The organism is Arthrobacter ipis (assembly GCF_014694315.1).
GTDB classification, from domain to species: Bacteria; Actinomycetota; Actinomycetes; order Actinomycetales; family Micrococcaceae; genus Arthrobacter; species Arthrobacter ipis.
In genome coordinates this window covers 207598-264578 of sequence record NZ_JAAOXD010000003.1, presented here as the reverse complement: position 1 = coordinate 264578, position 56981 = coordinate 207598, and the positions used below count along the sequence as shown (strand labels likewise).

Annotated in this window: 49 protein-coding genes, 3 tRNA genes and 1 riboswitch; of the genes, 27 read left to right on the top strand and 25 right to left on the bottom strand. The window is 67.8% G+C overall.

Going from position 1 to position 56981, the window contains the following annotated elements; genetic code table 11:
• The first annotated feature begins 244 nt into the window (after positions 1 to 244).
• Positions 245 to 637, top strand: coding sequence for a nuclear transport factor 2 family protein (locus G9E11_RS08255; RefSeq protein ID WP_246468822.1), 393 nt, complete (start codon positions 245 to 247; stop codon positions 635 to 637).
• Between the two features lie 379 nt (positions 638 to 1016).
• Here the strand turns inward: G9E11_RS08255 and G9E11_RS08250 are convergent, their stop codons facing one another.
• Positions 1017 to 1211: a hypothetical protein gene (locus G9E11_RS08250; RefSeq protein WP_190604666.1), complete on the bottom strand. Its 195-nt coding sequence runs from the start codon at positions 1209 to 1211 to the stop codon at positions 1017 to 1019.
• Between the two features lie 179 nt (positions 1212 to 1390).
• The gene (locus tag G9E11_RS08245; protein ID WP_003801204.1) at positions 1391 to 1654 is read right to left on the bottom strand and encodes a GlsB/YeaQ/YmgE family stress response membrane protein; all 264 of its coding nucleotides are present in this window, start codon (positions 1652 to 1654) and stop codon (positions 1391 to 1393) included.
• Positions 1655 to 2091: 437 nt separating this feature from the next.
• On the opposite strand from G9E11_RS08245, the gene G9E11_RS08240 reads away from it, so the two are divergent.
• The 3 genes from G9E11_RS08240 to G9E11_RS08230 all read left to right on the top strand — a co-directional run bounded on the left by G9E11_RS08240 (position 2092) and on the right by G9E11_RS08230 (position 3758).
• Entirely contained in the window at positions 2092 to 2337 is a 246-nt protein-coding gene (locus G9E11_RS08240) for a hypothetical protein (RefSeq protein ID WP_190604665.1), read from the top strand.
• Positions 2338 to 2453: 116 nt separating this feature from the next.
• Positions 2454 to 3539 (top strand): hypothetical protein, encoded by a 1086-nt coding sequence (locus tag G9E11_RS08235; RefSeq protein WP_190604663.1) that lies wholly within the window; start codon positions 2454 to 2456, stop codon positions 3537 to 3539.
• Positions 3540 to 3578: 39 nt separating this feature from the next.
• Positions 3579 to 3758, top strand: coding sequence for a hypothetical protein (locus tag G9E11_RS08230; protein WP_190604661.1), 180 nt, complete (start codon positions 3579 to 3581; stop codon positions 3756 to 3758).
• Positions 3759 to 3873: 115 nt separating this feature from the next.
• Here G9E11_RS08230 and G9E11_RS08225 read toward each other — a convergent pair whose 3' ends face one another.
• The 9 genes from G9E11_RS08225 to G9E11_RS08185 all read right to left on the bottom strand — a co-directional run bounded on the left by G9E11_RS08225 (position 3874) and on the right by G9E11_RS08185 (position 14456).
• Positions 3874 to 4719: an aldo/keto reductase gene (locus G9E11_RS08225; RefSeq protein ID WP_190604659.1), complete on the bottom strand. Its 846-nt coding sequence runs from the start codon at positions 4717 to 4719 to the stop codon at positions 3874 to 3876.
• Positions 4720 to 4830: 111 nt separating this feature from the next.
• Positions 4831 to 5274, bottom strand: coding sequence for a hypothetical protein (locus G9E11_RS08220; protein ID WP_190604657.1), 444 nt, complete (start codon positions 5272 to 5274; stop codon positions 4831 to 4833).
• A 6-nt stretch (positions 5275 to 5280) separates the two neighbouring features.
• Complete coding sequence (locus G9E11_RS08215) at positions 5281 to 6042, bottom strand: bacterial proteasome activator family protein (RefSeq protein ID WP_284691169.1); 762 nt, start codon at positions 6040 to 6042, stop codon at positions 5281 to 5283.
• 356 nt (positions 6043 to 6398) lie between these two features.
• Positions 6399 to 6620 (bottom strand): YbdD/YjiX family protein, encoded by a 222-nt coding sequence (locus tag G9E11_RS08210; protein WP_190604655.1) that lies wholly within the window; start codon positions 6618 to 6620, stop codon positions 6399 to 6401.
• Positions 6620 to 8920, bottom strand: a complete 2301-nt coding sequence (locus G9E11_RS08205) for a carbon starvation CstA family protein (RefSeq protein ID WP_190604653.1) — start codon at positions 8918 to 8920, stop codon at positions 6620 to 6622. The genes G9E11_RS08210 and G9E11_RS08205 overlap by 1 nt, the downstream gene beginning before the upstream one ends.
• A gap of 209 nt (positions 8921 to 9129) precedes the next feature.
• Positions 9130 to 12045, bottom strand: a complete 2916-nt coding sequence (locus G9E11_RS08200) for an FtsX-like permease family protein (protein WP_246468820.1) — start codon at positions 12043 to 12045, stop codon at positions 9130 to 9132.
• Entirely contained in the window at positions 11993 to 12727 is a 735-nt protein-coding gene (locus G9E11_RS08195; RefSeq protein ID WP_190604651.1) for an ABC transporter ATP-binding protein, read from the bottom strand. Before G9E11_RS08195 ends, G9E11_RS08200 begins: the two co-directional genes overlap by 53 nt.
• Positions 12724 to 13338, bottom strand: a complete 615-nt coding sequence (locus tag G9E11_RS08190) for a PadR family transcriptional regulator (protein WP_190604649.1) — start codon at positions 13336 to 13338, stop codon at positions 12724 to 12726. Before G9E11_RS08190 ends, G9E11_RS08195 begins: the two co-directional genes overlap by 4 nt.
• 134 nt (positions 13339 to 13472) lie before the next feature.
• Positions 13473 to 14456, bottom strand: a complete 984-nt coding sequence (locus G9E11_RS08185) for an NAD(P)H-quinone oxidoreductase (RefSeq protein ID WP_190604647.1) — start codon at positions 14454 to 14456, stop codon at positions 13473 to 13475.
• 113 nt (positions 14457 to 14569) lie between these two features.
• Here G9E11_RS08185 and G9E11_RS08180 point away from each other — a divergent pair.
• The 3 genes from G9E11_RS08180 (at position 14570) to G9E11_RS08175 (ending at position 16030) form a co-directional block, all read left to right on the top strand.
• Positions 14570 to 14657 (top strand) — tRNA-Ser (locus G9E11_RS08180).
• Between the two features lie 303 nt (positions 14658 to 14960).
• Positions 14961 to 15092: a hypothetical protein gene (locus tag G9E11_RS21380; RefSeq protein ID WP_284691168.1), complete on the top strand. Its 132-nt coding sequence runs from the start codon at positions 14961 to 14963 to the stop codon at positions 15090 to 15092.
• Between the two features lie 116 nt (positions 15093 to 15208).
• On the top strand, positions 15209 to 16030 hold the full coding sequence (locus tag G9E11_RS08175) for a VOC family protein (RefSeq protein ID WP_190604646.1): 822 nt from the start codon (positions 15209 to 15211) through the stop codon (positions 16028 to 16030).
• A 176-nt stretch (positions 16031 to 16206) separates the two neighbouring features.
• On the opposite strand, the gene G9E11_RS08170 is transcribed toward G9E11_RS08175, so the two are convergent.
• Entirely contained in the window at positions 16207 to 18228 is a 2022-nt protein-coding gene (locus tag G9E11_RS08170) for an FAD/NAD(P)-binding protein (RefSeq protein WP_190604644.1), read from the bottom strand.
• A 61-nt stretch (positions 18229 to 18289) separates the two neighbouring features.
• Between G9E11_RS08170 and G9E11_RS08165 the strand changes: the two genes are divergently transcribed.
• From G9E11_RS08165 to G9E11_RS08155, 3 genes are all read left to right on the top strand, one after another.
• Entirely contained in the window at positions 18290 to 20545 is a 2256-nt protein-coding gene (locus G9E11_RS08165; protein ID WP_190604642.1) for a prolyl oligopeptidase family serine peptidase, read from the top strand.
• A gap of 214 nt (positions 20546 to 20759) precedes the next feature.
• A tRNA-Ser gene (locus tag G9E11_RS08160) sits at positions 20760 to 20847 on the top strand.
• Positions 20848 to 21001: 154 nt separating this feature from the next.
• Complete coding sequence (locus G9E11_RS08155; protein WP_190604640.1) at positions 21002 to 22477, top strand: MFS transporter; 1476 nt, start codon at positions 21002 to 21004, stop codon at positions 22475 to 22477.
• Here the strand turns inward: G9E11_RS08155 and G9E11_RS08150 are convergent.
• Positions 22422 to 24635 (bottom strand): RecQ family ATP-dependent DNA helicase, encoded by a 2214-nt coding sequence (locus G9E11_RS08150; RefSeq protein WP_190604638.1) that lies wholly within the window; start codon positions 24633 to 24635, stop codon positions 22422 to 22424. The two genes, G9E11_RS08155 and G9E11_RS08150, sit on opposite strands and share 56 nt — an antisense overlap.
• A 128-nt stretch (positions 24636 to 24763) precedes the next feature.
• On the opposite strand from G9E11_RS08150, the gene G9E11_RS08145 reads away from it, so the two are divergent.
• From G9E11_RS08145 to G9E11_RS08130, 4 genes are all read left to right on the top strand, one after another.
• Positions 24764 to 26182, top strand: coding sequence for a phosphomannomutase/phosphoglucomutase (locus G9E11_RS08145; RefSeq protein ID WP_190604636.1), 1419 nt, complete (start codon positions 24764 to 24766; stop codon positions 26180 to 26182).
• A gap of 8 nt (positions 26183 to 26190) precedes the next feature.
• A complete protein-coding gene (locus tag G9E11_RS08140) occupies positions 26191 to 26673 on the top strand; it encodes a hypothetical protein (protein ID WP_190604634.1) in 483 nt (160 codons plus the stop codon).
• A gap of 98 nt (positions 26674 to 26771) precedes the next feature.
• Entirely contained in the window at positions 26772 to 27221 is a 450-nt protein-coding gene (locus G9E11_RS08135; protein WP_190604632.1) for an RrF2 family transcriptional regulator, read from the top strand.
• Between the two features lie 231 nt (positions 27222 to 27452).
• Positions 27453 to 28613, top strand: a complete 1161-nt coding sequence (locus G9E11_RS08130) for a globin domain-containing protein (RefSeq protein WP_190604630.1) — start codon at positions 27453 to 27455, stop codon at positions 28611 to 28613.
• A 141-nt stretch (positions 28614 to 28754) separates the two neighbouring features.
• Here the strand turns inward: G9E11_RS08130 and G9E11_RS08125 are convergent, their stop codons facing one another.
• Positions 28755 to 30581, bottom strand: coding sequence for a phosphoenolpyruvate carboxykinase (GTP) (locus G9E11_RS08125; protein ID WP_190604628.1), 1827 nt, complete (start codon positions 30579 to 30581; stop codon positions 28755 to 28757).
• A gap of 278 nt (positions 30582 to 30859) precedes the next feature.
• Here G9E11_RS08125 and G9E11_RS08120 point away from each other — a divergent pair.
• Positions 30860 to 30933, top strand: a tRNA-Arg gene (locus G9E11_RS08120).
• Between the two features lie 75 nt (positions 30934 to 31008).
• Here G9E11_RS08120 and G9E11_RS08115 read toward each other — a convergent pair.
• Complete coding sequence (locus tag G9E11_RS08115) at positions 31009 to 31737, bottom strand: FadR/GntR family transcriptional regulator (protein WP_190604626.1); 729 nt, start codon at positions 31735 to 31737, stop codon at positions 31009 to 31011.
• A 130-nt stretch (positions 31738 to 31867) separates the two neighbouring features.
• On the opposite strand from G9E11_RS08115, the gene G9E11_RS08110 reads away from it, so the two are divergent.
• The 5 genes from G9E11_RS08110 to G9E11_RS08090 all read left to right on the top strand — a co-directional run bounded on the left by G9E11_RS08110 (position 31868) and on the right by G9E11_RS08090 (position 37529).
• The gene (locus tag G9E11_RS08110) at positions 31868 to 33322 is read left to right on the top strand and encodes a dihydrolipoyl dehydrogenase family protein (RefSeq protein WP_190604624.1); all 1455 of its coding nucleotides are present in this window, start codon (positions 31868 to 31870) and stop codon (positions 33320 to 33322) included.
• 67 nt (positions 33323 to 33389) lie between these two features.
• Entirely contained in the window at positions 33390 to 34118 is a 729-nt protein-coding gene (locus tag G9E11_RS08105; protein ID WP_190604622.1) for an ABC transporter ATP-binding protein, read from the top strand.
• A complete protein-coding gene (locus G9E11_RS08100) occupies positions 34115 to 36151 on the top strand; it encodes a YhgE/Pip family protein (RefSeq protein ID WP_190604620.1) in 2037 nt (678 codons plus the stop codon). The genes G9E11_RS08105 and G9E11_RS08100 overlap by 4 nt, the downstream gene beginning before the upstream one ends.
• A complete protein-coding gene (locus G9E11_RS08095) occupies positions 36148 to 36798 on the top strand; it encodes a TetR/AcrR family transcriptional regulator (RefSeq protein WP_190604618.1) in 651 nt (216 codons plus the stop codon). Before G9E11_RS08100 ends, G9E11_RS08095 begins: the two co-directional genes overlap by 4 nt.
• A gap of 17 nt (positions 36799 to 36815) precedes the next feature.
• On the top strand, positions 36816 to 37529 hold the full coding sequence (locus tag G9E11_RS08090; protein WP_190604616.1) for a hypothetical protein: 714 nt from the start codon (positions 36816 to 36818) through the stop codon (positions 37527 to 37529).
• Between the two features lie 22 nt (positions 37530 to 37551).
• Here the strand turns inward: G9E11_RS08090 and G9E11_RS08085 are convergent, their stop codons facing one another.
• The 4 genes from G9E11_RS08085 to G9E11_RS08070 all read right to left on the bottom strand — a co-directional run bounded on the left by G9E11_RS08085 (position 37552) and on the right by G9E11_RS08070 (position 42239).
• The gene (locus G9E11_RS08085) at positions 37552 to 38979 is read right to left on the bottom strand and encodes a D-alanyl-D-alanine carboxypeptidase family protein (RefSeq protein WP_190604614.1); all 1428 of its coding nucleotides are present in this window, start codon (positions 38977 to 38979) and stop codon (positions 37552 to 37554) included.
• 64 nt (positions 38980 to 39043) lie between these two features.
• Positions 39044 to 39577 (bottom strand): SixA phosphatase family protein, encoded by a 534-nt coding sequence (locus G9E11_RS08080; protein ID WP_190604613.1) that lies wholly within the window; start codon positions 39575 to 39577, stop codon positions 39044 to 39046.
• Positions 39578 to 39619: 42 nt separating this feature from the next.
• Entirely contained in the window at positions 39620 to 40495 is an 876-nt protein-coding gene (locus G9E11_RS08075; protein ID WP_190604603.1) for a winged helix-turn-helix domain-containing protein, read from the bottom strand.
• Between the two features lie 628 nt (positions 40496 to 41123).
• Positions 41124 to 42239, bottom strand: a complete 1116-nt coding sequence (locus G9E11_RS08070; RefSeq protein WP_190604601.1) for a chromosomal replication initiator protein DnaA — start codon at positions 42237 to 42239, stop codon at positions 41124 to 41126.
• Positions 42240 to 42435: 196 nt separating this feature from the next.
• Between G9E11_RS08070 and G9E11_RS08065 the strand changes: the two genes are divergently transcribed.
• From G9E11_RS08065 to G9E11_RS08040, 6 genes are all read left to right on the top strand, one after another.
• The gene (locus tag G9E11_RS08065) at positions 42436 to 43176 is read left to right on the top strand and encodes a response regulator transcription factor (protein WP_190604599.1); all 741 of its coding nucleotides are present in this window, start codon (positions 42436 to 42438) and stop codon (positions 43174 to 43176) included.
• A 3-nt stretch (positions 43177 to 43179) separates the two neighbouring features.
• Positions 43180 to 44793 carry a sensor histidine kinase gene (locus tag G9E11_RS08060; RefSeq protein WP_311764321.1) on the top strand — a complete coding sequence of 538 codons (1614 nt, stop codon included), beginning with the start codon at positions 43180 to 43182 and terminating at the stop codon, positions 44791 to 44793.
• Between the two features lie 104 nt (positions 44794 to 44897).
• Positions 44898 to 45053: riboswitch (cyclic di-AMP (ydaO/yuaA leader) on the top strand.
• A 3-nt stretch (positions 45054 to 45056) separates the two neighbouring features.
• Positions 45057 to 45932, top strand: a complete 876-nt coding sequence (locus G9E11_RS08055) for an aggregation-promoting factor C-terminal-like domain-containing protein (protein ID WP_190604597.1) — start codon at positions 45057 to 45059, stop codon at positions 45930 to 45932.
• A gap of 244 nt (positions 45933 to 46176) precedes the next feature.
• Positions 46177 to 47646 (top strand): bifunctional glycosyltransferase family 2/GtrA family protein, encoded by a 1470-nt coding sequence (locus tag G9E11_RS08050; protein ID WP_190604595.1) that lies wholly within the window; start codon positions 46177 to 46179, stop codon positions 47644 to 47646.
• On the top strand, positions 47643 to 49733 hold the full coding sequence (locus tag G9E11_RS21375; protein ID WP_190604593.1) for a glycosyltransferase family 39 protein: 2091 nt from the start codon (positions 47643 to 47645) through the stop codon (positions 49731 to 49733). The genes G9E11_RS08050 and G9E11_RS21375 overlap by 4 nt, the downstream gene beginning before the upstream one ends.
• Positions 49734 to 49740: 7 nt before the next feature.
• Positions 49741 to 51720, top strand: coding sequence for an ArnT family glycosyltransferase (locus G9E11_RS08040; RefSeq protein ID WP_246468818.1), 1980 nt, complete (start codon positions 49741 to 49743; stop codon positions 51718 to 51720).
• A 10-nt stretch (positions 51721 to 51730) separates the two neighbouring features.
• Here the strand turns inward: G9E11_RS08040 and G9E11_RS08035 are convergent, their stop codons facing one another.
• The 4 genes from G9E11_RS08035 to G9E11_RS08020 form a co-directional block, all read right to left on the bottom strand.
• Positions 51731 to 52411 carry an HAD-IA family hydrolase gene (locus G9E11_RS08035; RefSeq protein WP_190604591.1) on the bottom strand — a complete coding sequence of 227 codons (681 nt, stop codon included), beginning with the start codon at positions 52409 to 52411 and terminating at the stop codon, positions 51731 to 51733.
• Positions 52412 to 52457: 46 nt separating this feature from the next.
• Entirely contained in the window at positions 52458 to 52835 is a 378-nt protein-coding gene (locus G9E11_RS08030; protein WP_190604589.1) for a VOC family protein, read from the bottom strand.
• 78 nt (positions 52836 to 52913) lie between these two features.
• Positions 52914 to 53549, bottom strand: coding sequence for a uracil phosphoribosyltransferase (gene upp / locus G9E11_RS08025; RefSeq protein WP_190604587.1), 636 nt, complete (start codon positions 53547 to 53549; stop codon positions 52914 to 52916).
• Between the two features lie 12 nt (positions 53550 to 53561).
• Positions 53562 to 54395: a phosphatase PAP2 family protein gene (locus G9E11_RS08020; RefSeq protein ID WP_190604585.1), complete on the bottom strand. Its 834-nt coding sequence runs from the start codon at positions 54393 to 54395 to the stop codon at positions 53562 to 53564.
• Between the two features lie 60 nt (positions 54396 to 54455).
• On the opposite strand from G9E11_RS08020, the gene G9E11_RS08015 reads away from it, so the two are divergent.
• Positions 54456 to 54962: a nucleoside deaminase gene (locus G9E11_RS08015; RefSeq protein ID WP_190604583.1), complete on the top strand. Its 507-nt coding sequence runs from the start codon at positions 54456 to 54458 to the stop codon at positions 54960 to 54962.
• Positions 54963 to 54985: 23 nt separating this feature from the next.
• Here the strand turns inward: G9E11_RS08015 and G9E11_RS08010 are convergent, their stop codons facing one another.
• Both G9E11_RS08010 and G9E11_RS08005 read right to left on the bottom strand, forming a co-directional pair.
• A complete protein-coding gene (locus G9E11_RS08010; RefSeq protein WP_190604581.1) occupies positions 54986 to 56209 on the bottom strand; it encodes a DNA glycosylase AlkZ-like family protein in 1224 nt (407 codons plus the stop codon).
• 3 nt (positions 56210 to 56212) lie between these two features.
• Positions 56213 to 56981: glycosyltransferase (locus G9E11_RS08005; RefSeq protein ID WP_190604579.1), on the bottom strand; the 769-nt coding region annotated here is incomplete at its 5' end.

Here is a 56981-nt window from a genome sequence, read left to right as displayed (position 1 = left end):
TACCTCCGGGAAGGTAAATACGTTGCCTCATTTGAAAACCTCCGGTTGGTCGTGATCGTTGCCTCGTTGAAAAACCCGCTGCCAACACCCTCAACCACGCCGCTACGCGGAGGTTTTCAAACGAGGCAACGTATCCGGCTACGCGGAGGTTTTCTATGAGTCAACGCGGATCATCGACATGGTCCCCGCAAAGGCTTAACCTTTGCTCGCTGGGACCCAACAACAGCGACAGTGAGGTAGCGAAATGGGAACCCGGGAAGATGCTGATTTGGTTCGTCGGGGCTACGAGGCGTTCGGCGCGGGTGACATGGATACCCTTCGCAATATGTTCGCGGAGGACGCCGTCTGGCATCTGGGAGGAAGCGGCGGGCTATCCGGGGACAAGCAGGGCCTGGACGCCATCCTCGCCTACCTCGGCGAACTGTTCACACGATCCGACGGCACAGTCAGAGTCGATTTGGACGATCTGATCGGCGGGGAAAATCACACCGTGGCCTTCCAGAGGGTGCATGCGCAACGCAACGGGGCGGCCATGGACCAACGCGCCGTCATCGTCTTTGCGCTCAAGGACGGGAAAATCAGCGAGGTGCATGAATTCCCGGAGGATACCGCCAAGGCCGCCGAATTCTGGTCCTGACGTCATGGCAGACGCGATGAAGTCCCTTGCCGAAGCTTTTAAAAATGTGGGCGTGTCCAGGGCTTATGGGGAGCCGATTCGGCTTGACGGGAAGAACTCGTTCCCGTCGCGCTGGTCTCGTTCGGCTTTGGCGGCGGCACGGAAGGCGGCGATCCGGACGCAGCGGGTTCCGGCGGCGGAGGAGGCGGATTCGTCTTTCCCCTGGGGTTTACACCCACGACGACGGCAGCAGGCTGACTTTCCGTCCAAATACCCTATCGCTGACCGCGTGCCTGGTACCGCTCGTATGTGCCGTCGGCTTTGCCCTGCGGGGCGCACTCCGGGCACGGCGCTAGCGCCCCCAACAGGCGACCGTTGTGTAATCCGCGGCCAGAAGTCGCTATGCGACGTCGTCGGCGATGTTCCGGTCCGACAAGTGGGCCAGCAGAGCCTTTTCCGGATTGCCCGGGTGCGCTTCGAGATGGCGTAACAGGCTGACGCGAACTTCCGGGCCTGTGGCAACCGCCGTAAGAACATCGATAATGACGTCCGTGACCTGACGGCGCATCGTCCAATCCTCTGAAGCGTACGTCATGTGCACCTCCCATCCGGCCGCGAGCCCTGTCCCCCGACTGTTCTTTCGACCGATACTGCTCTCTCGGGCGAGATCGTCGCCTCCGGCGTCCCCGCCTGCCCGCGGGGACGCTGGAACCAGTGGGGCCGGCCCGTGCTTGGACCGACCCCACTTGCAGATCGTGGTGCTATGAAATCAGGTCAGACCCGGCTTCTGCGTGTAACGGCACCGTAGATCAGCAACACAATGACGGCCCCGAGGATGGACAACAGCCAGGTCCGGAGGTCGAAGAAGTCACCCAGGCCACCGCCGAAGATCAGCGAACCGATCCAGCCGCCGAGGATAGCCCCGACGACGCCCAAGACGAGGGTGACAATCCAACCGCCGCCCTGCCTCCCGGGAAGAATGGCTTTTGCAATGGCCCCCGCAATCAGACCGAGCAGGAGAAATCCAAGAATTCCCATGACGCACTTTCCTTTCCACCAGACGGGTACCGCGGGTGTGGCACCAGCTATAGAGAAGAGTTAATCAGCATGCTTAGTAGCTGGCAAGCATCCGTTGCCCGTGCCCCGAAAATTCTCTTGTCAGGCCTGTTGGAGCGGTGCTATAAAAATCGGTATCAGCCACCATCGGAAACTGAGGTCAAGGAGGGGGTCCCCGGCAGCAAGTCAACGCCTCATAGACCGGGACGGGATACCGGTACACGCAAAAGCTGCTAATCGGGCGGCGAGCTAATAGAGAACGCCACAGCGCAAAGTGTGCAGGTGCAGCATCATCAGCGTGCGGATCCTATTCCCGCTAAGTGGTCCCCGGCTGCAGTAGCAGCCGGGGACCACATCACCCTAGCTGCAGAGGGGAACGCAGCATCCGGAATTACTGAGCTGGCTGTGGTGGGATTCCAGTGGACCAGGCGACAATCGTCAGCTATGCCCTCGGCTATATCGGCGTCGCTATAGCCGTCTTTCTTATGTTCCTGCCGGCGCTCGCTGTTTTCGGCCTCCTTCTTCTGGGGGTCGGCGCCGTGCAAGTGCTCCTTCTACTCATCCATGCAATGGCCGTCGGCCTCTGGAAGGCTGTCCTCAGGATGTATCACCACCTGCTGGACAGGTGGCAGAGCGGCCATGGCGACAGACTGGCCGCCCACTAGAGCGGAACCGCGCCGGGCCGAAGTGCCCCCGGCCGGAACTCCGCCCGCATGAGGGCATGCTGAAACCTGCGTGCCGAAACACATGATGGCTGTCATGCGACACATATGATGCTGTCATGGAGGAGGAACTGCAGCGCGCCGCCCAGGCCCTGTACGCGCTTCCCTTCGACGACTTCATCGCCGCCCGCACTGCGGCCGCCAAGGATGCCGCCGTATCCAGCAAGCCCCTTGCCCATGCGATCCGGGCCCTGCCGAAACCATCCGTGGCCGCCTGGACCGTCAACATGCTGGCGCACCATCGCCCCGATGCCGTTCAGCAGCTCAGGGTCCTCGGACAGACCATGCAGGCGGCGCAGGCCTCCCTCGATGCCGCAGCCCTGAGGGAACTCGCCAAGGAACGCCGGAAGCTCCTCGGCACCGCTGTGGGGGAAGCACGGCTCGCCGCTGAGGAGCAGGGCCGGAAGATCAGCGGACCTGTGGCCACCGAAGTGGAAGAGACACTGCGCGCCGCCACGGCGGATCTGGCGGCTGCCGCCGCCGTCGAAAGCGGGCTGCTGCTCCGCGGGCTGTCCGCCGACGGCGTTGACCAGGTTGATGTCACTGACGCCGTGGCGGTTCCGTCCGCCCTCGGCAAGCTGCCGCCGCGGCCGCTCCCGCCGCAGCGGCCCAGCAGAGCACAGCGCCCGGCAGGCGGAATGCAGGCTCCAGCCGGTGGAGCGCAGCGCCCGCTTGGTGGGGGGCCGAAAAGTCGTCGGGAGGAATCCGCCGCCACGACGGCTCCGGCCAGCCGGCGCACACGAACGCAGCCGCCAAAGGCCGCTGACAATGCCGACGCCGAGCACGAACAGCCGCGGCTCCGAGCCGTCCGCAGCGCTCCCCGCCCGGTTACGCCGTCCCTGCTGGAGAAGGCGCAGGCTGCACTGGCGGAAGCGGAGGAGGCGGCCGCCGATGCCGCCACCGAGGCCGCACGCCGCGCCCAGGCGCAGGAGGACGCCGCGGCAGCCTTCGTCCAGCTCACAGCGGACGTCAACGAGGCACGGCAGCGGCTCCGGGCCCTAGAACTCTCACTCGATGCCGCGCGAAAGCAGCGCGAGACCGCTGCCGCCGAGGCGAAGCAGTACGCCCGGGCCGCGGAAAAAAGCGAGCGCTCGGCCATGTTGGCCAAGGAACGTGTGCTCCGTCTCCGCAACACGCCGGACTGAACTGCCAAAAATGTCAGACCCCGGTTGCACCATGGAGCCATGGAAATTAATCAGGAGTTCCACGTAACTTACTTCGACGCCGACTGCGGCCGGATCCGCACCGAAGTCTTCGACACCGTGACGGCGGCAGAGCTCTTCGCCAGCCGCAGCATCACCGGCGAGGACAGCTGGGCCGTCGTCGATGCCGTCGCAGTCCAGCAGGAACAGCTCGCCGCCTGACGCCGGTTAGCCTGACCAGCCAAGCCTGAACAGCCGAGCCCGATCAACACGGAGAGGCCCCGCCCCCGTCCGCGTAAGCGAACGTGGCGGGGCCTCTCCGTGGGCAGCCTGAGAATTAGGCGAAGTCAGAGACGGCCGGGTCGGGGCCGATCCTGCCGCTTCCCTGCGCGGTGCGGTCCAGCCCGTTGATGGCTGCAACGTCCTCGGCGTCCAGCGTGACGTTCAGCGCGTCGAAGTTTTCACGGATCCTGGATTCGGTGACGGACTTGGGGATGACGACGTTTCCGACGGCGAGGTGCCATGCGATGACCACCTGCGCCGGCGTGGCGTTGTGCTTCTGTGCGATGCCCGCAATGACCGGGTCCTCCAGGAGTTCCCCGCCCTGGCCCAGCGGCGACCACGCCTGGGTCAGGATGCCCTGGGAGGCATTGAATTCCCGCAGCTCCGACTGGCTGAAGTACGGGTGCAGTTCCACCTGGTTGATGGCCGGAACCACGCCGGTCTCGTCGATGATCCGCTGCAGACCTTCGACGGTGAAGTTGGAGACGCCGATGGACTTGACCTTGCCGCGCTTCTGAAGTTCGATCAGCGCCTTCCAGGTGTCCACGTACTTGTCCTGCTTGGGCTGGAGCCAGTGGATCAGGTACAGATCCAGCGTTTCAAGGCCCAGCCGCTCCAGGGATTCCTCGAACGCGGCAAGCGTTGATTCGTACCCCTGGTCTGCGTTCCACAGCTTGGTGGTGATGAAGATTTCCTCCGGCGACAGCCCGGAGCTGGCGATGGCCCGGCCGACGCCGGATTCGTTGCCGTAGATCTTAGCGGTGTCGATGTGGCGGAACCCGGCCTGGAACGCCTGGAAGACAACCTTCTCGGCTACGTCGTCTTCAACCTGCCAAACCCCATAGCCAAGCTGGGGGATGGTGTTGCCGTCATTGAATGTCAGTGTTGGTGAAGAAGTCATTCGTCCATCCTGCCAGCAATCAAACCGGGAGGGCCCGGAAAATGACCAAGCTAAGCTAGCTGCGTAACGGCCCGTCACGGGGAATATTTCGGCGGCAGGCGAATACCGCCCTCAGGACTCCGACAGGAGCCGCTCGGCGTCGGCCACCTGCTCAAAGACAGTCTCCGCCCGGCGCCAGACGGAGGCCGCGCCAACCGGCACGGGTCCCACGGCAAGCCGCAGCATCGCCGCCGCCTCGGCGGTGGCCGCCAGCGAGTTGCCCGCCTTGGACAGCGAGCGGTGAACACCGGACAGGGCATGCGGGATATCCAGGCCGTCGCTGGGCGACCGCCGCTGCGCCTCAACGCAAACTTCCCGGACGCGGGTGGAGAGGCCGGCCAGCTGATTGGCAATCTCTACAAGCTCTCCATAGAGCTGTTCGTCCTCGACGCCCTCGAGCACCTGGTGGTAGCGGTCGAGCCCACGGTGGAACCGGTCATGGGCACGGCGCCAAAGGCCCTTGCCAAGTTCAGCGTCGTCTTTCCGCCCTTGCCGGGCGGCCGTGAAAAATCCCAAAGGGGCCTACAGATACTGGCCGGGGCCGTGGTCGGGGTCTTCCTTCCGGCCGGGGTGCAGCGGGTCGGCGCCGGGCTGGGGTGCCTTGGCACGCTGCGGCTCGCCGTTTTCACCGATGATCACGCCGGGCGCAATGACAGTGCCTGGTGGCAGCTGCTTCAGCTGCATTTGGGCCAGGGTGTGTTCCCGGGCGGCGTGCTGGGCGGCTATCGCCGTCTGGATCCCGTGGAACAGGCCCTCCAGCCAGCCCACCAGCTGGGCCTGGGCGATCCGCAGCTCGGCGTCAGAGGGAGTGGCGTTGTCCGGGAATGGCAGGCTGATCCGTTCCAGCTCCTGCACCAGTTCCGGTGCCAGACCGTCCTCAAGCTCCTTGATGGAGCGCTCGTGGATCTCCGCCAGGCGCCCCCGGGCGGCGTCGTCCAAAGGCGCGGACTTCACCTCTTCCAGCAGCTGCCGGATCATGGTTCCGATCCGCATCACCTTGGCGGGCTCATCCACGAGGTCCTGCAGGGTGGCGGCCTTCTGCTTTTCCGCCTCGGCGGGGCGGTCAGCGGTCTCCGCATCCAGGGGGGTCCCTGCATCCAGGGTGGTGCCTGCATCCAGGGTGGTGCCCTCCACCGGCTCCTCGTCCTCCGCCGGCTCCGCAGGCTGCGCTGCGGGCGCCCCGGGCTGCGCTGGCTCCGATGCGGTCTGAACGCCCGGTTGCCCGGGCTGGACGGCGGCCTGCGGACCGGCCTGGGTGCGTTGAGTGTCTTCGGGATCGCTCATGCGTTCATACTCTCATGGGCCCGGAACCCGGACTCCAGTCAATGAAGCTCCTTGACCAGGATTTCGTCTTCGTCCGTAGCGAAACCGCATTTGCGGTAGAAACCTACGGCGTACGTGTTGGCCGGAACCCGCACTTCCGCCACTCCGTTGCGCCCCATCCAGGGTTGCGCCCCACCCAGGCACGAACCGATGGGTCAGCGAGAAACTGCCGGGCGCCGTCGGGGGTTATTTCCCCGACGGCGCGGTGCCCGGATCCTCGTTAAAGAGGTTGTCCGTAGCGGCCAGCGCAACGAGCGCGCCGACATCCGCCGGCGCGCTCGTGCGGACGGCGAATCCGGCCGGCGGAACTGGGATGGTCAGCAGCACCTGCCCTGCGGGTTGCTGTCCTGGCGGTCAGTCCGGTCCCGCCAGAACGCCCGTTCGTCCAGGGGCGGCGTACCGTGGCCCTCCGCCGCATGGTGCTCCAGGTACTTCCGGTACGCGTCGGCGCCCATGACACCCTGCACGTACCGTGCGAAGCCGCGGAAGGCCCCCGCCACCGAATGAAGCAGGCCAGCCGGTCCGGGTGCAGCACTCATCAGTGGTGCCCCGCCCGCTCAACACGCATTTCAGCGGGCAGCTTGTTCCATTCCGCCATGAGTTCGCGTTCGGCGGGAGTGGGGATCAGCCCAGCGGGCGCATAGACGCGCGAAGGATGTGGCCGGTCCTCGTTGTTGACGTTGGGGACGCCGGCCGCGGTGTTGCGGAAGGCCTTCACCGTGGCAAGCACCGCGGTGACCATAACGATGATGCTCAGGACCACGAAGATGACGGACAGCCAGCCCTGGATCATGGTGTTGCGGACCACCGCCTCCATAGCCGCCGTGGTCTTGGCCGTGCCGAACGAGGTCTTGCCGTCCGCCAGCGCCTTGCTGAAGGCGGCATTGTTGGCGAAGTACCCCACCGCAGGCACGGAGGAGAAGATCTTGTGGATGCTTGCCGTGATGGTGACGACGGCGGTGAAGGCCAGCGGCACGGCAACGATCCACAGGTACTTGAAGGAGCCGCGCTTCGCCGCGATGGCCATGCACACTGCCAGGGCGATCGCGGCCAGCAGCTGGTTGGCGATGCCGAACAGCGGGAACAGGGTGTTGATGCCGCCCAGCGGGTCGGTCACGCCCATCAGCAGCACGGCGCCCCAGGCGCCCACCATGATGGCCGTGCAGAGCCACGCCCCAGGACGCCAGGAAGCCTCCTTGAACTTCGGGGCAAAGTTCCCGATCGAATCCTGCAGCATGAACCGCGCAACGCGCGTTCCGGCGTCGACCGCGGTGAGGATGAACAGGGCCTCGAACATGATCGCGAAGTGGTACCAGAAGGCCATCATGCCGGTGCCGCCGATGAACTGCTGCATGATGTGGGCCAGGCCCACGGCCAGCGTTGGCGCACCGCCGGAGCGCGAGACGATGCTTTCCTCGCCCACGTTCGACGCGGTCTGGGCCAGGACGTCAGGGGTGATGTTGACGCCGGCCAGGCCGAGTCCGTTGACCCACTGCGCCGCCGTCTCGACGGTTCCCCCTGTCAGCGCCGCGGGGGCGTTCATGGCGAAGTAGATCCCGCGGTCGATCGAAATGGCCGCGACGAGCGCCATGATGGCAACGAAGGACTCCATCAGCATCCCGCCGTAGCCGATGAACCGGGTCTGACGTTCCTTCTCGATGAGCTTGGGCGTGGTGCCGGAGGAAATCAGGGCGTGGAAGCCGGACAGCGCGCCGCACGCGATGGTGACGAACAGGAACGGGAACAGGGCGCCGGAGAAGACCGGACCGTTCTCGCGGCCCGCAAACTCGCTGAAGGCGGGAACGGTGATTTCGGGGCGCACCACGATGATGGCCACGGCGAGCATCGCGATCACGCCGATCTTCATGAAGGTCGAGAGGTAGTCCCGGGGTGCGAGCAGGAGCCACACCGGCAGGATGGCGGCGATGAAGCCGTAGACGATGAGGCCCCACGCGATGGTGACCTTGTCCAGGTGGAAAAACGCCGCGCCCCACTCGGTGCCGGCCACCGCGCCGCCGCCGATGATGGCGGCCATGAGCAGCACGAAGCCGATGATGGAAACCTCCATGACCTTGCCCGGACGCAGGTACCTCAGGTACACGCCCATGAACAGCGCGATCGGGATGGTCATGCCCACCGAGAAGACGCCCCACGGGCTCTCCCCCAGGGCATTGACGACGACGAGCGCCAGGATCGCGACGATGATCACCATGATCAGCAGCGTGGCCACGAGGGCGGCGGTGCCGCCGATGACGCCGAGCTCCTCGCGCGCCATCTGGCCCAGGGAACGGCCGCCCCGGCGCATCGAGAAGAACATGACCAGGTAGTCCTGGACGGCGCCTGCGAGGACGACGCCGAGAATGATCCAGATAGTGCCGGGGAGGTATCCCATCTGGGCCGCGATGACGGGCCCCACGAGCGGGCCGGCGCCGGCGATGGCGGCGAAGTGGTGCCCGAAGAGGACATTGCGGTCCGTGCGGACGTAGTCCTTGCCGTCAGCCTTGTACTCTGCCGGGGTGGCGCGCCGGTCGTCCGGCTTGAGCAGATAGCGCTCGATGACCTTCGAGTAGAAGCGGTAGCCGATCAGGTACGTGCACACCGAGGCGAACACGAACCAGATGGCGTTGACCGTTTCGCCCCTGACGACGGCCAGCATGAACCAGGCCACGCCGCCCAGGAGCGCGATGGCTACCCACATGGCGATCTTCGCAGGGGTCCATCTGCGCTCCTCGGCGTCGCGGACCGCGTCATCCACCGACGTCGGCGGCAGCGACCCGTTGGGCGCGGGATTGAGTTCCCCGTCCGCCGTTCGGGTCCCGTCCTCAGGCATGGTGCCCATGTCTCCTCCTTGAGATTTCCAGTTGGCACGGAGTGTGCCACCGGCACCCTACCAACGGGTAGGGCTGCAACCGCGGCCATTTGCGGAGCGCTGCCGGAGGAATCGCCGAGCGGTCGCGGCGCCGCGGCGAGCGGACGGCCCTGGCCAGCACCGCCGTCGTCCGCTCCAGGTCCAGTGCGGCTGCCAGCAGCGGTTGTCAGGAGCGGTTATCAGGTGCCGGCGCTTCGCCGGGACACGGGCAGGCGGGCACGAGCGAAGACCCAGGCCAGTGCGCTGCCGGTCAGCGGCGCGGCAACGAGCAGGGCCAGCAAGGGCATCCACGGGACCACGGACTCTGCGAACATCCGGGTGGCCCCAATGAGCAGGACTGCGGGCACCACTCCGGCGGCCACTCCCAGAGAGCTTCCGAGGGACGCGGTCATGAGCGACTGCGCGCCTGCCAGAGCCTTCCGCAGCCGCGGCGGCGCCCCGACGCCAGCCAGGGTCATGTGGTCCGCCCGGGCATCCGCGAGCGCCAGGCCTGTCGTGATTCCGGCCGCGCTGAGCGTGACGAGCGCACTGGTGCCGACGATCAGCCACAGCAGCTCCGACCCGGTGCGGTCCGCGCCCGGCTCAACGTAGAAACCCATGGCCTGGATCCGGTAAACGTGCGCCAGGGCAGCCGACGCCCTGTCCTGCTCGGCGGCTTCCGGGTAGGCGGACAGCTGGGCGAGCAGTACGGAGTTGTCGAAGCGGATGCCCAGCCTGGACGCGGTGCCCGGAGGGATGATGCCGTAGAACGGGACCGGCACGTCCGGAGCGTCCACGACGGCGGGCAGAGCCGTGTTGCTCAGGGGCTTGTAATCAACCGCTGAGCCTGGGCCGTGGCCGGAAAGGGATTGGCGCACGTCGTACGACTGAAGGGTGGTTACCCCGTCCTTTTCGAAGACCGGGTTGCTGACCACCATTCCGCCGCTGTTCAATGCGGCCACCGCGGCAGGGCTGGGTTCCCGGCCCAGCAGGGACCGCAGCTCGCCGACGCCGCCAACCACCAGCTGCGGAAGCTGGCCTGAGACGCCGGCAGGGAACATCGAGCCGTTGCACCGCCAGTCCTGCCCGTCCAGGACGCGGCCTTGCGGCGTGGCAGGGCATTCCTGGCCCGCCGGAACGGCGAGCTTGTATTGCCGGCAGTCCACATCGTCCTTATTGGTGGTGGGAAGGGAGCCGTTGGCCGACACCCGCATGTCGCACTTGCTCGTCACCGGCCCTTGCAGGACCTGCGTCCACTGCACTGTGCCCAGCTCCCGCCGCAGCGCGGCGGCCACCGCAGCCGGGTCGATGGCCTGGTCGGGGCCAGTTCCTGTGCCGTTGACCTGGGCGGTTTCCAACGGCAGCGAGACCTGGTTTTCCTGCGCAGCCCACATGTGGGTGCGCTTCGCTTCCTCCATCTGGCTTGCCGAGAGGACCATCGCGGCGCTGGCCAGCGTTGCGGCGGCGAGGACCGCGGCCACGGCGGGCACCGTGCGGCTCCGGTTCCTCGCCGAGTCACGGGCGGCCATCCGCAGCGGGAGCGGCATCCAGGCCGTGCGTGCAGTCAGGACTTTCACGAATGTCCCGGTGAGCAAAACGAGGGCTGCCACGCCCAGGACCGCGCCGCCGGTGAGCAAGCCCGCAACCAGCGGGATCCGTGCAGCGCGGGCATCCAAGTCGCCGCTGAGCCCCAGCGCGTGCCCTGTCGCGAGGCAGGTGACGGCCAGAACCAACAATCCACCGCCCACCCGCGCCGGCCAAGGCCCCGAAACGGCGCGTGCGCGGCCGGACTTCAATGCGCCGAGCACCGCCTGCCGTGCAACCTGCCGGGCGGGAACCACCGCGGCCAGGAAACATGCCAGCAGGCCCATGGCCATGGCCGCCGCCGTGGGCAGGATGTCCAGGTGGAAGCCTGGAAACCGGACGGAGCCCAGATGCTTGGCTACGCCCACCACCGCGGCAGCCCCGCCGGCACCAAACACGGCACCGGCCACCACTGCGATGGTCCCAAGCCACAGCCCGGCGGCGGTCACCACCTCTCGGACGGTGGGTGCTTCCGCTCCGCTTGCGGCAAGCAGGGCAAGTTCGCGGACCTGGCGCTTGGCGCCCACCGCAAACGCTGCCCCGGCCAGGAGCCCCACTTCGAGCAGAGCAAGTGCCGCGATCAGCACAGCGGCAACGTAGCCGGCGGCGGGCATGGTGCGTGGGCCTCCGGCAGCGCCCGACGGGACCGGCGGGTCAAGTGCCACGGCACGGGAAAGCACAGCGATGCCGGACCTGTTCAGGTCACGTATCTGGTCCCACGTCACGGGTTCTGAACCGACGAGGTAATACATTGTTTCGCCGAGCGGGTTCCCGCGGGCGGCCGGGCCGTCCATTGCCGCCTGGCCAGGTTTGAGGAACAGGACGGGGTTGCCGTCCGAGTAGGTGGCATCCCGTAGGGTGCCGACGACGGCGAAGGTGCCGTCCGCCGTCGTCAGCCTGTCCCCGAGGCGGATCCCGAAGCGCTCGAGCGCTCCGGGCGTGACGAGGATTTCGTCACGGGCGGCGGCTGGCTGCCCCTCCAGAAGTGTGTATTTTCCGGTGAAGGCGGGGTTCAGGGCGTCGACGGCCTTGGCCATCACGGGGACGTCGGACGCGCCGCCCTGCGACGCCTGGGCCCTGACCGTGAGCGTCAGCTGCGTTTCAGTAAGGACCTCATAGCCGGCGGGGATGGCGTCCCGCGGATTCCGCGGTTTGAAGTCGGGATCGACAGTGAAATTCCGCGTCATGGTTGCCGTCTCAAACACCGGATCCTGCACGGTCTCGGCGTTGGAGGCGGGCATGCTGCGAAACCGTGCCTGCGTGCTGCCCAGCTGGTACTGCACCCGTTCCGCCGGTGTTTCCTGCATGCTTTGCGCCAGGGCCGCGGCGCCGGTCATGCCGGCCACCGGCAGCATGATCAGCAGGATGATCAGCAGGGAGCGGCCGCGGTGCCTGCTGATGTCCCGGCGTGCCATCCGGAGGGCAAGACGGAAACTGTGCCACCGGCCGTGGGGCATGGGAGCGAGGTCCAAGGCCATCTCAGTCCGCCGGTGCCAGGAGAACTGCGGGATCGTGCATGGCCGTTGCCTCATCCACAATCCGACCGTCACGGATAAACACCACGCGGTCCGCCCACGCGGCATGGCGCGCCTCGTGCGTGACCAGCATGACGGCGGCGCCGGCGTCAGCCCGGGACCGGAGCACCTCCATCACGCCGTGGCCGGTGGTGGAGTCAAGGGCGCCGGTGGGCTCGTCGGCAAGGATCAGCCGGCGGTTTCCCACGATGGCGCGTGCGATGGCGACGCGCTGCTGCTGGCCGCCGGACATTTCATCCATTAACCGGTGCGCCAGCTCCGGGATCCCCACCTGCCGCAGGGCGTCCACTGCCTGCCGGTGCGCTTTCCTGGCCGGCACGCCGTCGAGCTCGAGCGGCAGGGCAACATTTTCCGCGGCCGACAGCGTCGGGACCAGGTTGAAGTCCTGGAAGACATAGCCCACCGCACGGCGGCGGAGCCGGGCCAGCGCGTTCAGTCCCAGCCCCGCCATGGGCGTTGACTCCACAAAGACACCGCCCGACGTCGGCCGGTCAAGTCCGCCGGCCAGCGCCAGCAGGGATGATTTTCCGGAGCCGGACGGTCCCATCACGGCAACGAATTCCCCGGCATTGACGGTGAGATCGACTTCCCGCAGGGCGGCAACAGCCGTGGCCCCCTGCCCGAACGTCCTGCTGACCTTCGCGAGTTCAAGGACCTGCTGGGGCCCCTGCACGCTCACCGGCGGTTCTCGGCTGTGAGCGGAGTAGCCTCTTCCACGGTGACCCCGTTGGACGGTTTACGTACGTGGCTGCGCGCTCCGGAGGCCTGGGCGAGCTGCAGCATTCGGGCCTCGCACAGATCCAGCCAGCGGATCTCGGCCTCGGTCTGGAAGATCAGCGAATCCAGCACCAGCAGCCAGGCCGTGTCCGCCGCCCGCTGGTTGGCCGCAGTGTCCCGCCGCGACTTCGTATAGTCCTGCAGGGCACGCATGGAAGCGGTGCGCTGGGCCTGGATGATGGCTGCGACGTCCACCCCGGGCAGGGTGACGGCCAGCGCCAGCTTGATGGCGAGCTCGTTCCGCGGCGGGTTGCTGCGTTCCACCGGTGTCGCGAACCAGCCCTGGACCTCCGCCCTGCCGGCTTCGGTGATGCTGTACACGACGTGGCCTTCGCCGTCGCCGCCGTCGTTGCTGACCAGGCCGTCGCGATCCAGCCTGTCGAGGGTGGTGTAGACCTGCCCGATGTTCAGCGGCCAGGTGGAGCCCGTGCGGTCTTCGAATTCGACCCTGAGCTGGTAGCCGTAACGTGGCTGGTCCTGCAGGAGGGCGAGGAGGCTGTGGCGGATGGACATCTGGCTCCTTGGCTGGAAGTCGGCAGTATGCACGCGCCCCCAAGACGCGTGCATACTGCGTATTCCCCGAGCCTAGTCCGTGTTTCGCTGGGTGGCAATACTGAGTATCTACCGCTACTGCACCGGGTGTGGCCCTACATGACCAGCAGGACCTTGCCCACGTGCTCGCCGGAGTCGAAGTATTTGTGGGCCGCCCTGGCCTGGTCCAGCGGGAAGGTCTTCGCCACCAGCGGGTGGATCCGCCCGTCGGCAACGAGGGGCCACACGGAGTCCCTGACCGCCGTCATGATGACACCCTTCTCGGCTGTAGGGCGGGGTCGCAGCGCTGTGGCCACGATGGCCGCGCGCTTGCGCAGCAGCTGCCCGAGGTCCAGTTCGCCCTTGGCGCCTCCCTGCAGCCCGATGACGACGAGCCGGCCGTAATCGGCCAGGGCGTCAACGTTTTTCTGCAGGTACTTGGCGCCCACGACGTCCAGGATGACATCGGCACCCTTGCCCCCGTTTTGGGCACGCAGGCTCTCGGCGAAGTCTTCCTCCGCATAGTTGATGGCGATGTCGGCGCCAAGGAACGCCTTGGCGGTACTGACTTTCTCGTCGGTGCCCGCGGTGGCTGCCACCGTGGCCCCCAATGCCTTGGCCAGTTGGATGGCCATGGTGCCAATGCCTCCCGTGGCGCCGTGGATCAGGACTGTCTCCCCCGGCTGCAGCTGCGCCGTCATGACCAGGTTTGAGTACACGGTTGCCGCCACCTCAGGCAGGGCCGCAGCGGTAACCAGGTCCACGCCGTCGGGAATCCTCAGCACCTGTTCCGAGGGCACCGCGACCTGCTGCGCATAGCCACCGCCGGACAGCAGCGCCACTACCTTGTCTCCGACGGAAAACGGCTTGGTGACGCCGGGGCCGAAACCCGCGATCCTGCCGGACACCTCCAGCCCGGGGATCTCCGAAGCACCTGGCGGGGGCGGGTAGTAGCCCCTCCGCTGCTGGACGTCGGCGCGGTTCAGGCCGGCCGCCACAACATCGATAAGGACCTCACCGTGGCCCGGCTGGGGAGCCGGCACTTCACGGATTTCCAGAACTTCCGGCCCGCCGGGCTCCGAGATAAAGACGGCTTTCATGGCGAACTCCCGATTTCTAGCTGATTCCTGCCCCAAAAATACTGTGCTGCGGCGACAACTGCCACGCGGCGGTTTTTGTTGCAGCCAACTGCCTATGAAACACTACTAGTTAGGGAAGGTTGTCCGAGCGGCCGAAGGAGCTGGTCTTGAAAACCAGTGTGCGGTAACCCCGTACCAAGAGTTCGAATCTCTTACCTTCCGCGCAGGAGTCAGGGCCGTGCGAAAGCACTACGCTGGCGGTCATTTTGAAGGCCGGCCGGGCCAATCGAAAGGTTGGCTGGGCCGGCCTTTTGCGTCGGCAAGTAGTGGCTCTCTCCACCAGCAAGTAGGGGTGCGGACGGGGGGCCGGAAAACAGGTACTCCGAGTACCTGTCCGGCAGAATTCGAGTACGCGCCACTGATGCGCGCCGTTGCCGGAAGGCGTTCACTTGTATCAGCACCGCTCTATCCCGCGACCGCGGGAGAGAGATTCCGCATCCACCGTTGCATGTGGGGGTCGAGGTCATGGGCAAGGCTGAAAAACAGAGCCTGCGCTACTCGGATTACTACTGGTGCATGTCGCTGAAGGACTTCACCGAGTGGATCGAGGCCGACGACGACCAGGAGCCGGGCACGTCATACTCGGACCAGCGCTGAGCGCACCCCGTCGCACCCCCATTGAAACTGTCACACCCCCCGGCATAGTGTCGGTTCTGTCCGTAGCACCTCCATGACCTGCGGGAACGTCCCGCAAACCACACCAGGAGCAGACTATGCCTACGCCCGAACCCACGCCCGGCGCCCCCTGCTGGGTCGACCTTATGACCACCGATGCCAACCAGGCGAAACAGTTCTATGGCGAACTGTTCGGCTGGGACTTCCAGACCGGAGACCAGGAAAAGTACGGCGGCTACATCACCGCCCAAAAGAACGGCAAGACCGTCGCCGGCATCATGCAGAAGCAGGAGGGCCAGGAGGCTATGCCGGACATGTGGTCCACCTACCTGTGGTCCGACGACGCCGCCGCCACAGCCGCGGCGGTGGCCGCAAACGGTGGCCAGGTGTACATGGAGCCCATGGACGTCCCGGAACAGGGCCACATGGCGTTCTTCGGTGATGCTTCCGGCGCCGCGATTGGTGTGTGGCAGCCGCGGGAGATGCGCGGTTACGAGCTTGTTGGCGAGCCGGGCGCCCCGGCCTGGCACGAGCTTCACACCAAGGACTACTCCGCCGCGGTGAAGTTCTATCAGGACGTGTTTGGCTGGGACACCGACGTCATGAGCGACACCCCGGAGTTCCGGTACACAACCCTGGGCGCAGGCCGGGAGGCGAAAGCCGGGATTTATGACGCATCGGCCGACCTTCCCTCCGAAGTCCCCTCCAACTGGGTGGTCTATTTCGCTGTGGAGGACGCTGACGCTTCCATCGACAAGGCCGTCAGTTTGGGTGCGACGGTCCTTGACGGACCGGATGACACACCCCACGGCCGGCTGGCCACGCTGACGGACCCCACCGGGGCGAGATTCAAGCTCGTGGCCGACACGGGCCAGGGCAACGCGGGCGACGCCGAAACCGGCGGACAGGGCGCCCTGTAGTTACGTTCGGTTGAATGGATGCCGGCCGGCAGCTTCGCAGGAAGCTGCCGGCCGGCATTTTTGTGCTCGCCCGAGGGGTGGCACTCCGCCGGGAGCTGAGGACGCGTCCGCGCTCAGGCGACGGGAGTGAGGACGCGTCCGCCCTCAAACGGCAGGAGCTGAGGACGCGTTTGGGATCAGGCGACGGGAGCTGAGGAAGCGTTTGGGGGCAGGCCGAGGATGGCGCGGGCGATCTCGTCGGCGTCGCGGAGCGTGCGCTGCCCGCTGGGGTACACCGGACCTGCCCGCTGGGCCGCCTCGGCGGCGATGGCCGTTCCCCACTGAGTGGCCGAGAGCTGCAGCCCCAGCACGTACATCCGGTCCGTGACCTCGCCGTTCGCGGCAACGGGCCGGTACGGGTGCGGCTGGACGTCGAGACCTGAGGACTGCACCGGGGTGCCTTCCACGGTCATCATGGTGCGCGGCCGGACGAGCCCGTCGGCGAGGAGCTGTTCCAGCAGCGGGGACTCGTTGAGGGCCACCCGGTTGGCCGGTGCCAGCGCCTCCACCAGCGTGTGTGCTTCCGCGGCACCGCCCCGAACCCACGGCGAGGCGGCGGTGAAGGCGCGCTTCCCGCGCGCCACGCCGAACTTGGGGTCCGGGCCCACGAAGCTGACAATTCCGGCGCGTGCCAGAGCCGCCAGCTGCTCGGCGCGCAGCGCCGGAGGACCGCTGGCCAGGCCCTCCACCAGCGACTCAAACCAGCCCCGCAGGCCGGCGACCCACGACTCATCGGTGATCCCGCCGTCGGCCACCACCGATTTCAGCACGGCGCGGCCGTGGTGCAGCGCGCCGATGGCCATCTTGACGGGGTCGTCCTCGCCGAGCGCTGAGCGCCGGGCATCGTCGTCGAGATACTCGACGACGGCGGCATCCAGCTCGGCACGGGAAGCAAAGCTCCGCCCGGACAGCGGGGCGGCCAGGCCGCGCAGGTCCAGCCTGCTGGCCGGATGGACATGGCGGCCGACGACAGCGTTGAAGTCCGTTTCCCACCGGCCGGTGCTGTGGGCATGCGGGTGCAGGGCCTCGTCCAGCTCCTTGAGGAACGCGGCGTGGTCCGGTACGGCGTCCGGCTGTGCGCGCACCAGGGTCGTGTAGTAGGCCCAGAGCGCGTCCCGGTGGAGCAGCGGCCAGAGGTCGTGGTCGAATGCCGGAACAATCCCGGCGGCCGCGAACCTCTGCAGTGCCTTCCCGGTGAAGTAGCGGAGCGTGACCGACGCCGGGTAGTAGCCCGCGAGGGTGGCCTTGGACCGGTACGGCGTTCCGCGCCGGGACGCGGCGAAGATGATCGGCTCCTGGCCCGAGGGCAGGTACTCGAGGGCGTCCCCCGCCTCCACGAACTTCCCGCCCCGGCCCTCCGTGAGCTGGCCCATTACGTCGAAGAAGTTCAGACCCATCCCGCGGACAAGCACCGGCTCCTGGGCTGGAATCACGCTCCAGTCGACGTCGGCCGGGACGGCGGGCGGAAGGTAGCGCAGGCCGAATTGGGCGGCGGCAGCCTGCAGTTCGCGCTGTTCCGGGCTGAGGCGGGACGCGAGGTGGCCCAGCGCGAGCACCACCGAATCGACGGTGAGGATCCCGCCGCCGTCCGGTTCGCCGCCGCCCGGTTCGTCGCCGTCGGGTTCGCCGCCGTCCAGTCCGCCCCTGTCCAGTTCGACCTCGAACCTTCCGTCCGGTTGCCGGCGCGCAGCGGTAGCCGTCGCCTGGTGCATCTCGATCGTGACGCCGTCGGGCAGCGCGGCGAGCAGCTCCTCGACCGTGGACCGCAGGTAGCGGCCGTAGATGGCGCGGCTGGGGAAGTCGCCGGATCCCAGTACGGCGAGCTCCGCCCGCTCGTCATTGGTGAGCTCCGGCAGGAGGCTGCGCTGCTGGACTGTCCGCCAGCGGTCGAAGGTGGTGCCGGCCAAAGGCGCGGCCAGCCCCGTGTCCTCGGGAACCAGCGTGGGGTAGAACGACTGCGTGTTCATCAGGTAGAGGCGGGACTGGCCGGGCTGCCAGACGTGCCCCGGGCCGGCCGGAAACGGATCGATGACGTCGATGTGCAGGCGGGCTCCGGCAGGGCGGGCGGCGGACCAGTTGGCGAGCAGCCGCTCCAGCACGCTGGTACCCCTCGGACCGGCGCCGATGAGCGCCGTCCGGATGCTCTGCGAAATAACCACGCCTTCCAGAGTATCGGCATGTGACTTGCTAGCTGAGCGGGGATGTTGTTTGGATGGGCGCATGACCACCACCGCAGCTGATTCTGCCCCCGCGTCCGGCGCCGCTCCCACAGAGACCGCGCCCGCGCCCACTGACGAGAACATCTGGCTGGAGGACATCTACGGCGAGGAACAGCTGGCCTGGGTGCGCGAGCAGAATGCCCGCACCCAGGATCTGCTGGAGGACGCCGACTACGCCCGGCTCGAGGGCGAGATCCTCGAGGTGCTGGACTCGACGGACAAGATCGCCATGGTGAGCAAACATGGCGAGTGGTACTACAACTTCTGGAAGGACCGGCAGAACCCCAAGGGCCTGTGGCGCCGCACCAGCTGGGACAGCTACCGCACTGATGCCCCGGAGTGGGACGTCCTGCTCGACGTCGATGCCCTGGCGGCTGCCGACGGGGTGGAATGGGTCTTCCACGGCGCAAACCTGCTCCGGCCGGAACCCGGGCAGCCGTACCGGCGCGCCCTGGTGGCGCTCTCCCCCGACGGCGGCGACGCCAACCGCTACCGCGAGTTCGACGTCGAGTCCCGTGCCTTCGTTGATCCCGCTGCCGGCGGTTTTGATCTCCCGACGGCGAAGGGAAACGTCTCGTGGCTCGATGCGGACACGCTGCTGGTCGCCAGCACCGCAGAGGATCTCCCCCGCACGGCGTCCTCGTACGCCCGCACCGCCGTGCGGTGGCGCCGGGGCCAGGCCCTGAGCGATGCGCCGCGCATCTTCGAGATCCCCGAGGACCACATGATGGCGATCGTGGCCCACGACTCCACGCCCGGCTTTGAGCGGACGTTCGCGGTGGACTGGATCGACTTCTTCAACCGCCGAACCTCGGTGCTGCAGGACGGCGGCTGGGTGCCGGTGGACGTGCCCACCGACGTGAACTCGGGCGTGCACCGGGAGTGGCTGCTGTTCAGGCCGCAGCGTGACTGGACGGTGAACGGGACCACCTACGCGGCAGGCTCCCTGCTCGCCGCTGATTTCCGCGCGTACCTGTCCGGTGAGCGCGAACTGACAGTCCTCTTCGCCCCGGACGCGCACACATCCCTGCAATCCTGGGGCTGGACCCGGAACTTCCTGCTGCTGAACCTGTTGAAGGACGTGTCCTCGGAAATCCGCGTGCTGGATCCGGCCGACTCGTGGCGGTCCTCGCTGCTCGATGCCTGCCCGCCGCTGCACGATGTCAATGCCTTCGCGGTGGATGACGAGGACGAGGCGGAAGGCGGGTGCGGGGACGACTTCTGGCTCGTGGCCACCGGCTTCACGACGCCCAGCACCCTGACCCGCGGCACCCTGACCCGCGGGACATTCACCACGGTCGCCGCCGACGGCGGGACTTCCGGCGGGTCTTCCAGCGAAACGCCAGTGGCAGGCGTGGTGAGCAGCCACGCGGAAGTGAAGGCGTCGCCGTCGTTCTTCAATGAGGCGGACTATGAGGTGCAGCAGCACTTCGCCGTCTCCGCTGACGGCACGAAGGTACCGTACTTCCAGGTGGCCGCACGCGGCCTGGTGCTCGACGGGCAGAACCCCACCCAGCTTTCCGGCTACGGCGGCTTCGAGGTTTCGCGGACGCCGGCGTACAGCGGCACCATCGGCCGGGCGTGGCTGGAGCGGCGGACTGCCGCAGTTCCCGGCGACGGCCTTGCGGAGGGGCACAGCCGGGGTGGCGTGTATGTTGTGGCCAACATCCGCGGCGGCGGGGAATACGGCCCCTCCTGGCACCGGGCCGCACTGCAGGAAAACCGGCACCGCGCCTACGAGGACTTTGCCGCGGTGGCCAGGGACCTGATCTCCCGGGGCGTCACCAGCCGCGAGCGTCTCGGCTGCGTCGGCGGCTCCAACGGCGGACTGCTCGTGGGCAACATGCTGACGCGGTATCCCGAACTGTTCGGTGCGGTGTCCTGCGGGGTGCCGCTGCTGGACATGCGCCGGTACACCAAACTGTCGGCCGGTCACTCATGGATTGCCGAGTACGGCGACCCCGACCTGCCCGAGCACTGGGAATTCATCAGGACCTTCTCGCCGTACCACCAGCTGAAGGACGGCGTGGAGTATCCGGACACCTTCATCTGGACCGCAACGTCCGACGACAGGGTGGGTCCCGTGCAGGCCAGGAAGATGGCCGCGCGCATGCTGGCCATGGGCATCCCCAACGTCTGGTTCCACGAAGCGCTGGAGGGCGGGCATGCCGGTGCCTCGGACAACCGGCAGGCCGCCGCGCTCCAGGGCCGCAGCCAGCACTTCCTGTGGAAGGCGCTGGCGGAAGGCACGGCCTGACCTCCTGGAGTTTTCGCGTCGTCTCCTGGAGTTTCCGCGTCGTCTTCGTGGAGTTTTCGTCCAGATATCGCGAGTTAGGGACCCTTGAGCCCGCATTATCTGGACAAAAGCTCCGGTGGTTTGCCGGAGCTGGCGCGTTTTTGGCGGGCCGCCCCGGCCGTTTTGCACTGGGTGGCCGGTTCTGCGTATCCTTGGTGGGCTAGGAATAGCAATTGGAGACGTGCCAGAGCGGCCGAATGGGCTTCACTGCTAATGAAGTGTGGGGCACAACTCCACCGGGGGTTCAAATCCCCCCGTCTCCGCGTTTGGCCCCGGTCCCTGGACCGGGGCCGTTTGCGTTCCCGGGCCGTTTCCCTGCCGCTTGCCCGCCAGACCTGCCGTTACTCAGGCCGTTCCGGCCGTCCGCGTGCCGGACCGCCAAGGCAATAAACCTCATTCCGGTGTCAGGATGATTGCATGAACAAGCTTTCTGCCAGCGAGGCCTGGAGCCCCAAGCTTGCCCTGCTGGTGGCGGCCACGTTCTTCATGGAGTTCCTCGACGGGACGGTCCTGACCACCGCCATCCCAAGCATCGCCGGGGACTTCGGGGTGCCGTCGGCCAGCGTGAACATCACCATGACCGCCTACCTGATGACAGTGGCCATGGGTATCCCGCTGAGCGGCTGGTTGGCGGAGCGCCTTGGGCCCCGGCGGATTTTTTGTCTGGCCATCGCTGTCTTTGCCCTGGCGTCGCTGCTGTGCGCCGCCAGCCAGGACCTCACTATGCTGACCGTCAGCCGCGTCCTGCAGGGCCTGGGCGGGGCAATGATGGTGCCGGTAGGGACGCTGCTGGTGCTTCGCGGGACACCAAAGTCGGATCTGCTGCGCGCCACCGCCTATCTCGTCTGGCCGGGGTTGCTGGCTCCGGTCCTCGCACCGCTGGTGGGCGGCGCCCTGACCACCTACCTGTCCTGGCACTGGATCTTCCTGATCAACCTGCCGCTCGGCGCCGCAGCCTTCCTCGCCGCCCTGCGCCTGGTTCCTGCCGTTCCCGGCGACCGGACCCGCCGGCTGGACTGGCTTGGGCTTGCCCTGACGACAGCCGGCGTGGGCGCTTTGGTTGCGGGCCTTGAACTGGCCAGCGGACACCCCGGCGGCTTGTGGACCTGGCCCAGCATTCTGGCCGGGGTTCTCGCGCTGGCAGCAGCGGTCTTCTGGATGCGACGCGCCGCCCACCCTTTGTTTGACCTGACGGTGTTCGGCACCCGCACCTTCCGGGCCACCAACTCGGGCGGCTTCATCTACCGGCTGACCATCAGTGCCGTGCCGTTCCTGTTGCCGCTGATGTTCCAGAACGGATTCGGATGGAGCCCCCTGCACGCGGGCATCATGGTGGCCGCCGTGTTCATCGGGAACATCGGCATCAAACCCGCCACGACGCCGCTCATCAGGCGCTTCGGGTTCAAGCCGGTGCTGGTGTTCGCATCCCTGGCGTCGGCAGCCACCTTCGCCCTCTGCGCGATGCTGACCCCGGCCACACCGGAACCACTGGTGTTCGGGCTCCTGGTGTTTAGCGGGGCGTTCCGTTCCATCGGCTTCTCCGCGTACGCATCGGTCCAGTACGCAGACATCGTGCCGGGGCAGCTGACGTCGGCCAACGCCGTCTCGGCAACGCTCGTTCAGCTGGCCACCGGGGCCGGCATCGCGGTGGGCGCCCTGCTGCTGCGCCTCTTCGGGTCGGAATCCCTGCTCTCGTCCGGGCTTGGCGGCGTCCTGTCAGCCGGACCGGACGGCAGCAGCGTGGCCGCCTACCGCGGCGCGTTCCTGTCGATTGCGGTGCTGATGCTCCTCAGCACCGCCGACAGCCTGATGCTCCACCGGCACGCGGGGGCCGAGGTCAGCCGGCCTGGGCCAGCGCCAGCGGAAGCACCGCGCCCGCACCGGCCCGCCTGAGCGCGCGTCCCGCGACGGTGACGGTCCAGCGGCTGTCCACGAGGTCGTCGATGAGCATCACGCTGCCTCCGCCCAGGCCAGCGAGCTCTGCCGCCAGTGACTCCCCCACCACGAGACGGTCCCACACACCGGCCAGCCGGTAGGCGCTGTTGCCGCCGCGTCCGCCCGTGGGCCCGCCGTGCTCGAGCTGCAGCTGGCCGATGTACGGGATGCGGCCGATCTGGGAGATGCCACGGGCCAGGGAGTCCACGAGTTCGGGCCTGCTGCGCGAGGGCATGCTGACAATCGCCGCAGGCCTGCCTGCGCCGCTCCAGCCCGGAATCCGGGAATCACCGGTGCCCCATTCGCGGAGCACCTGGACACAGGCCTGCAGCATGCCGGGATCGACAGCGCGGTCCGAGGCCCCGGCCGCGAAGAGTTCGCGCAGCGCCCCGCCCCAGCCCAAATCGGTCAGCCTGGCGAGGACCCGGCCGTCCGCTACGTTTTCGTCAGGTTTGATCTTGCCCTTCACCGGCACCCCGAGGCGGTCCATTCCGCTGGGCCACTGGAGCCGGGACTCCAGCACGATGCCCGCACGGCTGAGGGTCTGTCCTGCAGCCTCCGTGGCTGTGGAGGCGACCTCCGAGGGGAACCACCTCCCTGCGCAGTTGTCGCAGCGGCCGCAGGCGGCGGCGGTCTCGTCATCCAGGACCGAGGTGATGTACTCCATCCGGCACCCGGCGGTGTCCTGGTAGATGACCATGGAGTCCTGCTCGTCCACCCGGGCCTCCGCGATGCGGCGGTACCGTTCGGCGTCGTACGTCCAGGGCATCCCGGTGGAGCGCCAGCCGCCGCCCACCCGTTCCACTGCGCCGTCCACGGCGAGGACCTTCAGCAGGAGTTCCAGCGGCGTCCGGCGCAGGTCCACCCGGGCCTCCAAAGCCACGGTGGACACGGCCGAGCCCGCCTCCGCCAGCGCGGTCAGCACAGCCGTGGCCTTCTCCTCGGAGGGCATGGAGGCCGTGGCGAAGTACTGCCAGATTTCGCGGTCCTCGGACCCGGGCAGGAGCAGGACATCTGCATTGGCGGCGCCACGGCCTGCCCTGCCCACCTGCTGGTAGTAGGCAACCGGGGACGACGGTGCGCCGAGGTGCACCACGAAACCGAGGTCCGGCTTGTCGAAGCCCATCCCCAGCGCGGAGGTGGCCACCAGTGCCTTGACCTGGTTGTCCTTGAGGAGCTGTTCCGCCCTCTCCCGGTCTGCCGGGTCTGTGCGGCCGGTATAGGCCAGTACCTCGTGGCCCGCCTCAGCGAGCAACCTGGCGGTGTCCTCGGCGGCGGAGACTGTCAGGGTGTAGATGATTCCGCTGCCCTGCAGATCGGCCAGGTGCGTCAGAAGCCAGCCCAGACGCTCGCGCGAATCGGGCAGCGCCAGGACCCCGAGCCGCAGCGACTCCCTGCCCAATGCGCCGCGGATGGTCAGCACGCCGTCGCCCAGCTGTTCCTCGATGTCGTGGACCACCCTGGAGTTGGCAGTGGCTGTGGTGGCCAGTACAGGCACGGTGTCCGGCAGCTCGGCGATGAGGTCGGCAATGCGACGGTAGTCGGGCCGGAAATCGTGGCCCCAGTCTGAGATGCAGTGGGCCTCGTCGATAACCAGCAGCCCCGTGCGCCGGATGAGTTCTGGCAACTGGTTTTCGCGGAACGAAGGATTGGTGAGCCGCTCGGGGGACACCAGCAGGACATCCACCTGGTCGGCAGCAAGCTGCTCCCGCACCGTATCCCACTCCAGCTGGTTGGCGGAGTTGATAGCCACGGCCCGGACACCTGCCCGGGCGGCGGCGGCCACCTGGTCCCGCATCAGGGCCAGCAGCGGCGAAACGATCAGGGTGGGTCCGGCCCCGCGCCGCCGGAGCAGCAGGGACGCCACGAAGTAAACGGCGGATTTTCCCCAGCCCGTCCGCTGCACCACAAGCGTCCGGCGGCCGCCGTCGACCAGCGCTTCGATGGCCTCGAACTGGCCGTCGTGGAAGTCGGCGTCCGGCCGGCCTACCAGCTCGCGCAGCACCGACAGGGCCTGGCCGCGGGTCCCAGTGACCGCTTCGTGGTCCGTTCCGGCGCCGGTACCGGAGGGGCCGGGGGCAGAAGCAAGGACAGGAGCGTGCTGGTTATTTGCCATTGATTCAGTATCCCAGCCGCCTCTGACACTCCAAACCCAGCGGACCCGCCATGTGGACAACAGCCGGCGTGCGCTTCTGTGACTTCCCCTTCACAGGCCGCCGCGCGGGTGCCCGTAAGATAAGTGCCGTGACTAGCGACAAGACCCGTACTTTTGACCTTTCGGCCTCGTTCAAGGCGTATGACGTCCGCGGCATCGTGGGCGACTCCATCACCGCTGAAATCGTCGAAGCCGTAGGCGCAGCGTTCGTTGACGTGCTTGGCCTTGAGGGACAGACGGTCCTGGTCGGCGGGGACATGCGCCCGTCCTCCCCCGAGTTCAGCAAGGCGTTCGCCGGCGGTGCCGCCACCCGGGGAGCCAACGTCCAGCTGCTGGACCTGATCTCCACGGACGAGCTGTACTACGCGTGCGGAGCCTTGAACGCCGCAGGTGCCACGTTCACCGCGAGCCACAACCCCGCCGCATACAACGGCATCAAGATGGCCAAGGCCGGCGCCGTCCCCATCTCCTCCGAGACCGGCCTCAAGGAGATCCAGGCACTCGCCGAGCAGTACCTGAACACGGGCTCCATCCCCGCTGCCGAAACGCGGGGGCAGATCGGTGTCCGGGACGTGCTGAAGGATTACGCCGAGTACCTGCGCACGCTGGTTGACCTCTCCGCTTCGCGCCCCCTCAAGGTGGTGGTGGACGCCGGCAACGGCATGGCCGGACTCACCACACCGGCCGTCCTCGGCGACACGCTGCTGCCCAAGCTGCCCTTCGACATTGTTCCGCTCTACTTCGAACTGGACGGCTCCTTCCCGAACCACCCGGCCAACCCACTGGAGCCGGAAAATCTGCGCGACCTGCAGGCCGCCGTCGTCGAACACGGCGCGGACATCGGCCTGGCGTTCGACGGCGACGCCGACCGCTGCTTCGTCATCGACGAAAAGGGCGAGGCGGTCTCGCCGTCGGCCATCACCGGCATGGTGGCCCGCCGGGAAATCGCCCGCGCGAAGGCGCAGGGCGAGGCGAATCCCACCATCATCCACAACCTCCTGACCTCCCGCGCGGTACCGGAACTCGTCGCCGAAGACGGCGGCCGGGCGGTACGGACCCGGGTGGGCCACTCCTTCATCAAAGCCGTCATGGCAGAGGAAGGCGCCATCTTCGGCGGGGAGCACTCCGCACACTTCTACTTCCGCGACTTCTGGAACGCGGACACCGGCATGCTTGCCGCCATGCACGTGCTGGCCGCACTGGGTGAACAGGACGGCCCGCTTTCGGAGCTCGGCCGGGAGTACGAACCATACGTTTCCTCCGGTGAAATCAACTCGGAAATCGAGGACAAGGCCGGCGCCGTGGAGCGCGTCCGGGCCGACTTCGAGACCGAGGACGTGGCGGTGGACCACCTGGACGGCAGCACCTTCACCGCCGCCGACGGCAGCTTCTGGTTTAACCTGCGCCCCTCCAACACCGAACCGTACCTGCGGCTGAACGCCGAAGCCACGGACCGGGCCACGATGGAGCGGGTGCGCGACCGCGTGCTGGCCCTGGTCCGCAGCTAGGACTGCCCGTGGCATCACCCGACTCGACCCCGGCCCAGTCATCGTGGCGCGCATCCGTGCCGGAGTCCACGGCCACGGATCTGGAAAACCTGCTGGGCACCGGAATGGCGGCGGCCCAGGAGCAGCTTGAGCGCAGCGGCGGGTTCCCGCCGTTCGCCCTCGTGGTGGAGAACGACGGCGATGTGCGCCTCGTCGCTGTTTCGCCGGCAGATCCGGATGCGGACGGGGACAGCGAGTTCGACGCCGACGCGATGATCCGCGACATCACGGAGCTTTTGCGCCAGCACCGGGACGAGTTCCGCGCCGCCGCCATTGTTTGCGACATCACCCTGGTCGAGGAGGACTCGGACGCCATCCATGTGGCCACCGAGCACCGGGACGGCGCGGTGTTCGCAGCGGTCCTGCCGTACGCCGCCATCACCGGGGGCACCGAGTGGGAGTTCGGCGACCTTGCCGCCGACTCCAACGAGCCTGTCATTTGGACGGACTAGACCGGGCGAAACGGCGAAGTGCGCCGGCACCAGGCGCGCACAGCCACCCGCCGCGCTGGTCGGAACGTCGATTTGCCCAGGTCATTTAGGCTAGAAGCATGAAAATCAACGCCTTCGCGGACGTCAGCCTGCGCGCCCTCATGGTGCTCGCTGCCGCGCCCGAGGGCGGCCTGCTGACCACCCAGAACGTCGCGGACGCCGTCGGAACCCCCTACAACCACGTCAGCAAGGCCGTGGCGAAGCTGCGCATGCTCGGGCTCATTGACGTGGAGCGTGGCCGGAACGGGGGCTCGCGGCTCAGCGCGGCCGGCCGCCGTGTCACCGTGGGCCGGGTCCTGCGGGAGCTGGATACCCGCGAGGACGCCGCCGAGTGCATCGGTCCGGCCGGCAGCTGCCCGCTCATCAATGAGTGCCGGCTCCGCGGCGCCATGGCCCGCGCCCGCGAGGCCTTTTACCGCGAGCTCGACGACGTCGTGGTGGCCGAACTGCCCACCTCACGGCAGATGACACCCGTCTTCGAGGCCATCGGTCTGCGCCCCGGCGCCTAGCCGCCCTCCTGACCGCCCACCCGCCTGGCCGTGTTCGCCCGCCCGAAGAACCGCGCCTGAACCGGCCGCCCCCGCACGCCCTTACCCGGCTCCCCCGCGCTCCCTTCTCCATTTGGAAAATTACTTCTACGGGGTGTAGAAATAGACCCGTAGAAACTTGTATTTTAAATACCAATATCTACAGTTTCCGGTCCGGCCCAAAGACCCCGGACCACTAGCTCAGGAGTATCGATGCTCTCGGACAAGTCCCGTCCCGTTGTTGAGGCCACGCTGCCGCTGGTCGGCTCGCGAATCGGCGAAATCACCCCCAAGTTCTACAACCGCCTGTTCGGCGCGCACCCGGAACTCCTTGACGGGCTGTTCAGCCGCTCCAACCAGCGCAACGGCAACCAGCAGCAGGCCCTGGCCGGAAGCATCGCCGCCTTCGCCACCCACCTGGTCAACAACCCGGACACCCTCCCGGAGACCGTGCTGTCCCGCATTGCGCACCGGCACGCTTCCCTCGGCATCACCGAGCCGCAGTACCAGGTGGTCTATGAGCACTTGTTCGCCGCCATCGCCGAGGACCTGGCCGACGTCATCACCCCGGAGATCGCCGAAGCCTGGACAGAGGTGTACTGGCTCATGGCCGACGCCCTGATCAAGCTGGAGAAGGGCCTCTATGCGGCCCAGGCGAACACCGCAATGTGGATGCCGTGGACCGTCGTCGAAAAGACCCCCGCCGGCACCGGATCAATGACATTCACCCTGGCGCCTGTGGATGACACCCCGGCCACCGCCGCGCTTCCGGGCCAGTACATCAGCGTCAAGGTCGCCCTGCCGGACGGCCTCCGCCAGGTCCGCCAGTACTCGCTCTCCGGCGATGCCGGCACCAGCCGCAGCTTCACCACCAAGATCAACGACGGCGGGGAGGTCTCCCCCGTGCTCCACAACAGCGTGGAGGTCGGAGACATCATCGAAATCTCCAACCCCTACGGCGAAATCACCCTGAAGGACGGCGACGGCCCTGTGGTTCTCGCCTCCGCCGGTATTGGCTGCACGCCCACCGCCTCGATCCTGCGTTCCCTCGCCGAAACCGGCTCCGACCGCCAGGTGCTGGTCCTTCACGCCGAGAGCACGATGGACAGCTGGGCGCTGCGCTCCCAGATGACGGACGACGTCGAGCGCCTCGACGGCGCCGCCCTCCAGCTCTGGCTGGAGGAACCGCAGGTGGGCACGAAGTCCGGCTTCATGTCCCTGCGCGAGGTGGACCTCCCCGCCGACGCCTCCCTGTACCTGTGCGGGCCGCTGCCGTTCATGAAAAACATCCGCAATGAGGCCATCGAGGCAGGCATCCCCGCAACACGGATCCACTACGAGGTCTTCGGCCCGGACATCTGGCTGGCCGCCTAGCCCCTCCGGGCGGGGAGCTTTTGTCCACCTGTCACGACTTTAGGGGCGGTTAGCGCCCATTATCTGGACAAAAACTCCAGAACGGACGACGGCGGCCCCGCACCCTTGAAGAAAAAGGTGCGGGGCCGCGGTCGTACTGGTCTAGGCCAGGCGGGCCTTCAGGCCGTCGAGCTCCTGCTGGAGCGCGGCGGGCAGCGAATCGCCGAAGTTGGCGAACCACTCCTCGATAGACGCGAGCTCGGTCTTCCACTCGTCGGCGTCGACGCGCACGGCGTCCTCCACCTGGGCGGGGGTCATGTCGAGTCCGTCAAGGTCGATGGCGTCGCCGGTCGGCACGAAGCCGATGGGGGTCTCCACGGCGTCGGCCTTACCTTCGAGCCGCTCGATGGCCCACTTCAGGACACGCGCGTTGTCCCCGAAACCGGGCCAGGCGAAGCCGCCCTCGGCCGTGCGGCGGAACCAGTTGACCAGGAAGATCTTGGGCAGGCGCTCCGGGTTGGCCTTGGCGGACAGGTTGACCCAGTGGTTCAGGTAGTCGCCGGCGTCGTAGCCGATGAACGGGAGCATGGCCATGGGGTCGCGGCGGACCACGCCGACGGCACCGGCAGCAGCAGCGGTGGTTTCGGACGACAGGGTGGAGCCCATGAAGATGCCGTTGGTCCAGTCGCGGGCCTCGGTGACCAGGGGGATGGTGGTCTTGCGGCGGCCGCCGAACAGGATGGCGGACAGCTCCACACCGTTCGGGCTGTGGTACTCCTCGGCCAGCATGTCGATCTGGTCGATCGGGGTGCAGAAGCGCGAGTTCGGGTGGGCTGCCGGCTTGCCGGACTCGGGCGTCCAGGAGTTGCCCCGCCAGTCGGTGAGGTGCGCCGGGGTTTCCTCGGTCATGCCCTCCCACCAGACGCCGCCGTCATCGGTCAGCGCAACGTTGGTGAAGATGCTGTTGCCCTTGGCGATGGCGCGCATGGCGTTGGGGTTGGTGCCCCAGCCGGTGCCGGGGGCCACGCCGAAGAGGCCGGCCTCGGGGTTAACGGCGCGGAGCTCGCCTTCCTTGCCGAACCGCATCCAGGTGATGTCGTCACCAAGGGTTTCGACCTTCCAGCCCTTGATGGTGGGGTCCAGGAGGGCAAGGTTGGTCTTGCCGCAGGCGGACGGGAAGGCAGCCGAGACGTAGTAGGTCTTTTGTTCCGGCGAGGTGAGCTTGAGGATGAGCATGTGCTCGGCAAGCCAGCCCTCGTCGTGGGCCATGACCGAAGCGATGCGCAGGGCGTAGCACTTCTTGCCCAGCAGCGCGTTTCCGCCGTAGCCGGAGCCGAAGGACCAGATGGAACGCTCTTCGGGGAAGTGCACGATCCACTTGTCCGGGTTGCAGGGCCACGGGACGTCGGCCTGGCCGGCCTCCAGCGGAGCGCCCAGGGAGTGCAGGGCCGGAACGAAGAAGGCGTTGGTTTCGGTAATCCGGTTCAGGACGTCCGTGCCGATGCGGGCCATGATGCGCATGGAGGCGACAACGTAGGCGGAGTCGGTGATCTCGACGCCGAACTTCGGATCCTCGGCGTCGAGGTGGCCCATGACGAACGGAATGACGTACATGGTGCGGCCGCGCATGGAGCCGGAGAACAGCCCGCGCAGCTTCTCCTTCATCTCCGCCGGGGCCATCCAGTTGTTGGTGAAGCCTGCGTCGTGCTCCTTCTCGGAGCAGATGAACGTCTGCTCTTCAACGCGGGCCACGTCAGCGGGGTCCGAGAAGGCTGCGAAGGAGTTGGGGAACAGGTCCTGGTTCAACCGCTTCAGGGTGCCGGCCGCGACGAGTTCGTCGGTGAGGCGGGTGTTTTCTTCCTCGGAGCCGTCGACCCAATGAATCCGGTCCGGCTGGGTGAGCCCAGCGACCTCTTCAACCCATGCCAGCAGACCGGCATGGGTGGTGGGTGCTTTCTCAAGCAGCGGCAGTCGCGCCAAGTGGGCCATTGCAGTTCCCTTCCTCGGGTTCAGTGGTGTGTGCTAAATGCTATTTCTGATGATCTGGACCAATTCGCGGTCAGACATCGGATGTCCTGCGCGCCGGGACCCAACTTCCGCGGAAATTCAAGGAATTTGGATTTAGAAAACTCGAAATTAGTGACGAAGGTCACATAGACCGGTCTAGTTGTGTAAATTACACGGTCCTCGATTTGGAACTGCGGCCCTCCTCGCGTAAAGTTATTCGAGGTTCGGGGCGAGGGAAAAACTCGCCGGGAACCGAAGATGCGCCCATAGCTCAGCTGGATAGAGCGTCTGTCTACGGAACAGAAGGTCAGGGGTTCGAATCCCTTTGGGCGCACAGAGAGAAGGTCCGCACCGGGAAACCGGCGCGGACCTTCTGCGTTAAGCAGCGGAATGGTCCGGAACCAGCTTCCTAGTCGCCAACCGCCTCGCGTATCCGCTGGCGGAACCCCTCGAAGTGGTGCGTCAGCTCGCGGGCTGCCCGGGCCCTATCCCCGGCAGCCACGGCCGAATAGATGTTCCGGTGCACCGCAGCTAGTGCCGGCAGATCCTCCACACCGGGTCCAACCTCGGTATAGATCTTGCGGTAAACCTTCCAGAAGACGCCCAGCAGGTTTAGCAGGAGCTCATTGTTAAGGGGTTCAAAGAGCCTGCGGTGAAACTCGGCATCGGCTTCCACAAAGGCATCCCCCGCTTCCGCGCTCTCCTCCATGCGGATGACCGACTCCTCGATCGCGGCCAGCTGTTCGGCCGTCATCTCATCCATGGCGTTGCCGATGAGCCCGGCCTCCAGCGCGTGCCGGACGTCCACGAGCTGCCGCGCTTCCAGGCCGTGGTGCCGCAGTGAGAGCCGCCCGCGGAAAATCAGGCCGTCGGCGAGGGATTCGAAATTGCTGGGCGCAACGAACATGCCGAAGCCGTGGCGGATCTCAATGACCCCCAGCGCCTGCAGGACCTTCAGCGACTCCCGGAGGGTGTTCCGGCCCACGCCGAGCGCGATGCACAGCTCGTTTTCGGTGGGAAGGGCGTCGCCGGGCTCCAGTTCACGGTCCAGAATGAGCTCCATGATGTCCGACTGCAGGGCGCGCAGGCGGGCCTGGGCGCCGAAGCGGGCCGGCGGAACCACGTTGGAGGGCTGCATGGAAGGCTCCTTTGCACTGTCCGTACTTTTCCTCACCGTAGCGGATGTCCCATGTCCCCAGAACGGCGGGGTCCATTGTTACGGAAGCGCCTGCCAGGGTCCGCGGCAGGCGTGGGCGTAGGATTTTGCCATGCCACGTCTTGTTGAACGGGAATTCGATGTCATTGTGATCGGCGCCGGCGCGGCAGGGGAAAATGCCGCGGACCGGGTGGTGCAGGGCGGCCTGACGGCGGTCCTGGTGGAAGCCGAACTGGTGGGCGGCGAGTGCTCCTACTGGGCTTGCATGCCGTCCAAGGCACTGCTGCGACCGGGCACCGCACTGCATGGGGCCCAGTCTGTTCCCGGCGCGAGCGAAGCCGTGACCGGAACGCTCGACGCTGCCGCGGTCCTCAGGCGGCGCGACTCCTTCACCTCCCACTGGCAGGATGCCAGCCAGGTGGAATGGGTGGAGGGCGCAGGCATCGAGCTGATCCGCGGCCGGGCACGCATCACCGGTGAGCGGACAGTGGGAGTAGCCGGGCGGGACGGCGACGATTACGCACTCACGGCGCGTCACGCCGTCGTGCTTGCCAACGGCTCCACACCCAACCAGCCGCCCGTCGACGGGCTGTCCGAGGTTGAGTACTGGGGCACGCGGGAGGCGACCTCGGCAAAGGAGATCCCCGGACGGCTTGGCGTGTTGGGCGGCGGCGTCGCCGGCACCGAGCTTGCCCAGGCGTTTGCCCGCCTCGGGTCTACAGTCACGCTGGTGGCGCGCAGCGGGCTGCTGCGCAATTTTCCCACTGAGGCCGCGGAACTGGTGGCCGCCGGCCTGCGGGCCGACGGTGTGGAGCTCCGGCTCGACACCAAGACCCGCAGCGTCCACAGGAATTCCGACGGTTCCCTGACGCTCGCGCTCGACGGCGGCGACACCGTCACGGTGGACAAGCTGCTGGTGTCGACCGGCCGGCGGCCCGCGCTGGAGGGGCTCGGGCTGGAGAGCGTGGGCCTGTCCGCCACCGACGGCAAACCCCTGACCCTCAGCACCGACTCGACCGGCCTGGTGGCCGAAGCGTCGGGCAACGACGGTCCCTGGCTGTACGCGGTGGGCGATGCCGCGGGCAAAGCACTGCTGACCCACCAGGGCAAGTACGAGGCCCGGGCCACGGGCGCAGCCATTGCCGCCCGCGCCAAAGGTGAGCTTCGCGGGGAGCCCGAGCCGTGGAGCCGATATGCGCAGACAGCCGACGAACACGCCATTCCCAACGTGGTATTCACCGACCCCGAACTGGCCAACGTCGGCAGATCGCTGGAGCAGGCCCGCAAGGACGGCTACAACGCATCTTCGGTGGAGTTGCCCATCGAAGTGGCCGGCTCCTCACTGCACGGCCGGAACTACAAGGGCTGGGCGCAGCTAGTGGTGGACGAGGACCGCAAGGTGCTCCTCGGCGCAACGTTCGCTGGGCCCGACGTCGCCGAACTCCTGCACGCGGCGACCATCGCCGTCGTCGGGGAAGTTCCCCTGGGCCGGCTCTGGCACGCAGTGCCCTCTTACCCCACCATCAGCGAGGTCTGGCTGCGCCTGCTGGAAAAGTACGGCCTCTAGAGATTATTTGAACTGACCAGTCAGTTCGGTTAGCCTTGATGCAGACAACTTCTGCGAAAGGCTCGCTTTGCTCTGCGCACGACAGCTCAGCGTCAAAGGCCGGCGGCTCGACCTCCTGCCGCCGACATCCCTCCAGGTGGCCCGCGGCGAACTGCTGCTGGTGACCGGTGACCGCCAGGACCAGCGGACGGCCCTCGCGCTTGTCCTCAGTGGGCGGATGAAGCCCGACGGCGGCACCGCCAGCTGGGACGGCTCGGACGGGGTCAAACCGCTGCGCCGCGCCAGCGCCCTGATGGACTCCCCCGGCGTCAACGAACCTGAACAGCACCTGAGCGTCGCGGACCTCGTAACCGAGGATCTGGCCCTGATCCCCCGGCGATACCGTGGCGCCCTCCTCAGCAAACCGTGGCTGAAGGTCAACCGCTTTGAGGACGTCGCTGGCATGTGGACGGAGCAGCTCCCGCCGGCGCGCCGCACCCAGCTCCTCACGGCGCTGGCCCTTGCCAACCCCCGCACGGACCTCCTCGTGGTGGACTCGCCCGACCGGCACGGTTCGGATTCTGCCCACTGGCTGCCCCGGCTCCGGGACTTGGCGAACGACGGCGGCCGGCCCCTCGCCGTCGTCGCAACCGTTACTGCCCTCCCGGACGGCTGGGCCGGAGCGACTGCGGCAATCGGCAACGCGGCCCGCCGGTCCTCCAAGGGGAGTTTTTGTCCAGATAATGGCTTCAAAACGCCCCCGAAGTCCGAAGATGTGGACAAAAACTCCAGCATGCCGGGTGGGGTGGCCAAGTGACTGTCCTGCGGCTGGCGCGCTCCGAACTCAAGCGCATGACCGGCGGGCTGCTGCCCAAGCTGACCATCCTGGCCCTGGCCTTGGTGCCGCTGCTCTATGGCGCGGTGTACCTCTACGCCAACTGGAATCCGTACGGCAACCTCGACCGGATCGATGCCGCGCTCGTGGTGGAGGACACCGGGGCGGCCACCGGCAACGGAACGCGGCTGGAGGCCGGGCAGAAGGTGGCGGACAGCCTCGTCGAGGGGCACGTGTTCAACTGGCAGACGGTCCCGTCCGCCGCGGAGGCGGACCAGGGCGTCAGCGACGGAAAGTACGCCTTCGCCCTCAGGATCCCCAAGGACTTCTCTGCCAATCTTGCCTCGCCGGGCAGCTTCAATTCGGCGACCCAGGCCATGCTCAACGTCACCACCAACGACGCCAACAACTACCTGCTGAGCACCATCGTGGACAAGCTGACCACTGCCGTCCATGCGTCGGTGGCCAAGGAAGTAGGCGCGGAGACGGCCAACCAGCTCCTCACCGGGTTCGGCACCATCCACACCCAGATGGTGAAGGCGGCCGACGGCGCTACCCAACTGGCCGACGGCGTCACCCGGCTGCACGACGGTACGGTCACCCTGCATGAGGGAACCGGGAAGCTGGAAACCGGGGCCGCCGACCTTTACAACGGCCAGGTCAGGCTGCGTGACGGGGCCAACGAACTCTCGGCCGGTGCCGGACAGCTGAGCGGAGGGCTGGCGGAGCTGCGCGACAAGACGGCCGGGCTTCCGGTGGACTCGCAGCGCCTCGCTGACGGCGCCGCGCAGGTTGCGGCCGGAAACGCGGCGCTGAACAGCAAGGTGCAGGACGCCGTCGGGCAGCTCGAGGCAGCAGAAAATGGCCTCCGCGGCCGGCTGCAGGAGTCCAACAGCAAGCTGGTTGCCGCCGGCGTCCTCAGTCAGGAACAGTCGGACAAGGTGCTCGCGGAAGTTGATTCCGCGGCTGCCTCCGGCCCGGTCAGCGACGCCAAGGCGAAGATCCAGGCAGACGCCGCGCAGATCCAGCAGCTTTCCGACGGATCGGCTGCGGTCAGTGCCGGCGCGGCGCGGCTGGCTGCCGCCGCACCTGCACTGACCGGCGGCATCTCGACGGCGTCTGCGGGGGCAGACCGGCTGGCAGCGGGAGCCGCAGGGCTGGCAACCGGATCGCAGACGGCGCTGGACGGTTCCGCCGCCCTCTCGGCGGGCGCCCAGAAGCTCGACGACGGCGCGGCGCAACTGGAGGGCGGAGCGGGCACCGCCGCGGCCGGAGCCGGGAAACTGGCTGACGGGCTGTCCCAGGGCGCCGGCAAGGTCCCCCACCCCGATGACTCGCAGAAGAGCAGTCTCTCGGCCGTGATGTCCGACCCCGTGGCCGTCAGCAACGTCTCGCAGGCGAAGGCCGGCTCCTACGGTGCAGGCCTGGCCCCCTTCTTCATGACCCTGGCCCTGTGGATCGGCATCTTCATGCTGGTCCAGGCCATGCGGCCCATCACCCAGCGCGCTCTGGCTTCCAATGCGCCGGCCTGGAAGATCGCCGTCGGGGGCTGGCTTCCGTTCCTGGCAGTGTCTGCCGTACAGGCGAGCCTGCTGACCGTCGTCGTGAACGTCGGCCTTGGACTGCATCCTGCCCATCCGTGGCTGATGTGGCTGTTCCTGCTGGCTGCTGCCATGGCGTTCAGCGCCATCATCCAGGGCGTGGTGGCGCTGCTCGGTTCACCGGGGAAGCTGGCGGTGCTCATCCTGCTCGTGCTGCAGCTGGTCTCCTCGGGCGGCACCTTCCCGTGGCAGACCACCCCTGAGCCGCTGCACGCGGTCCACCGGGTCCTGCCCATGGGTTACGTGGTGGATGGCATGCGGCACCTGGTCTACGGCGCGGACCTGTCCCTGATCCCGGCCACCGTGGCGGGGCTGTTTGGCTACACTTTGCTGGGGATGGCACTTTCGACGCTGGCCGTCCGCAAGAACAAGTTCTGGACCCTCAAGACCCTGAAACCGGAGATCGCCGTATGAGCACGCTGGAGGCGGACCAGGAACCCGTTGCACCAAGGAAGCTTCGCCCCGGCCGGACCAATGCCACAAAGCAGAAGCTGTTCGAGGCATCCATGGACCTGATCGGGGAACGCGGCGCATCAGGTGTGACGGTGGACGAGATTGCCACTGCGGCCGGCGTGTCCAAGGGGACCGTCTACTACAACTTCGGCAGCAAGTCTGACCTGATCGCCCAGCTCCTGCGGCACGGCGTCGACATCCTCGAGGCCAGGCTGCTCAGCGTGAAGGGCGGGACAGCGGACCCTCTGGCCGGCATGGAGGCGATGATCGGCCAGGCCATGGATTTCATGGCCGAGTATCCGTCCTTCGCCAGGCTGTGGGTAGGCGAGCAGTGGCGCACGCCGAGCGAATGGCAAGACACTTTCGCCGAGCTCCGGGCCCGGCTGCTGCAGGTGATCGGCACGGCAATCGAAAGCGTTGCTGCGCAGTATCCGGTGGACGCCACCATTTCCCGGGGAAGCCTGGAAGCGGCCGTGTTTGGCGCCTGTTTCGTGGTGGGGCTGGACCGCCAGACGTACAACCCCGAACGGAGCCGTGACCAAAGCGTTGCAGCCATCATGACAATCATGCGCGGCTACGTGCTGAAGGGGCCCGATCCTCAGGGATGATTGGTCCCATGCGTCACATGGGTAACAGCGGAAAGACAGCGATCGGTGCGTATTGCGCAGCGGCCGGACTGCTCGTGCTGACGGCCGTCACGCTGGAAGAGGCTGCACTGGTTGCCCTCCTCGGCGCCGTCGCCGTGGGATACGTGGCGACCGTGGCGGAAGCCTTCGCCCGCCACCGTTACCTTGCCCTGCTTGCGGGCGGGGTGGGAACCAGCCTGTCCATTGGGTGCAGCATCGCCTTCCTGCGCACGTGGGGGCTGGCTTTCAACCAGGGTCCGGCGACCCTGGGTCCGGCCGTGACCACCCGGGACTCGGACATCTACTTCTACCTTGCGGCGGCCTCTGGATGCCTGACACTGCTGGTGCTGTTCTGCGCGGCGGTCTGGCCCTCCCGCCGGCGGTTGCGGCGGAAAGAACTCGCGCGACCCGCGGGTACGGCCCGGCGCACGGCCACGGCCACGGCCCGGCCGGGGAGCGCAGGTCCAGCCCGCAGCGCAGGTTCTGCCCGCGCCGGGCGCACGGCCACGGCCACGGCCCGGCCGGGGAGCGCAGGTCCAGCCCGCAGCGCAGGTTCTGCCCGCGCCGCCGGCGCACAACCCCGGCCTGCGGCCAGGCTTCCAGCGGGCGCCCGGCAATCGGCCCAGGGCCCTGTTCGGCAACAGCCCGTTAGGCAACAACCGGTCCGGCAACAGCCGGCCCAGCGAACTGACGGAAAAACGTCCCGCCGCTGAAAGGGCGGGCACGGCGGACCAGCTACCGGAAGATGTTGTACGACTGCCAGCCCGGCCCGACGGCGCGGAGACCGGTGAACTGGCTGTTGCCCAGGCCGTAGTACAGGAGCCGTCCGTCGGTGGTCTTTGCGGTGAGTCCCCGCGTTCCCGGCCCCTGAAACCCGAACGACGCGTGGGACTGGGCCAGCGCACTCCAACCGGTTCCCACCCGGCGGCGGGCTTCCGCGGCGAACTTTCCTGCGCCGTCGGACCTGTACAGCAGGAGTTCGCCGGACGCCCTGGTGACCAGCAGGTCCTGGCGGCGGTCATTGTCGAAGTCGGCCATGGCCAGCTTCATGCCCTGGAATCCCTGCCCGATCCGCAGCCGGGCGCTGAGCGCACCGCCCGCGGCGTTCGGGTAGAAGTACAGGGCGCCGTCCGTTGCCGTGCCTACAACACCCGGGTAGCGCTGGCCGCTGTGCCACTTGCCAACGGTGATGTTCATGGACTGCCACCCGGCGCTGCCCACACGGACGGGGCTGAGGAAGCCGCCCGAGAGTTTGCCGCGGTACACGGAGAGCGTCCCGGTCTTCCACTGGGCTACGACGTCGTTCACGCCGTCGGCATTCCAGTCAGCGACGAAGCCGGCCTTCAGTCCTGACCAGCCCGGTCCGATCCGCACGCGCGTGCCAAAGCCGCCCCGGCCGTTGGCCGGATAGGACCACAGCACCCCGCTGGAGTCGGCGGCGAGCACGTCGGCCCCGCTCCTGACGGTGGGGCGGGCAGAAAAGTACTGCTCCATGGTGGGGATGCCGCGGCTCTTCATGTCGGTGGCCAGCGGAACGCCAACGAACCTCAGGTGCCAGGGCTCATACGCGTAGCCGGTGATGCCGGTGTACCCCTGCGGGTAGCGCACGATGAAGCCGTAGCGGTGGGCGTTCGCCGCCACCCAGCGGCCGCCGGGAGTGGTTCCGAAGCAATCGGTCAGTCCACAGGCGCCGCCCGCGTTGCCGACGTCCGCAGCCAGCCCGGTCTGGTGTTCGCTGTATCCCGGTCTGGCCGAAATCTGGTCGGCATAGGCCTGCCCGTACATCTGCACGTACGAGTTGTACAGGGCACTCTGGGATGCGTAGGACCTGTAACCGCTGATGACTTGCAGGGAATACCCGGCAGCACGCGCCCCCGCGAAGAGCTGGCCCAGGGCGCCCGCAACCTGGCGTCGGAGCAGATGACCGGTGCCGCCCCAGCTGACGAGGTCCGACGGCGCAAACTGGCGTGGATTCAGCGGCCGCGACTTGTTCACCAGGACCCACGCATTGCCGGGGTCTGACACCACCTGCGTGGACAGCAGCTCACCGGATGGCGCCGCAGTTGCCTGCTGCGCGCCGGCGGAAAGCATCAGGAGAACGACGACGGCGGCAGCGCACCGCCGGGCACCGGCCCGCCACCGGGCGGATACAGAATTCAGCATGGCGGCCCTTCCCCATTAGACGACGCTGGGGACAAGCCTACTCGCCCCGCGCAAGGGTGCGCGGCTAGGGCTTGTGGGCGCGCGGGACCTTGAAGTGCGTGAGCCTGGCGTCCTGGCCATCCAGTTCGGCCCAGGGCTTTTCCGTCTCCAGCACCGTCAGCCCGCTGGTGGGGAAGCGCGCGGCGGCATCCATGTAGGCGTCGTGGTTGGAATCCCGCGATGCCAGGTGCATCGCCAGGTCCTGCACGCCGGGCATGTGGGAGATCACCATCAGCGTGGTCACGGTGTCCGGGACATGGTTGATGACCGCAAGCATGCGCAGCGCGGAGGCAGCGTAGAGGCCGTCCTCAAGTTTCGGCGTCGGGGCTTTCTCTCCGAGTTCACTGCACACCCACGTGCACGTCTGCCGTGTCCGCAGCGCACTGGAGCACAGGATGAAATCCGGGACGATGTTGTGCTTGAGCAGCCATTTACCGGCAAGCGGGGCCTCGCGGTGGCCGCGTTCCTCCAGGGGGCGCTCGTGGTCCGCCACCCCGCCCGGCCAGTCGGCTTTGGCGTGGCGCATCAGGACCAGCCGCTTCTTGTGGTGCGCACTCATGAACTCACCCTACTAGCCGCGGAGGCCAGTGCTGGCGAGGTACTAGATCGAGTACTCCGGAGCGGCCCAGACAACGACCTCGGGGTGCTCGTAGAAGCGGTAGCCCTGGCCGCGGACGGTGCGCACGGTGTTGGCGAGGCGGCCGAGCTTGGAGCGCAGGCGGCGGATGTGGACGTCGATGGTGCGCTCGTTCGGCACTTCTTCGGCGTTGCGCCACAGGCCCTCGAGCAGTTCGTCGCGGCCCACGGTACGGGTGCCGTTCTCCACGAGGTAGTTGAGGAGTTCGAATTCCTTGAAGGTCAGGTTCAGGGACTCGCCGTCGAGGTGCACCTCGCGGCGGGCGAGGTCGATCAGGACACCGGAGGGACGCGGGTCCTGTGCCGGCTGAACGCGGGCAGTCTCGGTGCGCTGCCGGGCATTGACGGTGGGGTCGCCGAAGGTGGAACGGACGACGTCGAGCGCGGAACCGGGGGCGCTGGCCGGCGCCACTGCGACGGCGGCGTAGCTCTCAGCGCCGGTCACCAGCGACTGGGCGTAGGCCCGGATCTCCTGGGCAAGCTTGGCGATCGAGGTGCCGGCGGAGGCCGCGGTTTCCTCGTCAATGCCCATGTACAGGACGAACCCGCGGGCGACGTTATCATTCGGCACGGGGCGGACCGGCGCCGTGGCGGCCGGGGCCACAAGAGGGGTGGGCGCGGTGAGCGGGGCGGCTTCGTCGGCCTGGACGGCGCGCAGCTGGCCGTAGGAGTTCGGGTTGTAGCCCTGGGGTGCGTAACCCGGAGCGGCGGGAACACTGTTTGCCTGGCCACCCGGGGCGAAGGCGGGGCGGGCGCCGAATCCCTGCCGCAGGCCCGACGCCTGGCCTGCTTTGTTGGCGTTACGGACTGAGATGTGGACGTATCCGGATGCAACTGACATGAATGCTTACCTCAATGTGAATGGCCGTCATCGCGGCTCGAATGCTTGGGTCCCCGCAATGATTTTGGGGAGGGGCGCCCTACGCTGGGCTGGGGGCGAATGCCTAAAAACTTCAGTGGGTGTTGAAAGTTAGGCGTGCATTCGACAACAGCGCATGTCGGCAGCAGCTGGTGTGCTGGGCCAATGTTCTGCGGCTGCAGGTGCTGTTGAGTTCTTGTTCACATTTGAAAGTGTGCAACGTAACAATGAAAACTTGCAAGTAACAATGGACGGATCTGTCCGCATGCTGAGACAAACGGCTTGATTGTGGGATAACTCACAGTTTTGCCGTTGGCGGGTTTTTTGATTTATTTTCCTGAACGGACGGTCGGAAAGCTGCTCGCGCGGAATTTTCTTCGATTTCCACAGTAAATATCGCCGAATATTCAATGACATTTGAGATGCCAAAAACCCGCATCTTCGATTCGCCGATTGTCCAGCTATGACGAGCCCCGGTCGAAGAATTCTAAGCCGGGCGCGGGTTGGGGCTGTGGTCAAATTCCTTAGAACGACGGCGGCAGCGCCCGGTTCGCTTGGGCGCTGCATTCCCGCGTCCATCTGCTCGCCTGGGCATCAGCTCGCCTGGGCATCAGCTCGACCGGCCGGTGCCGCTGGTTCCTCCTGACTGTGTCCCTCCGCCTGACCCGGTGCTTCCGCCAGACTGTGTGGCGCCGCTCATCTGCACGCTCTCCGCCGGGAACGCCGGGCCGTCCTTGCCGGCCACAATCCGCACAGCGGCTCCGGAAACGATATCGGCCGCTGTCAGGCCGCCGGTTGCGGACTGCTGGCGCCGCTGGAGCATGTTGCTCACCACAGTGTCGTCGCTGAGCGTGTAGGTGCGGGTGAACCCGTCGGTGCTCTTCACCGTGACCGAACCGGAGGAAACGGCGGAAACAGTGCCGAGCTGCGCCACCTTGGTGACGTACTCCCCGTTCTCCTGAACCACGTACTCCGAATGGACGGCAGCGGAAACGCCGCTGCCCATGCCGCCGAGGCCGTTGGGCGCGAAGTCGCCTCCCTGGCCCGGCGCCGTTCCGCTCCCCGGCGCCTGCATGCCCGGACCGCCAATCGACCCGCCATCCTGGGGCAGGCCGCCCTGGCTCCATCCGCCCTGCGTTCCACCTTGCGCCAACCCGCCCTGGGCACCTGCGGCCGTTCCGCCGGCAGCGGCAGCGTTGCTGCCCAAACCGTAAACGGTGGCTCCGGCCCCAGCGGCCAGAACCGTGGCGGCACCGGCCACCACCAGCCCGCGTTTCATGGTCCAGGGCTTGCCGCCGGCTCCCGGACCTCCAGCTTTTCCGGCCGACGGCGGCCCTCCCCAGCCCGCGCTGGCGGCACGGTCAGCCGCCGGCGGCCCTCCCCAGCCTGCCCTGGCATCACTGCCGGCGGAGGGCTGGGCCGCGCCGGCACCCCAGCCCGAGTACGGGACCTGGTAGCTCGTGGTATGGGAGTTGGGATTGCTCCCCGGCGCGGCAGAGTGCGGTACGGCGGCGTGCGGTGCGGCGCTCGAGGCTGCGCTGCCCGAAGAGAACGTTCCCAGGGAGGTTACCGGTTCAGTTTCGGGTTGGACGGGTCGGGAGGGCCAGGCCCCGGAACCAGTATCCCGGCGGGCCTCCGGCCCGGGTTGGTAAAGGTTCCCTGCCGGCTGCGGCGCCGGAGGCAGGGGTGTGGTTTCTGGAACAGGTGTGTGCTGCTGTCCGCTCATTGCTATCTCCTTAGGTGGTGCGGAAGTGTCCGTTCCAGACTGGAAAGCCTTCCTGTGATTGGCCTGTGCGGCGCAAGAGCCATTGCTGTGACCTGAAAAATGCGTTCGGCGCCTTTCAGCTCGCTAGGCTGGGATTCACAGCTGGCGCACAGGGTTGCCAAAGCGGCGGCTAAACACCAGGACGGAGAGTTGTCACATGGCCACTTCGCACTCCATGACCAACAACCTCCCCCAGCTGACCCACCCGGACGGATCCCCCATCCGCGCCCTGGTGGTCGACGACGAGCCGAGCCTCTCGGAGCTCATGAGCATGGGCCTGCGCATGGCCGGCTGGTCGGTCGCCGTCGCCGCCGACGGCCCCGCGGCCGTGAAGCTCGCCAAGGAGTTCCGCCCGGATGTGCTGGTGCTTGACGTGATGCTTCCCGGGTTCGACGGCGTCGAGCTCCTGGGCAGGATCCGCGCCTTCGCGCCGGAGGTCCCGGCCCTGTTCCTCACCGCCAAGGACGCGGTGCAGGACCGCATCGTGGGCCTCGCCGCGGGCGGCGACGACTACGTCACCAAGCCGTTCAGCATGGAGGAAGTCCTGCTGCGGCTGCACCGGCTGGTCCAGCGCTCGGGCGCCGCGGCCATGGACTCCGCCGAGCTGGTGGTGGGCGACCTCGTGCTGAACCTCGACACACGCCAAGTCACCCGCGCCGGCGACGAGCTGCAGCTGACAGCCACCCAGTTCGAACTCCTGCGCTACCTCATGGAGAACCCCAGGCGCGTGGTCAGCAAGGCCCAGATCCTGGACCGGGTGTGGAATTACGACTTTGGCGGTCAGGCCAACATCGTCGAACTGTACATCTCCTACCTGCGCAAAAAGGTGGATGCCGTGCACCCGCCGATGATCCACACGGTCCGCGGGGCGGGCTATGTCATCAAGCCGGCAGAGTAGGCCGTGGCAAACCTTTCCGGTGCAGTCCGTACCCAGCGCCGAAGCTGGCTGAAACCGGACACCTGGCACCTCCGCACGCGCCTGGTCCTCGTTGCCATGGCCCTTCTGGTGGCCATCTGCGGCGCGATCGGCCTGTTCAGCTACGCCTCGATGGACTCCTATTTGACCCAGCAGCTGGACAAGCAGCTCGCGGACGCTGCCCACCGCTCCAGCGAGTTCGGGCGGCCACCCCAGGGCAACCCCGGCACCAAGCCCGATCCGCTGGGCGCCCGTGGCCAGCGGGTCGGCACCGTGACGGCCCGGATCGAGGACGGCAGGGTCATCAGCGCAGGCGTCATTGCCACCGACGCCACATTCGCCTCGCTGTCGGCCACGGACGGCCAGGTCCTCCTGGCGCTCCGCCGCGACGGCGTGCCCGTCGAACGCACACTGTCCTCCGGCACCTACCGCCTGGTCGCCGCCCAGGCGCCCTACGGGGACGTGATCGTCACCGGGCTCCCCCTCGCGGAAAAGCAGAACACCCTGACGTCGCTCGTGTGGACCATCACCATCGTCTCGCTGGGCGGCCTCGTGCTGATCGGCCTGGCCGGGACGGTGCTCATCCGCCGCACCATGAAACCCTTGGAGCAGCTCTCCGAGGTGGCCACCCAGGTGTCGCGCCTGCCGCTGGACGCCGGTGAGGTGGCGCTCGCCGTCCGCGTCCCGCCGTCGAACGCCCATCCCGGAACCGAAGTGGGCAGCGTGGGTCACGCCCTGAACCAGATGCTGGACAACGTCTCGAACGCGCTGGAAGCCCGGCAGGAAAGCGAAGTGAAGGTGCGGCAGTTCGTGGCGGACGCCTCCCACGAGCTCCGCACGCCGCTCACGGCCATCCGCGGCTACACCGAGCTGATGCACATGACCGAAAAGTTCACGCCGGACGGCCAGCGGTCCCTGGCACGCGTGCAGAGCCAGTCGGAACGCATGGCCGCCCTGGTGGAGGACCTTTTGCTGCTGGCCCGGCTCGACGACGGCCAGCCGCTCAAGCTCAGCGACGTGGACCTTACGCAGCTCGTGATTGAGACCGTCAGCGACGGAAAAGTCATGGCACCGGACCGGGCGTGGCACCTCGATCTTCCCGAGGAACCTGTGTCGGTTCGGGGTGATGCGTCGCAGCTGCACCAGGTGCTGGTCAACCTGCTATCGAATGCCCGCAAGCACACCCCGCCCGGCACCACGGTGACTACCGGCGTGATGCCGTCGGCGGACGGCAGCGCTGTGATTACGGTCACGGACGACGGCGCCGGCATCCCGCCCGAATTCGTGGACAAGGTCTTCGCGCGCTTCGCCCGCGCAGACGCGTCACGTGCCACCCCGGCACAGGCGTCCCTGGCACCCACATCCGCGGCTGCGAAGGGTTCTGCTGCCGGCGGCACAGGCGCGCAAAGCGCCCTGCGTACCGCGGTATCGCAGGGCGAATCGGGGGTCGCGTCGGCAGAGGGAACCAGCGGCCTGGGCCTGTCCATCGTGCAGTCAATCGTGGAGGCGCACGGCGGCACAGTGGAGGTCACGTCCCGGCCTGGCCGGACGGAATTTGCTGTCCAGCTGCCTACGCAAGGCGCCGCGCCGTCGTCGTGATGTCCGTTATCTAAATGTGACTTAATCAGAAGCCTCCTGTACGGTCGATAGAGTGCGGCCACCACTAGAGCCGCATCTCCGGATTGACGCCCAGCTCTGCCGCTTCCCGGAGTCCGCTAGTTCAGGCAGAGGCGGGGGAACCAGAGTCCCGGGCTTTCCGCATCAGCCCTTGGGGTGAAGCCGACACGTGAATTTTCCGTGCGGCCGGATGACCTCATCCGAACCCGACAGCTAACTCCGCAGGTGTTGAGAGGCAATCAACCATGTCTGAATTCAAGGCACAGGCGCGCCCTGATCGCGCCTCCCAGCAGTCTGACCGCACGATTTCCCGTCACCGTGCAGAGCCGGCCCGGCCTGCGACGGCGTGGGGCCGCTTGACCGGAAGCCTTCCGTCCTTCGGGCGCCGGGCAGCCGTCCTGACCACTGCCGCAGCCGTGCTCGTTGGCGTCGGCGCCGCAGGCCAGGCGGCCGACCAGGCTGCGCCTTCCGCCGCCCCGACGGCAGCTGCGACCGCCGACGCCGGGCAGACCCTGAGCTTCGACAAGACGCTCATCTCCGCCCTCCCGGCCCCGTCCGCGGCAGCGCTGTCAGCCCAGTCCTCGGACCAGGCCGCCACCAAGGCCACCGCCGCCAAGGCCACCGCTGCCAAGAAAGCTGCAGCAGCCAAGGCAGCCGCCGCAGAGGCTGCCGCCGCCAAGGCCACCGCTGCCAAGAATGCCGCCGCTGCCAACGCGGCCGCGGTTGCCAAGGCGAACGCAGCCGCTGCCAAGGCCGTCGCCGCGAAGACGGCCGCCGCTGCCAAGGCCAAGGCCGCTGCGCCTGTTGCGCTGAATGATCCGGCCGGCGCGAAGGCCTACGCGGCCAGCAAGCTGGGGTCCTTCGGCTGGGCCGCAGACCAGATGCAGTGCCTGAAGCGGCTCTGGACCAAGGAATCGGAATGGCGCACGACGGCCACCAACGCGAGCAGCGGTGCCTACGGCATCGTCCAGTCACTGCCGGCCGAGAAGATGGCGACCGCCGGGGCGGACTACCGCACCAACTACCGCACCCAGATCAACTGGGGCCTGGACTACATCAAGGAGCGCTATGACTCCCCGTGCGGCGCGCTGAACTGGCACCTCGCCCACAACTGGTACTGAGCGTTCCCGTGGCCAAGCCGGCCGATGACGAGCATTTCTGCACCCCTTTAGGGTGACGGGCTAGGGGCCCTTCTGCGTCCCTGCTCTTCGTGCCGCCGGAAAGTGGTGCAGAATTGTGGGCCGCGGCGTCCACCACCTCGGCGTCAACCACAGCTGGTGCTGCGGCGAGCGCCGAAATCACTTCCACAGCCCCCGCACAGCTTGGCCCTAAAACCCTCATAACAGCGGCGGCCACTGTTGAGGCATGACCATCACTGACCAAGCCTCAGGAACCCAGCCGCACCCCCCGCTGCGCACCAAGCCGCACGCGCCCGCAGGAGCTGCCGCGGCAGGACACGCCCCTGCGCACCTGATCCGGCACAGCCGGCGGTCGCCCATCGACACCGCCACCGCGGTACCTGTCCTGGACGTGACCATCCCGGTCTACAACGAGGAACGCGACCTGGAGGAGTGCCTCCGCCGGCTCCACGCTTACCTGCGCGGCACCTTCCCGCACTCGTTCCGCATCACCGTCGCGGACAACGCAAGCACCGACGGCACGCTCAAGGCTGCCGAACGCGTGGCCCGGGAACTCCGCGAGGTCACCGTGGTGCACCTCGCGGAGAAGGGCCGCGGCAACGCCCTGCGGAAGGTCTGGCTGGCTTCGCCGTCACCCGTCCTGGCCTACATGGACGTGGACCTCTCCACCGACCTGGCTGCGCTGGGTCCGCTCCTGGCACCACTGATGTCCGGCCACTCTGATCTGGCCATCGGCACGCGGCTGACCCGCAACTCGCGGGTGGTCCGTGGGCCGAAGCGCGAATTCATCTCCCGCAGCTACAACTTCATGCTGCAGTCCCTGATGGCCGCCCACTTCAGCGATGCGCAGTGCGGTTTCAAGGCCATCCGCGCCGACATCGCCCAGCGGATCCTGCCGCACACCGTGGACACCGCCTGGTTTTTCGACACCGAACTGCTGGTTCTCGCCGAGCGGTGCGGCCTCCGCGTCCACGAGGTGCCGGTGGACTGGACCGACGACCCCAACTCCAGCGTGGACATCGTCCAGACGGCCCTCGCCGATATGCGCGGCATGGCCCGGCTCAGCAAGGACATGGTCACCGGCCGCATCCCCGTTGCGGAACTCCGCGCTGCGCTTGCCCGCGGTCCCCTCCCCGCCGCCTCACGCAGCCAGGAGCAGAACCCGGGCGGCAGCCTGTTCGGTCAACTGGTGCGGTTCGGCACCATCGGCGTGGCCTCCACCCTGGCGTATCTGGTTCTCTTCTACCTCTGCCGCAACCTGATGGACCCGCAGCTGGCCAACCTGCTGGCCCTGCTCACCACGGCCGTGGCCAACACGGCCGCGAACCGGCGCTTCACGTTCGGCATCGCCGGCAACAGCGATGTTGCCCGCCACCACTTTGAAGGGCTGCTGGTTTTCGGGATCGGGCTCGCCCTCACTTCCGGTGCGCTCGCCCTGGTCCACAGCGGCGCACTGCCGGGAGGCACGACGCCGGACCGCTGGCTTGAGCTCGCAACGGTCACCGCCGCGAACCTCGCGGCCACCGCGGTGAAGTTCCTGCTGTTCCGGCTGTGGGTGTTCCGACGGCGGCCAATTCCCGCCATCGCTACCGCAGGTCCTGCCGCCGCTCCTGGCACCGCTCCAGCAGATCCCGCCGCCTCCGGGGCTTCCCTTCCGCAGGCATCCGCCCCGGCCACAGAAACGGCACATTCATGAGCACCACCGTCACTCCCCCAGGCCAGACGACAGACCAGACCCACCCCGCGCCGACTGTCTCCGAAGACCGGGCCACCCACGTCGCCACATCGCAGCGAAAGGCGTCCCGGTTGCTGCTGGGAAACCAGCCCCGCTGGATCCGGCCCTCGGCCGCCGCCCTGCTCGGATTCACCGCCGTGCTGTACCTGTGGAACCTCGAAGCCACGGGATACGCCAACTCCTTCTACGCGGCAGCCGTCCAGGCGGGCACCAAGGACTGGACGGCGCTGCTGTTCGGCTCCCTCGACGCCGGCAACGCGATCACCGTGGACAAGCCCCCGGCGGCGCTGTGGATACCGGCCCTCGTGGGCCGCGTCTTCGGCTTCTCGCCGCTGAGCATGCTGGTGCCGCAGGCACTCATGGGCGTGGCCGCCGTCGGACTCCTTTACCTCACGGTCAAGCGCATCTCCGGAGCGTCGGCGGGACTGCTCGCCGGCGGCGTACTGGCACTGACCCCGGTGGCCGCGCTGATGTTCCGGTTCAACAACCCCGACGCGCTGCTCACCCTGTGCCTGGTACTGGCCGCCTACCTGACCACCCGGGCCATTGAAGAGGCCGGCTGGAAGTGGCTGGCGGCGGCCGGTGCAGTGATCGGCCTGGCCTTCCTGACCAAGATGCTCCAGGGCTTCCTGATCGTTCCCGGCCTCGCACTGGCCTACCTCTGGGCTGCCCCCGCCACGCTCGGACGGCGTTTCCTGCACCTGCTCGCCGCGGCAGGTGGCATCATGCTGGTGGCCGGCAGCTACATCGCCCTGTTCCAGCTCACGCCTGCATCGGCCAGGCCCTACATGGCCGGGTCCGAGACCAACAGCTTCCTGGAACTGACCTTCGGCTACAACGGCCTGGGCCGCATCACCGGCTCCGAAGGCGGCGCTGGCGGCATGCCCGGCGGTGGCGGTGGCATGGGCGGCAATGTCGGCTTCGGCGGTACCGCGGGGATCACCCGGATGTTCGGGACCAGCTTCGGGCGCGAGGTGTCCTGGCTGCTTCCATCGGCCCTGACCCTGCTGGTTGCGGGCCTGTGGTTCACCCGCCGTGAAGCACGCACATCCCGTACCCGCGCAGCCCTGGTCCTCTGGGGTGGCTGGCTCCTGGTCACCGCCGGCATCCTGAGCTTCATGAGCGGCACTGTCCACCCGTATTATGCCGTTGCGTTGGCCCCGGCAATTGCCGCACTGGTGGGCATCGGCGCCGCGGAGCTGTGGCGCGGCCGTGCTTACTGGCCGGCACGGATCACGCTGGCCGCCGCGGTCCTGGCCGCGTCGGTCTGGTCCTCGGTGCTGCTGGGACGCGACGCCACCTGGCTGCCCTGGATCAGGGTGGCCGTGGTGATCCTCGGCGTGCTGGCCGCCGTCGCGCTGCTGCTCCGGGTCGACTCACTCCAGGCTGTTCCCGCCCGGTTCCGCAGGACGGCGACGGCGACTGTCGTGGCGGTTTCGCTGCTGGCCGGCGGGCTCGGCAGTACTGCGTGGACCTTCGCCACCGCAGCCCAGCCCCACTCCGGCTCAATTCCGACGTCGGGCCCCACCGCCTCCGCGATGGGCGGGCAGGGCGGACGCGCCGGCTTTGCCGGACCGGGCACGTCCGGCTCGGGGCTGGCAGACGGTTCCGGTTTGGCCCCCGACGGTTCCCGCCTGGCCCCCAACGGCTCAAGCTACGGTGGCGCTGCCTTCGGCGGCAACGCACCCGACGGTGCCATGGGTCCCGACGGTGCCGGTACGGCGAACTCCGAACTCACCGCACTGCTCAAGGCCAGCACCGCCAACTGGTCCGGGATCGTTTCCGGCGCCAGCCAGGCAGCCAGCCTGGAACTCGCCACGGGCACCAGCGTGATTGCCCTGGGCGGCTGGAACGGCGGCGACCCCTACCCCACCCTCGCCCAGTTCCAGGAGATGGTCGCCAACGGTGAGATCGGCTACTTCATCTCCGGCGGCGGGATGGGCGGAGGCGGCGGACGCGGCGGAAACTCCGAGGTGGCCGCCTGGGTTGCCGCCAACTTCCACGCCCAGACCGTGGGCAACTCCACCGTCTACAAGCTGACCGACTAGGCAAGCCATGACCACCTACGCTCTTCCGCGTCTCCGGGCGGCGGCCGCAACGCGGCTGCGCGCACCGCTGCGCCCCCGGCTGGAACTCGCCGGGCTCCTGCTCGGCACGTCCTTCCTCTACCTGTGGAACCTGGGCGCCTCCGGCTGGGCCAACGCCTTCTACTCGGCGGCGGCCCAGGCCGGGTCCCAGGACTGGACGGCGTGGTTCTTCGGCTCGTCCGACTCCGCCAACGCCATCACCGTGGACAAACCGCCGGCTGCCCTGTGGGTCACCGGCCTCTCGGTGCGCCTGTTTGGACTCAATTCCTGGAGCATTCTGGTCCCCCAGGCGCTGATGGGCGTCGCCACGGCATGGCTGCTCTATCTGGCCGTGCGCCGCGCCGCCAGGCCCGCCACAGGGGACGACCGGCTGGCCCACCTGAGCGGCCTGCTGGCCGGCGCCGTTATGGCACTGACGCCGGTGGCCACCCTGATGTTCCGCTTCAACAACCCGGACGCGCTGCTGGTGCTGCTCATGACGGCGGCCGCCTATGCGGTGCTGCGCGCCATCCAGGACGCGCGCTTCCGCTGGCTCCTACTGGCCGGAGTGTTCCTGGGCTTCGGTTTCCTGACCAAGCAGCTGCAGGTCCTGCTGGTAGTGCCGGGACTCGCAGCGGCGTACCTGGTCGCCGCCCCGGTCAGCCTCGGGAAACGCCTGCTTCAGCTGACAGGCGCCGGAGCGGCACTGGCGGTGTCGGCCGGGTGGTGGCTGGCCGCCGTCGAGCTGATCCCCGCCGAAAACCGCCCCTACATCGGCGGCTCGCAGACCAACTCCATCCTTGAACTGACTCTCGGGTACAACGGCTTGGGCCGGCTCAACGGCGACGAGACCGGCAGCGTCGGCGGCGGGAACGGTTGGGGAACGCCGGGGCTGCTGCGGCTCTTCAACACCGAGTTCGGCGGGCAGATTGCCTGGCTCCTGCCGTCCGTCCTGATCCTCGCCGGAGCCCTGCTGTGGATCGGCCGGCGCGCCCGTCGGACCGATACCGTCCGGGCCTCCGTCGTGGTCTGGGGCCTCTGGGTGCTAGTCACGGGACTGACGTTCAGCTTCATGGCCGGCATCATTCATCCCTACTACATGGTGGCCCTGGCACCGGGAATCGCCGGCCTCGCGGGCTTGGGCGGCATCCTGCTCTGGCAGCGCCGTTCCCTGCCGGCCGCGGCGGTACCGCTCGCCGCGGCGGGGGCAGCCGCCGGCGCCATGGCCTTCCAGCTGCTGGGCCGCTCCCCCGCCTACGTCCCGTGGCTCCGCTGGCTGGTGCTGGTCTCCGCGTTGGTGGCCGTGGTCCTGCTGCTCCTCCCGCTCACGCCTTCCGGCGGGGCCGGTAGGGCGTTGCAGCGCACGACGGCGGCTGCCGCAGTTGCTGCGGCACTCGCTGCGCCGCTGGTCTACTCGCTCACCACCGCGGCGACTGCGCATTCCGGCGCGATCGTCAGCGCCGGGCCGGCCGCAACGGGAGCCCTCGGCAACTTCGCCGGGCCGGGCAACTTTGGCCGGCAAGGAACGCTGGCCGGGCCGGGCGCGCTCGCGAATCCCGGCACGGCAAACTCCACCCGTACCCCGGGCGGATTCGGCGGCCGCGGGGGCGGGATGGGCGGCCTCCTGGGTGCCAGCACGCCGTCGGACGCCCTGGTGACCGCGCTGAAGACGGACGCGGCAAGCTACACCTGGGCCGGCGCCGTCGTGGGTTCCAACAACGCGGCCGGCTACCAGCTCGCCGCCGAACTGCCGGTCATGGCGGTGGGAGGGTTCAACGGGACCGATCCCGCGCCCACGCTGGAGGAGTTCCGGCAGTTCGTGGCGGACGGAAAAATTCACTACTTCATTGGCGGAAGCATGATGCAGGGTGAAACCGGGTCCGACGCGGCAGCGCGCATCTCGGCGTGGGTGGCGGCCACCTTCCAGGCCGAAACCATAGGCGGCGCCACGGTCTACGACCTGTCCTGACAGACGCCGGCTACAGCCGCAGGGAGATCGCCGGGCGACCGTCCTCGCCGGTTTCCACCCAGGCGGTAACGGCAGTGTAATCCGGGATGTGCAGCACGCCGTCGGGCAGGACGCCGGTGTTCGGGCCCACCGCGACGGTCCGGATGCCGGCAGCGACTCCTGCCGCGATGCCCGCAGGAGCGTCCTCGAAAACCACTGCCTCCGAGGGGTCCGCCCCGAGCAGGGACGCGCCCAGCAGGTAGCCCTCGGGGTGCGGCTTGCCGCGGGACACGTCCTCGGACGTGACAACCGCCGCCGGCATCTCCACCCCTGCCGCCGCCATCCGGACGGTGGCGAGGCCGTGCGACGCCGATGTCACCAGGGCCACGGCGTCGGCCGGCAGGGACTCGAGCAGCTGCAGCGCACCCGGCACGGCGACGATGCCGGCGGTCTCGGTCAGCTCCATCTGTCCCAGTTCTGCGGCCAGGGCATGGATGTCGGCGCCCTCCGGCGCGAAGCGGCGGACAGTATCCAGCGCCTGCACTCCGTGGGAGGTGCGGAGGATTTCCGCGATATCAAGGCCGTAGCGTCCGGCGAACTCGGTCCACACGCGCTCCACGATGGCGGTGGAATCAACCAGGGTGCCGTCCATGTCGAAGAGGACGGCCCGGGCCGTCAGCGTGATGGTGGCGGATTCGGCAGGAAGGCTCATGGCTTCCATCCTGCCTCATCCGGTCCGCCAACGTGTTTTTCGGAGGTCAGCCGTTCGGCCGGTTGGGGAGGTACTGCACCGCCCATTTGTTGCCGTCGGGGTCGGCGAAGTAGACGAAGTGGCCCCAGTCCTGGACGTCCACGTCGCTGACGTCCACGCCGTTCGTTTTGAGCTGGTCATGGGCTTTGTTGATGTCGCTGACCACCAGCTGCAGGCTCGGCGCCGTGCCCGGAGGAGCGTCGTTCAGGCCCTCCCCGATGGCGATCGAGCAGCCCGAGCCGGGCGGGGTTAGCTGGACGAAGCGGAGCCCGTCCATGGGCCGTTCGTCGTAGTCGGCGTTAAATCCGACCTTGTTGACGTAGAAATCCTTGGCGCGGTCCACATCGGACACGGGCACGAAGACGAGTTCAAGTTTCCAGTCCATGGTGCACAGGCTAGCCGGGGCGCCCTGCGCACCGGAAGACCTCCGGCGCAGGGTCTTGGCCGAACCTTGCGGGCTGGCCTAGCCGGCGATGCCGTACAGCCGGTCGCCGGCGTCGCCCAGGCCCGGCACGATGTAGGCCTTCTCGTTCAGCTTCTCGTCGATGGAGGCCAGGACGATGGTGACGTTGGCGTCCTTGAGTTCCTCCTCCAGCCTGGCCAGGCCCTCCGGAGCGGCCAGCAGGCAGATGCAGGTGACGTCGGCGGCGCCGCGCTTGAACAGGAACTTGATGGCCTCACGCAGCGTGCCGCCGGTGGCGAGCATGGGGTCCAGCACGAAGATCTGGCGGCCGGAAAGGTCATCCGGCAGCCGCTCCGCGTAGGTGATGATGTCCAGGGTTTCCTCGTCGCGGGCCATGCCCAGGAAACCCACTTCGGCGGTGGGGACCAGCTTGGTCATGCCCTCGAGCATGCCCAGCCCGGCGCGCAGTATGGGAACCACCAAGGGGGTGGGTTTGGTGAACGCGGTGCCCACAGTGGTGGCTACCGGGGTTTCGATGGTGACCGGCTGGGTGCGGACGTCGCGTGTGGCCTCGTAGGCGAGGAGCGTGACCAGCTCCTCCGTGAGCTCGCGGAAGACCGGCGAGGGGGTGTTCTTATCCCGCAGGACGGTGAGCTTGTGGGCGACCAGCGGATGGTCCACGACGAGTGTGCGCATGGGTCAAAACTATCACCCGGGGCTTGGCTCCCCGCCCCGGTTTCCGGTTCCTCCCCCGGCATCGGGAGTCCCCTGCAGGCGCTCCTTCTGTCCGGCTTTGCTGTCCTTGAGGTGGGCCGGGTGCTCGAACGTGGGCGCGGGGCCCGCATGCTCGCGCCGGCGGATGACATGGAACAGCCGGTGGGCCAGGATCACCACGGCAACCCAGGCCGCCCCGATCAGCCAGGCGGCCATCACGTCCGTCAGCCAGTGGTGGCCGAGGAACACCCGGCTCAGTCCCATGGCGATGATGAACGCGGCGCCTGCAATGATCACCCACGTTCGTGCCGAGGTCTTCCGGAACTGCAGGCACATCAGGTACACCACGATGCTGATCACCACGGTGGTGTTCAGCGTGTGCCCGCTGGGGAACGACGGCGAGAATTCGAACGGCGGAACGGCGTCGATGTGGTCGGGACGGGTGCGGCCCAGCAGGGTCTTGCCCACGCTGGTGGCGGTGACGGAGACTGCCGCGGCGCCGCCCACCAGGATGAGCGGCCGCCAGCTGCGGCTGACGTAGATCAGCCAGGCAACGAGGATGCTTGCCAGGATGGGCATGCCAATGCCGCCGCCGATGTTCGTGAAGGCCGTAACGGCCGAGTCGAGGCCGGGGCTCCGGTACTCCTTGGCCAGCTGGAGGGCGGGTTTATCCAGTCCCGAGACGCCGTCCTGGTCCACGACGCTGTTGTATACCTCGGCGCTGAGGAGCGTCAGGACCACCACCAGGAAGCCGCCGATGATCAGGGTGATCCATAGTGCCGCGTAGGGCCCGAGCCACCTGCCGTACCGCTCAGTCAGGGACTTCATCGTTACTCCCGGCGCTTGCGTTGTCCGATGCTAAGTATCCTTCGAAACTATCATTGACCCATGGCCCCGGCAGATCCGCAACACCTGGAATGGATGGGCCTTGCCCTCGAAGAAGCCCGGCGGGCCCTGGCCACCGAGGATGTGCCCATCGGCGCCGTCGTGATCGGTCCGGACGGGACGGTCCTGGGTACCGGTCGCAACGAGCGCGAGGCCCTCGGGGACCCCACCGCGCACGCCGAGGTGGTGGCCATCCGTGAGGCCGCCGCGCGGCTGCGGGACCATGCGGCGCTCGACGGCGGCAGCGGCGACGGCTGGCGGCTGGAGGACTGCACCCTGGTGGTGACCCTGGAGCCGTGCGCCATGTGTGCCGGCGCGGTCGTTCTGGCGCGGATCCACCGCGTGGTGTTCGGGGCCTGGGATGAGAAGGCGGGGGCGGCGGGATCCGTATTCGACATTCTGCGCGAGCGCCGCCTGAACCATTGGGTGCAGGTTTACGCCGGCGTGCAGGAGGAGGAATGCGGCATGCTGCTGCGGGAGTTCTTCGCGGCGCACCGCACCGGCAGCTAACGGGCCGGGCCTAACCCGTACTGCTAGCCGGCGGCGTCCAGCGCGTCGATCCGCTCCTGGCGGGACGCCGGTGAATCCAGGCTGAAGGAGCGGAAGTCGCCCAGGTCCTCCCGGATCCATGCCTCAACCTCGGCGATGCGCTGCTCGACGGCCGGCGTCCGGCCGGCAAAGAGCCAGGCCGCGATCCTTTCCCTGCCGGGATCGTACTGCCAGAGCCCCATGATCCTGCCGCGGTCAAAGATGGGATGGTCAGGCAGGTCCGCCTGCAGCGCCAGGGTGGCGTTCAGCAGCTTCCGGTCCCGGTCCTCGTCCGCAAACAGGTCCGCCGCGTTCCGCCGGTGCAGCACCAGCGAATCGGTGCCGGCCAGTAGCTGGATCTGTTCCCCTTCCGGCGGAGTGAAGTCCGCGAGGCGTTCGACGTCGGCCGGCAGCATCCAGAGCACGTCGCCGGCGGCGGTGAGCACCTCAACGGCCCCGGCGGCCGCGAGCGCCGCCTTGCTGTCGGTGAGGGTGAAGCCGGTGAACCACTGGGATTGCTTGACGGTGGCGCCGCCCGTCCAGCCGAGGTAGCGGCGGATCAGTTCCTCGCGGGCGCCTTCGGGGCCGAGCCGGCTGGGCGGCAAGCCCCACGGGGCGTAAGCGTAGCGCTGCTGGTCCAGGCGCCCGTTGACCGGAACGCGGCGGATCCGGCCGTCTGCCTGCAGCAGTCCCAGCGCCGTGGGCAGAGTGGTGGCGGCCCCCTTTTTCTTGCCTTCCTCGCCCAGGCTCCGCACCGACTCCCCCAGCTCCTCCTTGAGCTGCCTGGGGTCCAGCGGACCGTCGGCTTCGTCGAGGACGTGCAGGATCTGTTCCTCCAGCAGAGTGATTTCGCCGCGGTCGACGCCGAGCCGCGCCAGCACCCGGAAGGCCTCTTCGGCGCTTTTACCCAGACTGAGTGCCCAGTCGAAGTCTTCCCTGCCCAGCACGTAGGTGCAGCCGCGGGCGGTGGGCAGTTCGTGGATCCTGAGTTCGCGGACGTCTTCATCCACCTGCTCGCGCCGGATTCCGGCGCGCGCGAAGAGGGTCAGGTACGGGTTGGCGCCGCCCACGGACCTCGCCCAGCCCGCCGCGGCGAGCACCTCCTGCGGCGTGCGGCCTTCTAGTGTGCCGTCGAGCCCCTGCCGGTGCCAGGCCCAGGTGCGGAGCAGCTCCGGGGTGAGGGCTTCAGCGGTTGGCAGGGTGGCGGCAGACGGGACGTGGCTGGTCATGCCTCATTCTCCATCAGCAGGCGATTGCGAGGAATGGCCGCCCGGCGATGCTTTCGGCGCCACGTAGCCGAGCACCTGCCGCGCAGTGGCGTCCCAGCCGGGCAGGAGTTCCCTGCCGGCGAGGGCCCGCCGGCGCCATTCGGCGCGCAGCCCGGGATCTGTGAGCCAGCTGCGCAGCAGGGCCGCCAGCGGCTCCGGGTCCGCTTCCCCGGTTTCAGGTTCACTTCTCAGTTCGACGGCGGCGCCGGGCAGGGCAGGTCCGGCACCGGGCAGGGCGGGTCCAGCACCGTCCGGAGGCCCTTGGGCGGTTTCCGCCCCCAGCCCCAGTGCCTCCACCGCCCCCGTGCCGGCCCGGACGATGACCGGCACCCCACGAGCCACGGACTCGGTGACCGCCATGCCGAAAGCCTCCACCCTGGAGACCAGCAGGCTCAGGTCGGCGGCGTCCCACTGCCGCTCCAGCGCGTCGCCGGTCAGTTCGCCGGGCAGCTGCACCCGGCTGCTCAGGCCATAGCGGTCTACTGCAGCCGTGACCTGGCGGGCGTAGTCGGGGTCCGCCGTGGCCGATCCGACGAGGGCCGCCGTCCACTCCATATCCTGCAGCCGGGCCAGCGCATCGAGGAGAACCAACTGGTCCTTGTTCGGCAGCAGTGCCGCCACGGCCAGCAGGCGCGGGGGCTCGGATCCGGCCGCCACCGGGCCGCGTTCGGTTCCGGGCAGCGCCGCGCGGACGCCGGCCAGGCCGTGCCGCCGGCTGATCTCGGCCGCGGCG

Coding starts and splice junctions, on each gene's coding strand:
- G9E11_RS08255 (WP_246468822.1), top strand. CDS start 245: ATGGGAACCCGGGAAGATGCTGATTTGGTTCGTCGGGGCTACGAGGCG.
- G9E11_RS08250 (WP_190604666.1), bottom strand. CDS start 1,211: ATGACGTACGCTTCAGAGGATTGGACGATGCGCCGTCAGGTCACGGAC.
- G9E11_RS08245 (WP_003801204.1), bottom strand. CDS start 1,654: ATGGGAATTCTTGGATTTCTCCTGCTCGGTCTGATTGCGGGGGCCATT.
- G9E11_RS08235 (WP_190604663.1), top strand. CDS start 2,454: ATGGAGGAGGAACTGCAGCGCGCCGCCCAGGCCCTGTACGCGCTTCCC.
- G9E11_RS08230 (WP_190604661.1), top strand. CDS start 3,579: ATGGAAATTAATCAGGAGTTCCACGTAACTTACTTCGACGCCGACTGC.
- G9E11_RS08225 (WP_190604659.1), bottom strand. CDS start 4,719: ATGACTTCTTCACCAACACTGACATTCAATGACGGCAACACCATCCCC.
- G9E11_RS08215 (WP_284691169.1), bottom strand. CDS start 6,042: ATGAGCGATCCCGAAGACACTCAACGCACCCAGGCCGGTCCGCAGGCC.
- G9E11_RS08210 (WP_190604655.1), bottom strand. CDS start 6,620: ATGAGTGCTGCACCCGGACCGGCTGGCCTGCTTCATTCGGTGGCGGGG.
- G9E11_RS08205 (WP_190604653.1), bottom strand. CDS start 8,920: ATGGGCACCATGCCTGAGGACGGGACCCGAACGGCGGACGGGGAACTC.
- G9E11_RS08200 (WP_246468820.1), bottom strand. CDS start 12,045: ATGAGGCAACGGCCATGCACGATCCCGCAGTTCTCCTGGCACCGGCGG.
- G9E11_RS08190 (WP_190604649.1), bottom strand. CDS start 13,338: ATGTCCATCCGCCACAGCCTCCTCGCCCTCCTGCAGGACCAGCCACGT.
- G9E11_RS08185 (WP_190604647.1), bottom strand. CDS start 14,456: ATGAAAGCCGTCTTTATCTCGGAGCCCGGCGGGCCGGAAGTTCTGGAA.
- G9E11_RS21380 (WP_284691168.1), top strand. CDS start 14,961: ATGGGCAAGGCTGAAAAACAGAGCCTGCGCTACTCGGATTACTACTGG.
- G9E11_RS08175 (WP_190604646.1), top strand. CDS start 15,209: ATGCCTACGCCCGAACCCACGCCCGGCGCCCCCTGCTGGGTCGACCTT.
- G9E11_RS08165 (WP_190604642.1), top strand. CDS start 18,290: ATGACCACCACCGCAGCTGATTCTGCCCCCGCGTCCGGCGCCGCTCCC.
- G9E11_RS08155 (WP_190604640.1), top strand. CDS start 21,002: ATGAACAAGCTTTCTGCCAGCGAGGCCTGGAGCCCCAAGCTTGCCCTG.
- G9E11_RS08150 (WP_190604638.1), bottom strand. CDS start 24,635: ATGGCAAATAACCAGCACGCTCCTGTCCTTGCTTCTGCCCCCGGCCCC.
- G9E11_RS08135 (WP_190604632.1), top strand. CDS start 26,772: ATGAAAATCAACGCCTTCGCGGACGTCAGCCTGCGCGCCCTCATGGTG.
- G9E11_RS08130 (WP_190604630.1), top strand. CDS start 27,453: ATGCTCTCGGACAAGTCCCGTCCCGTTGTTGAGGCCACGCTGCCGCTG.
- G9E11_RS08125 (WP_190604628.1), bottom strand. CDS start 30,581: ATGGCCCACTTGGCGCGACTGCCGCTGCTTGAGAAAGCACCCACCACC.
- G9E11_RS08115 (WP_190604626.1), bottom strand. CDS start 31,737: ATGCAGCCCTCCAACGTGGTTCCGCCGGCCCGCTTCGGCGCCCAGGCC.
- G9E11_RS08110 (WP_190604624.1), top strand. CDS start 31,868: ATGCCACGTCTTGTTGAACGGGAATTCGATGTCATTGTGATCGGCGCC.
- G9E11_RS08095 (WP_190604618.1), top strand. CDS start 36,148: ATGAGCACGCTGGAGGCGGACCAGGAACCCGTTGCACCAAGGAAGCTT.
- G9E11_RS08090 (WP_190604616.1), top strand. CDS start 36,816: ATGGGTAACAGCGGAAAGACAGCGATCGGTGCGTATTGCGCAGCGGCC.
- G9E11_RS08085 (WP_190604614.1), bottom strand. CDS start 38,979: ATGCTGAATTCTGTATCCGCCCGGTGGCGGGCCGGTGCCCGGCGGTGC.
- G9E11_RS08080 (WP_190604613.1), bottom strand. CDS start 39,577: ATGAGTGCGCACCACAAGAAGCGGCTGGTCCTGATGCGCCACGCCAAA.
- G9E11_RS08075 (WP_190604603.1), bottom strand. CDS start 40,495: ATGTCAGTTGCATCCGGATACGTCCACATCTCAGTCCGTAACGCCAAC.
- G9E11_RS08070 (WP_190604601.1), bottom strand. CDS start 42,239: ATGAGCGGACAGCAGCACACACCTGTTCCAGAAACCACACCCCTGCCT.
- G9E11_RS08065 (WP_190604599.1), top strand. CDS start 42,436: ATGGCCACTTCGCACTCCATGACCAACAACCTCCCCCAGCTGACCCAC.
- G9E11_RS08055 (WP_190604597.1), top strand. CDS start 45,057: ATGTCTGAATTCAAGGCACAGGCGCGCCCTGATCGCGCCTCCCAGCAG.
- G9E11_RS08050 (WP_190604595.1), top strand. CDS start 46,177: ATGACCATCACTGACCAAGCCTCAGGAACCCAGCCGCACCCCCCGCTG.
- G9E11_RS21375 (WP_190604593.1), top strand. CDS start 47,643: ATGAGCACCACCGTCACTCCCCCAGGCCAGACGACAGACCAGACCCAC.
- G9E11_RS08040 (WP_246468818.1), top strand. CDS start 49,741: ATGACCACCTACGCTCTTCCGCGTCTCCGGGCGGCGGCCGCAACGCGG.
- G9E11_RS08035 (WP_190604591.1), bottom strand. CDS start 52,411: ATGAGCCTTCCTGCCGAATCCGCCACCATCACGCTGACGGCCCGGGCC.
- G9E11_RS08030 (WP_190604589.1), bottom strand. CDS start 52,835: ATGGACTGGAAACTTGAACTCGTCTTCGTGCCCGTGTCCGATGTGGAC.
- upp (WP_190604587.1), bottom strand. CDS start 53,549: ATGCGCACACTCGTCGTGGACCATCCGCTGGTCGCCCACAAGCTCACC.
- G9E11_RS08020 (WP_190604585.1), bottom strand. CDS start 54,395: ATGAAGTCCCTGACTGAGCGGTACGGCAGGTGGCTCGGGCCCTACGCG.
- G9E11_RS08015 (WP_190604583.1), top strand. CDS start 54,456: ATGGCCCCGGCAGATCCGCAACACCTGGAATGGATGGGCCTTGCCCTC.
- G9E11_RS08010 (WP_190604581.1), bottom strand. CDS start 56,209: ATGACCAGCCACGTCCCGTCTGCCGCCACCCTGCCAACCGCTGAAGCC.